We start from the raw sequence: 56,264 nt of genomic DNA on the forward strand, positions 1-56,264 counted from the left end.
ACCCAGATAGCCCCGCAGCGGGTTCCACAGCGCGACGTCGAAGTTGTCGTTCGCGACATCGAACACCAGGCCCTCGCTGGAACCGAGGAAATAGATGTGGAACATCGTCGCGAGTTCGGCCGCGGACAATTCGCGGGGTTCGGCGAAGAAGCTGCGGGAGAACACCTCGAAGGCGAGATGGCGGGCGGCTTCGGGGAAGTTGATGTCGCGCAGGAACGACTCGGCGTCCTGATGGTCGAGCCGGTGGTAGGTGTCGGGCACCGAGACCGCGGCCAGCGGCGCGGCGGCACGGGCGTTGAGACGCGCCATGTCCCTGAGCCGAAAGGTCGGACTGCGCAAGGCAAAAGCGAGCGCATTGAACGGGGGTGTCTGCGGCAGACCGCGAAACGTGTCGCGCCTGCCGTGCGCGTCGATCAACGGGTAGTCGTCGACGGGGGTCAGCATCTGCAGTGCGGGATCGACACGGCGCAGCAGTGAACGCAGGTTGTAGTACTGCCGGAAGAACGCGTGAAATCCACGGTTCATCGCGCCGGACGTGCCGTCGGACAGCGGTTCGGGCCAGCCGCCGACCCGGCCGCCGAGATAGGTTTCGCGCTCGATGACCTCGACCGTGACACCGCGTTCGGCCAATCCGGTCGCCGCCGCGAGCCCGGCGATGCCCGCGCCGACAACGACCACGCGCGGCGTGGGTGCCAGCCCAGCCGCATCGGGGCGTCCACGGTGGGTTCGGTGGGTCACCCGGCGGGGGTCGGTCATCGCGGCGCTTCCGCGAGGAAGGTGTGCACGATGTTGCGTTGCCAGCCGGGCATCGACGCGCTGCGCACGTTGACGAATCCGTTGTTCCGCAACCGGTTCCGGAACGCGGATGCGCCGTCGAACTCGTTGACGCTGCGGCGCAGGTATCGGTAGAGCGCGGCGTCGCCGGTGCGCAGTCGTCCGCTCGGGATGATGATCGCGGCGCACACCGCGTTCCATATCGCGGTGGCGACGCGCGAATCGCGCACCGAGTACTCGTGGATGCCCAGCGTGGCGCCGGGCTGCAGCAGCGAACCGAAGGACCGCAACTGCGCGTCGCGGTCGCCGATGTTGCGGATCAGGTAGGCGGCGAAGATGCCGTCGAACGGGCCGACGACGCCGGCGTCGGTGAGGTGTTCGATGCGACTGTGCACGAAACGCACCGACTCGGGCCACTTCTTGGACCTCGCCTGAGCGAGCATGCCCGCCGAACCATCGACCGCGACGATCTGCGCGTGCGGCGCCGCCGCCAGCAGCGCGGCAGTAGAAGCGCCGGTGCCGCAACCGGCGTCGAGCAGGCGTAACCCGCGGCCGCCGTTCGGTATTTCCATCCGCTGTGCGGAGATCCGAAGGTGCGCATGGTAGCCGGGGTTGGCGCCGACCAGTTTGTCGTAGCTTGCTGCGCCTGCGTCGAACGCGTCGGGCACATCGCGGTGGGTGAGACTCATCGGGCGTCCTTCTTCGTCTGACGTCTGCGCTGGTGCTCCCAGAGCAGCAGCACCGCGGTGACCATCGCCCACCCGAACAGGAAATCCTCGACCGGGATGTCGAGCGGAAACCGAAGTCCACTGGTGTGGCGGTCGTCGTAGATGACGATCGGTGCGGACAGTTTGGTCAGCCACCCGTCAACGAGGATCTGGAAGCCGAACACGATCGCCATCGAGATCCAGTAGCCCGCGCGACGGAACAATCCGGTACGCAGTAGGGCGAACTCGATGACGCACACCACGATGACCGCCAGCACAGCGGGCAGCGTGTAACCCAGGGCGGTCACGGGACGTGTTCTTCCAGTCGCTCGCTGCGCCGAGCCCAGCACAGGATCGTCTCGACCGCGTTGTAGGTGAGCAACCCGCACAGCGGTATCACCACGAAGAACAGGAGTTCCTCGATCGGGAGGGCGCCGGGTAATTCGATGCCGGTGACGTAGCGCGGGTTGTACGTCCAGACGTGCGCCGCGATCGCCACCGCGTCCCACAGCACGAAGATCGCCGCAACCGGTAGGACGGCGCCGGCGACGCGCCGCGGCCTGCGGTAGACGCCTTGACCGAAGAACTCCAGCGGAGCCGTTATCGCCAGACAGGTCGCCAACACGAGCAGGTACTGCCAATTGTCCATCGCTACAATCCTGCTGCCTTTGGTGCCAGGAGGCCAGCCGTCCACGCCTTGGCCAATCCGTTGGCGGCCACCTGGATTCGCCTGCCGGTGCCCACGGTGGCCCGATGGTTGAAGACGGCGAAATCAAGCTCTTCGATGCGCTCGAGGATCTCCGAGTACAGCGTCAACGCCGCCGCGATGCAGGGCCGCGAGCGGCGGGCCAGCAGCGGAATGCCCTTCTTCGCGAAGTCGTAGATGCGTCGCGTTTCGGCGTGCTGCTCTGCCAGCGCCACCCGGACCCGCTGGTCGGTGCGTTGATTCCAGTGGCACCACATCAACACGTCGCGGTCGACCTGATGGGCGGCCAGCTCGTCGGCGGGCAGATAGACGCGCCCGCGCACCAGGTCTTCGTCGACATCGCGCAGGAAGTTGGTGAGCTGGAAGGCCTTGCCGAGCGCCGCGGCGTACGGTGCGGCTTCCTCGCGCGGGCAGACGGTGCCGAGGACGGGAAGCATCTGCAGTCCGATCACTTCCGCCGAGCCGTACATGTACCGGTTCAACGCGTCGCGGTCAGGGTAGTCGGTCACCGTCAGATCCATCCGCATCGAGGCGAGGAAATCATCGAACAGTCCCCACGGTATGTCGTATCTGTGGGCCGTGTGTACGACTGCGGCAAGCGCGGGGTCGCCGTCGGTGGTGTCGTCCTGCACCAGCCGATTGAACAGCTGGGTGGTGAGCTGCTGAAGCCGGTCCGCCCGCTCGGCGACCGGCACCGACGGGTCGAGGTCGTCGAGGATGTCGTCCGCCCGCCTGGCGAATCCGTACAGTGCGTGCACCGCCGGACGTTGATGCGGCGCAAGCAATCTCGTCGCGAGGAAGAAGGTGCGACCGTGTTCAGCGTTGAGGGTGCGACAGCGCCGATAGGCGTCGCGCAGTGCCGGATCGCGGACTCCCGCGGCATCGAGTTCGGAACTGATCATTTTCTAACCACCTGTGCTGGCCGGCGGCCACTGACGACGCCGGTGATTCGGTCGGCAGCCAGCCGCCCGGAGATGAGAGCTGTCGGCACCCCTACACCGGGGACCGTCGAAGAACCCGCGAGCACCACGTTGTCGATGCCACGGATGGTGTTGGCGGGCCGGAACGGTCCGGTCTGGCCGAACGTGTGTGCCAGCGCGAACGGGGTGCCGGCCGCCATGCCTTGCCGCGCCCACCCTGCCGGGTCGACGACATGCAGCAGTTCGGCATCGACGCCCAACTGTGGCAGTCTGCGGGCGGCGACGTCGATGATCTGCTCCGCGTACGCCGCGCCGGTCGCACCCCAATCCACTGTTCCCACAGTGGTATTGGGCGCCGGCGCCAGGATATAGAGCAGGTCGCGGCCCGCAGGCGCGAGGCTCGGGTCGCCCGCGGTGGGCCTGGTGACCAACAACGACGGATCACCCATCACCCGTCCGTCGTCGATGATGTCGCGGAACGTCTGCTGCCATGCATCGCCGAAAACGATGGTGTGGTGCCCGATGTCGGCACCGGTGGCACGACAGCCGACGTGGGCGACGACCGCCGAGGGCGCGGGCCGCAGCGGTAGCACGCGCCGCGGCACCCGACCAAGCATGCGATATGTCTGGGGCAGTTCGGTGGTCAGCACGACCGCATCGGCGGGTATCCGCTCGCCCGTATCGGTGCACACTGCGCTGACTCTTCCCTGGCTGTGCTCCAAGGCGGAAACCATTGTGCCGTAATGGATGTCAACCCCTGCGTCGGACGCCGCGCCAGCCAGCGCATCGGGAAGCGCTCGCACGCCGCCGCGCGGGAAGTACACGCCTGCGACGGTGTCCATGTATGCGATCACGGCGTACACCGCCAGTGCCCGCTGCGGCGGCACACCGGCGTAGAGCGCTTGGAACGTGAACACCCGCAGCAGTCGTTCGTCGGTGATGAACCGTCGCACCATCCGCTCCCACCGCCTGAACGCGCCGATGGCCGCCAGCCTGGCCAACTGCGGGGTGAGCAACGACAGCGGTGAGTCGAAGTTGGCCGCGATGAACCCGTCGAACTCGGTCCGGTACAACCGGGCCAGCCACGAGCGCAGCCGCAGATAGCCGTCGGCCTGCTGCCTTCCGGCGAAGCGTTCGATCTCTGCGGCCATGGCGTCGCGGTCGGCGTGCACGTTCAACGCGCTGCCGTCGGCGAATGACGCGTGGTACGCGGGTTCGACCGGCATCAACGCGAGCCGGTCCGAGGTGGACTCGCCGACCGCGGCGAATGTGTCGTCGATGATGTCGGGCATCGTCAGCACGGTGGGGCCGGTGTCGAGGCGGTAGCCGTCGATGTCGAGACGGCCGACCCTGCCGCCCGGAGAGGGGTGGCGTTCGACGATGGTGACGGCGCGTCCGCGGCCCGCGAGGTGCAGCGCGGCCGACAAGCCGGACAATCCCGCTCCGACGACCACCACCCGGTCGGTGTTGCCCCCGACGGTGCGCATCAGGCTGCCCGCTCGGCGCACGTCGTGGCCATATCGGCCAGCGCCGCCCGCACCGCCACGTCGATCTGTCGGGTATCGATCCAGTCCAGTGCCCGGTCGATACGCGAATCGATCTGCTGCTCAACCCATTCCAGCGCGCCGGACGACGCGATCAGTGACCTCCACCGCCGCACGTCGTTCTCGTCGAGCGCTTCGGCGCTCATCAGTTCGCAGAGTTGACGACGAGTGGTTGCGTCGGCGAGGTGGTGGGCGGCGACCACGACGCTGGTGGCCTTCTGTTCGGTGAGGTCTCCGCCCGCCGGCTTGCCGGTGACCGTCGACACGCCGAACACGCCCAGCACGTCGTCGCGCAGTTGGAACGCCTCGCCGACCGCTTCACCGTAGTGGCCGAGCAGGGTCACGATGGCCGATCCGCAGCCCGACAGCACCGCGCCGATCTCCAGCGGGCGGCGAACGGTGTAGTTGCCCGATTTGCGGCGCGCCACGTCGAAAACGTGCGCGAGTGTCGGAAAGACACTGCTGTGATTGGTGAGGTCGGCGAACTGGCCGACCGCAAGCTCGGTGCGCATCGCGTCGTAGTGCGGCCACACCCGCGCCAGCGCGTCCTGACCGAGTCCGCTCTCTCGAAGCATCTGCTCCGCCCAGACCAGGCACAGATCGCCGAGTAGCACGGCCGCCGATTCGCCGAATCGTGCCGGGGATCCCGGTAACCCGCGCTGCTGGTGCCACTGTGCGAACGCGATATGGGCAGCCGGTCGGCCGCGACGCATGGTGGAACCGTCCATCACGTCGTCTTGCAACAAGGCGAAAGCGTGCAACAACTCGAAGCTCGCGGCTGCCTGCAGCGCCGCCTCGTCATCCGCCGCGCCGCACAACCAGCCGAGATAAGCGAATGTCGACCGCAGGCACTTGCCCCCTCCGACGAACTCCTGCAGCACGTCCACGGCGACGTCAATGCCCGCCTGGCCCAGCTCGGTGGCGCACCGAGTTGCGACGAAATCCGCGACTGACGCCAGCACATCGGCACGCAGCCGATCCCGCCAGTCCGCGGCGTTGCTTCCTAGATGGGCTTCTTGCCACGGTGCTGTCGGTGCAAAGTCGAGCACCTCACCCCGCGTGGAACCATCATTGCCGCCCAACGAGCCTCCTTTGACACCCCGCGGTTGATCTACCCGCCTTCCGGCGAACCAATCGGGCTGTGGGTGTTATACCCACTCTTGCGCGTATCGATGCATCGATTGTGCATCGAAAATGGCGGATGCGGGGGTGTCGGGTGCTGTTAGCGGGCGAGGCGCCCGGCGACCGTGACGACGCGGGTAGCTAGGTGGTCCAGCGCGTTGGTGGTGGCCTCGTCGAATTCGCTGATGTTGTCGTGGCCCGCCGTGAGGCTGACGCCGTAGGGATTGCCGTCGACGAACTTCAGCGCATCGGTGTATCCGGGCGGCACGATGATGCCGCCGAAGTGCATCAGCGTGATGTAGAGCGTGAGCAGCGTGGTCTCCTGCCCGCCGTGCGCGGTGTTGGTCGACGTGAACGCGGCGTACACCTTGTCCGCAAGCTGGCCCTGCGACCACAGGCCGCCGAGCGAGTCGAGAAAGTCGCGCAATTGCGACGACACCGAACCGAATCGCGTCGGCGATCCGAAGATCACCGCGTCGGCCCAGACGATGTCGTCGCCAGTTGCATGCGGGAGGTCCCTGGTGGCCTCGTAGTTCGCCGTCCACGCGGGGTTGTGCGCGAATGACGCGGGTTCACGCGTTTCGGCGACCGGTCTGATGCGCACCTCGGCGCCTGCGGCCTCGGCGGCCGCCGCGACGCGCCGCGCCATCGTGGTGCCATGCCCGGTGGCGGAGTAGTAGATCACGGCGAGTTTGGTCACGACACCACCCTAGGCAGGTTCGGGGCGGACCAGGGGAAGTCGATCCACCGATCGGTACGACGCCAGACGTACTCACAGTCAACTGTCGAATGCGGCTTCTGGTACACCACCGCGCACCGGGCCTCGGCGACGTGTGCGGTGCAGAAATCGCGCACCAACCGCAACGTCTCGCCGGTGTCGGCGACATCGTCGGCGATCAGCACCCGCGCGCGATCGCGAGAATCAGATCGGGTGTGAATCCGTCTGCGGCGACATCGGAAGCCAATTGCCTTGCAGCTGTGCCGAATTGCTCCCACGTCAACGCCTCGCGCGGGGTCACGGTGACAGCCTTGGCAGCTCTTTGATGCCGAATTCGCGGCGCAACACGCTGCGCGCAGCATAGTAACCAGCCATCCCGTGTACCCCGCCGCCGGGCGGTGTGGCCGAGGAGCACAAGTACACCTTCGGGATCGGTGTGCTCCACGGGTTCAGCCGTGGTGTCGGACCTGTGAACGCGTGGAACAACGTGTTGCCGCCGACGCCGATGTCGCCGCCGACGAGGTTGGCGTTGTGGTCGGCCAACCGCGATGCGGGTACCGATCGGACCGCCACCACGATGTCCCGGAAACCGGGCGCGAACCGCTCGAAAATTCTTGTCACGGTCTCCCGCTGGTCGATCGGAGAACCCGAAGGCACGTGCGCGTAGGTCCACAGCGGGCGTCTGCCTTCGGCGTCGATGCGGCTCGTGTCGGCGAGATGCGGCAACGCCGCAAGCACCATCGGCCATTCCGGATGACGACCCGCGGCGGCTTCCCGCTCGGCATGCGCCATCTGCTCGCGCGTGCCACCCATGTGCAGCGTCGGGGCGTCGGCCAGTCGTGGTTCGGTCCAGGGGATTTCGTCGGACAGCACGAAATCGACCTTCGCGACACCGGGCCCGAAGCGGTAGCGCCGCAGGGCCTTTGCATAGCGGGTGGGCAACCGGTCGCGGTAGATCGACAGCAGCGCGGTGGGTGCGGTGTCGAAAAGCGCGACTCCTGAAGGGGGTTCGGTGATCTCCTGACCGGACGTCACCGTACCGCCGTGCGCCTTCAGATCCGCGATCAGCGCGTCGGGGATGGCTTGGCTGCCGCCAACGGGTATCGGCCAGCCGACAGTGTGTGCCAAGGTGGCCAGCATCAGTCCCGCACCGGCGGAAACCAGCGACGGCATCTGCGAAATGGTATGTGCTGCAACACCGGTGAACAAAGCCCGGGCGTCGACTCCGCTCAGTGCCCGCCAGGCTGGAGTGCCCTGCTCGAGCAGCCGTCGAGCAACCGCGAACGCGGCGATCAGATCGGTGGTCGGAATCGAACGCTTGTCGCCGAGCAGCACTTTGAGCACCGCGTCGTCGCGTTGGACGAGCGGGCCGAGCAGGCGACGCCACGACTCGCCGTCGGTGAGCTCCGCGCAGGTGCGGTCCAGGTCGTGGTAGCCGACGGCGGACGGTTGGCCGGGCAGCGGGTTCGCATACGCCACTTCCGGGACCTTCAATGTCACGCCGCGGGCAGGCAGGTCGAACTCGGCGAGAAACGGTGAGGCCAGCGCCAGCGGATGCACCGCCGAACAGATGTCGTGCGCCACCCCGGAGAACTCCGGATCGGCCAGGGTGCGCGCGCCGCCGCCAAGGGTGGGTTGCGCCTCGAAGACCTGCACTGACAGCCCGGCCCTTGCGCAGATGACAGCGGCCGCCAGGCCGTTGGGGCCACTACCGACGACGGTGACGTCCACCTCAGTATTGAAGCCCACTACGCTCTGTGAACGTGAGTCTTCCCGTTGTGTTGATTGCCGACAAACTGGCTGAATCGACGGTCGCCGCGCTCGGCGACCAGGTAGAGGTCCGCTGGGTCGACGGCCCGGACCGAGAGAAGCTGCTGGCAGCGGTTCCGGACGCCGATGCGCTGTTGGTGCGCTCGGCGACCACCGTCGACGCCGAGGTGCTGGCCGCCGCACCCAAGCTCAAGATCGTCGCCCGCGCAGGCGTCGGCCTGGACAACGTCGACGTCGACGCCGCCACCGCCCGCGGTGTGCTGGTGGTCAACGCGCCGACGTCCAATATTCACAGCGCGGCCGAGCACGCCTTGGCGCTGATGCTGGCCGCCGCGCGGGAGATCCCCGCGGCGGACGCGTCGCTGCGCGAGCGCACCTGGAAGCGGTCGAAGTTCTCCGGCACCGAGATCTACGGCAAGACGGTCGGCGTGGTGGGGTTGGGCCGCATCGGTCAACTGGTAGCGCAGCGACTGGCCGCGTTCGGCACCCACGTCGTCGCGTACGACCCGTATGTGTCGGCGGCGCGCGCCGCACAGTTGGGGATCGAATTGCTGACCCTCGACGAGCTGCTGGCGCGGGCCGACTTCATCTCCGTGCATTTGCCGAAGACTCCGGAGACCGCCGGGCTGATCGGCAAGGAGGCGCTGGCCAAGACCAGGCCAGGGGTGATCATCGTCAACGCCGCCCGTGGCGGTCTGGTCGACGAGGAGGCGCTGGCTGACGCGGTGCGGTCCGGGCATGTGCGCGCGGCGGGCATCGATGTGTTCGCGACGGAGCCCACCACCGACAGCCCGTTGTTCGAACTGCCCCAGGTGGTCGTCACGCCGCACCTGGGCGCATCGACCGCCGAGGCGCAGGACCGCGCGGGCACCGACGTCGCCGAGAGCGTGCGGCTGGCGCTTGCCGGTGAGTTCGTGCCCGACGCGGTCAATGTCGGTGGCGGTGTTGTCGGTGAAGAGGTCGCACCGTGGCTCGATCTGGTCCGCAAACTCGGCGTGCTCGTCGGCGTGCTGTCCAGTGAGCTGCCCGTGTCGCTTGCGGTTCAGGTTCGCGGCGAGTTGGCCTCCGAACAGGTTGAGGTGCTGCGACTTTCGGCGCTGCGCGGACTGTTCTCGGCTGTCATCGAGGACCCGGTGACGTTCGTGAACGCGCCCGCGCTGGCCGCCGAACGTGGTGTGCAGGCCGAGATCAGCACGGCTACCGAGAGTCCCAACCACCGCAGCGTCGTCGATGTGCGGGCGGTGTACGCCGACGGTTCGACGGCCAACGTCGCGGGCACGCTGTCAGGGCCGCAGCAGGTCGAGAAGATCGTCCAGATCAACGGCCGCAACTTCGATCTGCGCGCTGAGGGTGTTTACCTGATCGTGAACTACATAGATCAGCCCGGCACGCTCGGCAAGATCGGCACCCTGCTCGGCAGCGCCGACATCAACATTCACGCGGCTCAACTCAGCGAGGACGCCGAAGGGCCCGGCGCAACCATCCTGCTGCGCGTCGACCGCGACGTTCCCGCCGACGTTCGCGCCGCGATCAGCGATGCCGTCGGCGCCAAACTGCTGGAAGTGGTGGACCTGTAATGAAACTGGCGATCATTGCCGGCGACGGCATCGGCCCCGAGGTCATCGGCGAGGCGCTCAAGGTCCTCGACGCGGTGGTGCCCGGCGTCGAGAAGACGAACTACGACCTCGGCGCGCGGCGCTACCACGCCACCGGCGAGGTGCTGCCCGACTCGGTGATCGACGAGTTGCGGGACCACGACGCGATCCTGCTCGGCGCCATCGGTGACCCGTCGGTGCCAAGCGGTGTGCTGGAACGAGGCCTGCTGCTGCGCATCCGGTTCGAACTCGACCACCATGTCAACCTGCGCCCGTCGCGGTTGTACCCCGGTGTCGAGAGCCCTCTGGCCGGTGACCCCGACATTGATTTCGTTGTCGTCAGGGAGGGCACCGAAGGTCCGTACACCGGCAACGGCGGAGCGATCCGGGTCGGCACGCCACACGAGATCGCCACCGAAGTCAGCGTCAACACCGCGTTCGGCGTCCAGCGTGTCGTACACGACGCGTTCCGCCGCGCGCAGCAGCGCCGCAAGCATCTGACGCTGGTGCACAAGAACAATGTGCTGACGTTTGCAGGCGCCTTGTGGTGGCGCACGGTGCAGGAGATCGCTGGGCAATACCCCCATGTGGAGATCGCGTATGAGCATGTGGATGCGGCGACGATTCACATGGTGACCGACCCCGGCCGGTTCGACGTGATAGTCACCGACAATCTGTTCGGCGATGTCATCACCGATCTTGCCGCCGCTGTGTGCGGTGGGATCGGGCTCGCCGCGAGCGGCAACATCGATGCGACGCGGAAGAATCCGTCGATGTTTGAACCCGTTCACGGCAGCGCGCCGGACATCGCCGGCCAGGGCATCGCCGATCCGACCGCGGCGATCATGTCGGTGGCGCTGCTGCTGTCCCACGTCGGTGAACACGACGCCGCGGCCCGAGTGGACAAAGCCGTCGAGCAGCATCTCGCCACCCGGGGCGACGAAAAGCTGACCACCACACAGCTTGGCGAGCGGATCGCGGCCAGCCTCTAGACGTGGCGACGCTGTCTCGGCAGTGCTGGTTGTTCGCGATCGGGTCGACGTTGTTCGCGTTCGCGACGATGCCGGGGGCGTCCGCCGTCGCAGGTGCCGGGTTGGCCAACCTGTTGTGTTTCATCGGCTCCTGGTTCTTCACCACCGCTGCCTGGATGCAGTTGGTGTTGGCCGGTCCTGCGCTGCGGATCGGCTGGCTCTCCGCGGCTACGCAATTCGCGGGCACGATCCTGTTCAACGTCAGCACCGGCGCCGCGTTGTGGGCTCACGCGGTCAAACCGGAGCGGCGCCTGGTGTGGGCGCCGGATTTCGTCGGCTCGTTGGCGTTCCTGGTGAGCGGAGCGCTTGGCGTCTTCGCGGTCACCGCCGTCGTCGGGCTCTTCGAGTTGAAAAACCGTGAGTGGCAGGCCGAGTGGATCAACATGATCGGGTGCGTGGCGTTCGGCGTGTCCGCGCTGGGCGCGTTCGTGACGACGTCGGGTGTCACCGAGGACGCGCTGCTCGCGAACACCGGCACGTTCGTGGGAGCCCTGTGTTTCCTCGTGGCGGCTGTGCTGATTCTTCCGCGGCGGTCTAAAAGTGTTAGTGCCGGTGATGCGTGCCCCAGTGATGCTTGACGGCACCACCCGATGCGGTGTCATCGGACGCCGACACGAACGCCTTCGAGGTGGGTGTCGACCCTTCGGTGGTCGACGGGGTACCGGTCCTCGACGAGGATGTCTTCGACTTGTGTGACGCCGACGCGGACGTGCTCGTCGTCGAAGAACCCTTGCTGTAGCCACCGTTCGGCGTCGCTTTCGCGGAGGTGCGGACGATGTGTTGCGTCGAGGCGTGCGTGTTCCCGGACGCCGACGGCGCGGCGGCAGCGGGGCCGGCGAGTGCGACGCTCAGTCCCGCGGTGGCCACCCCGATGGCGAGAAATGCTGGAACAGGCCTGCCCATACCGATTGTCTCCTTACATTTGCGTCAAATACCCAAGCGGCACAACGAATCCAACCAGCAGCCTAGAACGCTGATTTGAATTCCCTTATGCCCGAAGCGACAAAACGCGGATTGGCAGCGAACTCGCAGAAGACGTTCAGCGAGACTTCACGCGGCGTTGAATCTCTTTGACCGCAGCCCAATTGACGGCCGGCCGCTTGAGTCCGCGCTTGTCGAGATACTTCTGGGCCGAAGCGTTGTTGCTCCTGAGGAATTGGAGGAACGCCAGTTTCGACGGGGCGTCGAAATGGGTGCTCTGGAACACCCAGCGCTCACCGCGACGCTCGATGCGGCCCTTGATCTGGATCATCTGCAGGTGCCACATCTTGTCGTCGTGGCTGTGGGACAACAAGTTGGCAGGCCCTTCGAGGATGCGTAGCTCCGGCGGAAAATGCACCGGCAGCGCTCCGGTCGCGGAGTCGTAGCCGGAAGTTGCGACGCGGACGCTGACCGGGTACCCGTCCTCGTCGACACCGGTCACCACGGTCTCGCCGAACTTGGCCAACCATTTCGCCGCCTCAGCCCACATGGTGCACCTCGCTGAGGTCGAGGTCCTGCGGGGCGACTGCGAAATCACGAGTGGGCCAGAACCATCCCCGATGCGGTGTCACATAGATCAGGATGCGCATGTAATACGACCACCACATCCGCTTGCCCAGCCATGTGCTCCACAGCGCGCCCGACGGCTGCCGGGCGGACAAGGTTTCGGCGAGGCGCACGAAGTCCTTGTCCGATGAGACGTCGGTGACGATGCGGTCTTCGGCGCTGGCGTCACCTTGGATCAGCACCGCTGCGGGCGCGGGGACCCCACTTCCGGTCGGCTCGGAGAACAACATGCTGACTTTCGGATTGCGCCGGATGTTGAACGCCTTCTGTGGCAGGCCGACGCTGGTTGTCAGCAGAAAGCGGCCGTCGTCGAGCAATATCGGAGTCACCGGCCACGTGACCGGCGAACCGTCACGCGAGAACGTGGTGAATTCGCACGTGAAGTACTTGTTGATGACATCCAGCGGTGACGTGGCCACGTGCGGAGCGTAACCCTGTGAAGTTGCTCAATGGTCGTTATCGACAGGAACGAGCGGCAATGCGATGAGCGGGAACAACGCGCAGACGGCAAATGCGACGGGGTAGCCGGCGGCGCCGATCAGTGCGCCGAACAATGGCGGCGCCACCCCAGCGGTGAACAGCTGGCTGGTGTTCTGGGTGCCCAGCGCGCGGCCGCTCCAGAACGGCCCCGCGATCTCGGCGATGGCCGTGAACGCTAACCCGTTGTCGGACACGGTGATCACCGAAGCGATCATCATCACCGCGACGCTGACGGGGGAGTCGAGCCAGTCGGTCAGCGCCAGCAGACCCATCGAGGCCGCAGCGCCCATGGCGATGGTGCGTATCGGGCGCAGGCGAGAGCCGACCATGTCCGACCAGCGGCCCGCCGCGATTCGTCCAGCGGCGCCCAATAATTGGGCGGCGGTCACCATCGCGCCCGCCGACGTGGCCGACCAACCGCGGTCACTCATCAGCCACACCAGCGTGAACGTCCACACCAACACCTGCGGTGCCACCAATAGGCACGACACCGCGTGAATGCGCCACAGCACCGACGATCCGCGGTAGGGGTTGGCCAGGTCGGCTTGGTCCGCCTCGTGTCGTGGTGGACGCGGCGGGTCGAGCACGGCGATCGCGCACACCACCGCGGACACCGCACAGACCACGGCCGGAAACAGCAGCGTCACCGACACGCTGTGGCTTTCCGCCAGCCGCGGAATCACCAAGGCGCCCAGCCCGACTCCCAGCGGTTGCGCGGTCTGCCGAATACCCATCACGAGGCCGCGTCGTTGCGGCGGGAACCATCCGACCACCAGGCGGCCGCTGGCCGAATTGCTGCTGGCCGCCGCCATGCCGCCGAGCAACAGGAAGGCGCCGACTGCGATGAGTGAGTGCACCGATGCCGCCGCGAACGCTGCGGCCGCGGTCAGCGCCGAACCCAGCGCCAACACGATGCGTTCACCCACCCGGTCGACGATGTAGCCCCACGCGATCAGCGTGAGCACCATGCCGAAGCTGGGCATCGAGGACAGCAGGCCGGCTTTGGCCAGATCGAGGCCGCGTTCGGTGTGCAACGTGGGAATGAGGAATGCCGCGCCGTTGATGAAGACGTTGGCGCACAGTGTCGCGCTGAGTGCGATGACCAACATGGACCAGCGGCGCACGGAGCTGATCGTCTCGATGGACACCCGCACATCGTCGCACAACGTCTCAGGATGCCGAATCTGCGTTCCATATAGTGAGACATCGGACAGGACGGGGATGTCGGGTCAGCGGCCACTAGGCTGAGGCCATGCGCCTTGGTCGAATCGCCAGTCCGGACGGAGTGGCCTTTGTCAGCATTGAGGGAAACAGCGACGACCCGGCGGAGGCGGTCGCCAGGGAAATCGCCGAGCATCCCTTCGGTACGCCCAACTTCACGGGCCGCCAATGGCCGCTCGCCGACGTGCGCCTGCTGGCTCCGATACTCGCGAGCAAGGTGGTCTGCATTGGGAAGAACTACGCCGCGCACATCGCCGAGATGGGGGGCGGCGATTTCCCGGACCCGGTCATCTTCTTGAAGCCCAACACCGCAATCATCGGGCCGAATGTGCCGATCCAGATGCCTGCCGACGCCCATCCGGTGCACTTCGAAGGTGAACTGGCAGTGGTGATCGGACGCCCGTGCAAGGACGTGCCCGCCGCGCGGGCCGCCGAGAACATCCTCGGCTACACCATCGGCAATGACGTGACCGCACGCGATCAACAGAAGAAGGATGGCCAGTGGACCAGGGCGAAGGGCTACGACAGCTTCTGTCCCATCGGCCCGTGGATCGTCACCGACCTCGACCCGGCGGACCTCAGCCTTCGCACCGAGGTCAACGGTGAGGTCAAGCAGGACAGTCGGACGTCGCTGCTGATCCACGACATCGGTGCCATCGTCGAGTGGATCTCGGCGGTGATGACGCTGCTGCCCGGTGACCTGATTCTCACCGGCACACCCGAGGGCGTCGGGCCCATCGAGGACGGCGACACCGTCAGCGTCACCGTCGAGGGTATCGGCACGTTGAGCAATCCTGTTGTGCGCAAGGGAAAATGATGACCGCCGCGGACGCGAAAAGCGAAGAGATCGTTCGAGTCAGGTTCTGTCCGTCGCCCACCGGCACGCCGCATGTCGGGTTGATGCGTACCGCGCTGTTCAACTGGGCCTATGCCCGACACACCGGCGGCACCTTCGTGTTCCGGCTGGAGAACACCGACCCGCAACGCGACAGCGAGGAAAGCTATCTGGCACTGCTGGATGCGCTGAACTGGCTCGGGTTGAACTACGACGAGGGTCCCGACATCGGTGGGCCGTACGCGCCGTATAGGCAATCCGAACGCTTCGAGATCTACCGCGACGTCGTACAGCGGTTGTTGGAGGCCGGTGAGGCATACGAGGCGTTCTCGACGCCGGAAGAGGTGGAGGCGAGGCACGTCGCCGCGGGCCGCAATCCCAAGCTCGGTTACGACAACTTCGATCGCGACCTCACCGACACCCAGCGTGCGGCGTACGTCGCAGAGGGGCGCAAACCCGTCGTGCGACTGCGGATGCCGGACACGGACATCTCGTGGCGCGATCTCGTCCGCGGCGACACCACCTTCGCGGCAGGCACCGTGCCAGATTTTGCGTTGACGCGCGCCAACGGAGATCCGTTGTACACGTTGGTGAATCCGGTCGACGACGCGCTGATGAAGATCACCCATGTGCTGCGCGGGGAGGACATCCTGCCGTCGACACCTCGCCAGATCGCCCTGTACCAGGCGTTGATCCGCATCGGCATCGCCGAGCGTGTCCCCGAATTCGCCCATCTGCCAAGCGTTCTCGGTGACGCGAACAAGAAGCTGTCCAAGCGCGATCCGCAGTCCAATCTGTTTCTGCACCGCGAACGCGGCTTCATCCCGGAGGGGTTACTCAACTACCTGGCGTTGCTCGGCTGGGGTATCGCCGAGGACCGCGACGTCTTCAGCCTCGACGAGATGGTGGCCGCGTTCGACGTCGCCGACGTCAACTCCAACCCTGCCCGCTTCGACCAGAAAAAGGCCGACGCCCTCAACGCCGAACACATCCGGATGTTGAGCGAAGACGATTTCACCGAGCGACTGCGTGCCTACTTCTCGGAGCACGGCCACGACACCGGCCTGGACGCCGCGCAGTTCGCCGTGGCCGCAAAGCTGGTGCAGACCCGCATCGTGGTGCTGGGCGATGCCTGGGATCTGCTCAAGTTCCTCAACGACAACGACTTCGCTCTCGACGAAAAGGCCGCCGCCAAGGAACTTCACGGCGACGCGGCCCCCGTGCTGGACGCGGCCATCGCCGCCCTCGAAGAGGTGGGGGACTGGACCACGGCCAAGATCGAAATAGCGCTGAAGGTGGCGCTGCTGGAAAATCTGGCGCTCAAGCCCCGGAAAGCGTTCGGGCCGATTCGGGTGGCCGCCACCGGTGCCTCGATCAGTCCGCCGCTGTTCGAGTCGCTGGAGCTGCTGGGCCGCGAGCGCGCGTTGAGCCGGCTGCGTGCGGGGCGGGAGCGGGCCGGGGGGGCGGCGGCGGAGGCGTGAAAAACGAGGGCAGAATCTTTGGTAGTCTGCACGTCGGCCCGATACATCAACCGGTGGGAGCCCTCCACCGATTGATCGTCTCGAAAATAGCCTGTGACCTGCGGTTATAGGCGGCCAATGGGGTATGGTGTAATTGGCAACACAGCTGATTCTGGTTCAGCCATTCTAGGTTCGAGTCCTGGTACCCCAGCTGCAGTTACGGATTAGGTCGGCATGAACGCGTGCGCTATGCTGGCAATCCGGTTCTGGCCCCGTCGTCTAGCGGCCTAGGACGCCGCCCTCTCACGGCGGTAGCGTGGGTTCGAATCCCATCGGGGCTACAAAACCGGTTCACTCCTCTTCGTTCTAAAGGCGCCGGGTCAACGCATCAGCGGCCGCCAGCAAGTCGGCCGCCCAGCGTGCGCCAGGCCGACGGCCCATCCGATCGATCGGTCCCGACACGGACACCGCGGCGATCACCGCTCCGCGCGCGTCGCGCACCGGAGCCGACACACTGGCCACCCCGGGTTCGCGTTCCGCGGCGCTCTGCGCCCACCCGCGTTTGCGAACCTCGGCCAGCGCCCGGTCGGTGAACAGCGCGCCGGGCAGCACCGCCTGCTGTGTCGCCGCGTCGGCGTACGCCAACAGCACCTTGGCGCCCGACCCAGCGGTCATCGGCAGCCGCGTCCCAACCGGCACCGTATCGCGAAGTCCCGCAGGCGGTTCCAGCGCGGCGACGCAGATTCGCGTCGTCCCCTCGCGGCGATAGAGCTGCACGCTCTCACCCGTGATCTCGCGCAGTCGCGACAGCACCACTGCGCCGGCGGCCAACAGCGGATCATTGACCTGTCCGGCCAGTTCAGTCAGTGCCGGGCCCAGCTGCCAGCGACCGTCGCCGTTGCGGCTCAGCAGCCGGTGCACTTCGAGGCCCGCGGCCAGTCGATGCGCGGTGGCACGCGGCAGCCCGGTGCGTTCACACAATTCGGCCAGCCCGCACGGCGAATCGGCCACTGCATGCAGCACACCCACAGTTTTGTCGAGCACGCCAATACCGCTATCCTGTCTCACGGAGAGATACTAACGTCCCAGAATGTGAGAATGTCAAGTATGACCACCCCGCGCCCCATGGCAGAGAAGGTGTGGGCCGATCACGTCGTGGCCCACGGAACAGGCGAAGGCGACGCGCGCCACCCGGACCTGATCTACATCGACCTGCACCTCATCCACGAGGTGACCAGTCCGCAGGCCTTCGACGGACTTCGGCTCAACGGCCGCACAGTGCGCAGGCCCGACCTGACCATCGCCACCGAGGACCACAACGTGCCGACGGTCGACATCGACAAGCCGATCGCCGACCCGATCTCGCGCACACAGGTCGAGACGCTGAGACGCAACTGCGAAGAGTTCGGCGTCCGGTTACATCGGATGGGCGACGTCGAGCAAGGCATCGTGCACATCATCGGCCCGGAATTGGGACTGACCCAGCCGGGCATGACGGTGGTGTGTGGAGACAGTCACACCTCGACGCATGGCGCGTTTGGTGCGATTGCGATGGGCATCGGCACATCCGAGGTCGAACACGTTCTCGCAACGCAGACTCTGCCGCTGCGTCCGTTCAAGACGATGGCGGTCAACGTCGACGGCGAGTTGCCGCCCGGTGTCGGCGCGAAGGACATCATCCTCGCGGTGATCGCGAAAATCGGCACCGGTGGGGGCCAGGGGCATGTCATCGAATACCGCGGCAGCGCCATCGAATCGCTGTCGATGGAGGGTCGGATGACGATCTGCAACATGAGTATCGAGGCCGGCGCCCGCGCCGGCATGGTGGCCCCGGACGCAACCACGTTCGAATTTCTGCGTGGTCGTCCGCATGCGCCGAAGGGTCCCGAATGGGACGAGGCGGTCGCCGCGTGGACGGCCCTGCGCACTGACGAAGGCGCCGAATTCGATACCGAGGTGTACCTCGACGCCTCCACGTTGAGTCCGTTCGTGACGTGGGGTACGAACCCCGGCCAGGGCGTGCCGTTGTCGGAGTCGGTGCCGGATCCCGAGCTGATGTCCTCCGAGGGTGAACGCCAGTCAGCGGAAAAAGCGTTGGCCTACATGGATCTTCGGCCCGGCACCGCGATGCGCGACATCACGGTGGACGCCGTCTTCGTTGGGTCGTGCACCAACGGCCGGATTGAGGACTTGCGTGTGGTCGCCGACATCCTGCGTGGCCGCAGGGTTGCCGATGGGGTGCGGATGCTGATCGTGCCCGGTTCGATGCGTGTGCGGGCACAGGCCGAATCTGAAGGCCTCGGCGAGATCTTCACGGCGGCCGGTGCGCAGTGGCGCCAGGCCGGTTGTTCGATGTGTCTTGGCATGAATCCAGACCAACTGGCGCCGGGTGAGCGTTGCGCATCGACGTCCAACCGCAACTTCGAGGGCAGGCAGGGCAAGGGTGGCCGAACCCATTTGGTGTCTCCTGCCGTCGCCGCCGCGACCGCTGTGCGCGGCAAGCTCTCGTCCCCAGCCGACCTGACTCAGTAAGAGGAGAACGACATGGAAGCTTTTCGCACCCACACAGGCATCGGCGTCCCGTTGCGCCGGTCGAATGTGGATACCGACCAAATCATCCCCGCCGTCTATTTGAAGCGGGTCACCCGAACAGGTTTCGAGGACGGCCTATTCGCCGCCTGGCGCGCAGATCCGTCATTCATATTGAATCTGGCACCGTTCGACAAGGGATCGGTGTTGGTCGCGGGGCCCGATTTCGGCACTGGCTCGTCACGCGAGCATGCCGTCTGGGCGCTGATGGACTTCGGCTTCAGGGTCGTTATCTCATCGCGATTCGCCGACATTTTTCGCGGCAATGCGGGCAAGGCGGGCCTTCTGGCGGCAGAAGTCGCCCAAGATGATGTGGAACTCCTGTGGAAGCTCATCGAGGAGCAGCCGGGGGCGGAAATCACTGTGAATCTTCAAGATCGGAATATCGTCGCCGGAACGGTCATGGTGCCGTTCAAGATTGACGATTACACCGCCTGGCGACTGCTCGAGGGTCTCGACGATATAGGCCTTACGCTGCGAAAACTCGATGAAATCGAGTCATACGAGGCGAGCAGGCCGAGCTGGAAACCGCGCACTCTGCCAGCCTGATTATTCGGCCGCGGCGAGCCGAAATCGCCACCTTCACCCCAGTTCTCGGGACCTTCTGCTGGAGCCCAAGGGGGGCAAGAAAGTTCGCTAGTTTCGCTTGAAATTGCGCGTGGCTCTTGGAAATCAGTGGTCAATGGGTTTACCGTGTCCTCTAGTCGGTCCAAAGAGGACCACTGGTTTCGGAGGTTTTGGATGAACAAAGCGGAGCTCATCGACGTACTCACGGAGAAACTGGGCTCGGATCGTCGGCAAGCAACGGCGGCGGTGGAGAACGTTGTCGACACCATCGTGCGTGCGGTGCACAAGGGTGACAGCGTCACCATTACCGGCTTCGGCGTGTTCGAGCAGCGCCGCCGTGCCGCCCGTGTCGCGCGGAACCCGCGCACCGGCGAGACGGTGAAAGTCAAGCCCACCTCCGTGCCGGCATTCCGGCCCGGCGCTCAATTCAAAGCGGTTGTCTCTGGCGCACAAAAGCTCCCGGCGGAAGGACCAGCAGTGAAGCGTGGCGTGACTGCGGGCGGCGGCGCTCGCAAGGCCGTGAAGAGGGCGGCCGCCAAGAAGGCCGTGAAGAGAGCGGCCGTCAAGAAGGCCGTGAAGAAGGCGGCCGTCAAGAAGGCCGTCAAGCGCACCGCCGCGAAGAAGGCAGTGAAGCGCACCGCCGTCAAGAAGGCAGTGAAGCGCAGCGCGGCCAAGAAGGCAGTGAAGAAGGCTGCCGCCAAGAAGGCAGTGAAGAAGGCTGCTGCCAAGAAGGTGGTGGCCAAGCGGGCCGCCGCCAAGAAGACGGCTCGAAAGGCTCCGGCACGCAAGGCTCCGGCCAAGCGTGGTGGTCGCTGAATTTCGTCCTCAGACACGCCGTGGGTTCTCGTGACCCACGGCGTGTCTGCGTGCGGTGAGTTCGGCGGCGCCCCGCGCACTTTGGATTCAATGGCCCGGCACCTGCGTCGAGTCGCAGGCAGACCGGCCCGACGTTACCGTTTGACCGCCAGCGGGCTGCCGATGTGGTCGGCGGCTATCAAGCGATCGTCCGCGAAGGACATCACCCACACGCTGCCCTTGCGGTTGCGCGATTTGTCCGGGCGCACCCCGTCGCGCGCCGACCACCAGGCGACGAGATCGGGTATCACCTTGCCCTGGGTGCAGATGACGGGCGTGCCTGAAGCGGCGGCGATTTCAAGGAACCGGTGCCTGGCCGCCTTGCGGCTGTCGGCGTAGGCCTCCTCGGTCAACAAGGGCTCGTCTGCGATGGTGACGCCCAGTTCCTCCGCGAGCGGTTCAAGCGTCTGATGGCAGCGCACCCGGTCCGCGGCGTAGAGCGTATCGGCACCGAACGCCATCAGCACGCCAACGAGGGACTCGGCCTGTGCACGGCCGCGCTTGTCCAGTGGCCGCTTGCGGTCGTCGCCCTTGTACCGCGACTTGCTGCCCGCGGTGCCGTGCCGCACGATCAACACAGTCTTGGTGTCTACGGGGTGTTTTACGAAGCGGCGCAACACTTTTCGGTCGTGCGGGTACTCCAGTTGTTTCATCGCCTCGGCCATCGGAAGCCACTTGAGTTCGTCGACTTCCGCGTTCGGGGTGAATTCGCCCTCGCCGGCGCGTGCCGCCCAGTAGCGCACCTTCTTGACGCCTTGCTCGACGGGGTAGCTGACTGCAGTGAGCCGCCGTCCGAGGGTCGAGGAGTAGCCGGTCTCCTCACGAATTTCGCGTACGGCGGTCACCGGTTCGGATTCACCGGGGTCGACCTTGCCCTTGGGCAGAGACCAATCGTCGTAGCGCGGGCGATGGATGATCGCGACTTCGGGCGCCGACAGGTCGTCGTTGTGCCGCCAGAGCACGGCACCTGCCGCGAGTACGGCCTTGGTCGTCGGGACCGTGTCCGGGGCAACTTCCTTCGGCACCTCAACTCCTGCAGGTCATCCGACCGCCTCGGGTCGCGTCGTCACGGTTACGGATGTCGGTGGCGTTCCATCATCGACACCTGGTGATCGCGCACGGTTTCACCCGCGCTCGGCAGCGCCGTCCAGCGCCCGTCGGTACCCAACTCCCAGCAGCGGGTCGCAGGATCCATCGTGGACTCGAACACGTCGTTCAACTGCGTGGTCAACCGCGGATCCTTCACTTGCGCCATCACTTCGACCCGTCGGTCGAGATTTCGGTGCATCATGTCGGCGCTGCCGATCCAGAACTCGTCGATGGCATTGAAGTGGATTATCCGCGAGTGCTCGAGGAACCGGCCGAGAATCGAACGTACGACAATGTTGTCGGAGTACCCGGGCGCACCAGGTTTCAGCGCGCAGATGCCGCGCACCACCACCTCGACTCGAACTCCGGCTTGCGAGGCGCGGTACAGAGCGTCGATTACTTGTTCGTCGACCAACGCGTTGGCCTTCATCCGGATCCGGCCCTGCGCTCCGTCGAGGGTGGCCGCGATTTCGCGCTCGATGCGCTCGATGATGCCCTTGCGCACCCCGTATGGCGCCACCAGCAGATTGCGGTACGACTCCTTGCGTGAGTAGCCCGTCAGCGAGTTGAACAGATCGGTCAGGTCCGCACCGATGTCCGGCGCCGCGGTGAGCAGGCCAACATCTTCATACAGCCGGGCGGTTTTCGGGTTGTAGTTACCCGTGCCGATATGGCAGTAGCGACGGATCATCGAGCCTTCACGGCGCACCACCAAGCAGGTCTTGCAGTGCGTTTTGAGTCCGATGAGCCCGTAGACCACGTGCACACCGGCCTGTTCCAGTGCGCGCGCCCATTTGATGTTGGCCTGTTCGTCGAAGCGTGCCTTGATCTCGACGAGCGCGACCACCTGCTTGCCCGCCTCGGCTGCGTCGATGAGAGCGTTGACAATCGGGGAATCACCGGAGGTGCGGTAGAGCGTCTGCTTGATCGCCAGCACGTTCGGGTCGGCGGCGGCCTGCTCGATGAACCGCTGCACCGTGGTGGAGAACGAATCGTAGGGATGATGGACGAGCACGTCACCGTCGCGCAGCGTGGCGAAGATGCTCTTCGGGGTCTCGCGTTCACCGAACGCCGGCGGTGTCGCGGGCACGAACGGCGGATCCTTGAGTGCCGGACGGTCGACACCGTAGATCTGCCACAGCGACGACAAATCGAGCAGGCCGGGCACTTCGATCATATCGCCGGGGGCGACGTCGAGTTCGCGCAACAACAATTCGAGCATGCTCTCAGTCATGTCGTCGGACACCTCGAGACGCACGGGCGAACCGAACCGGCGCCGTGCGAGTTCCCGTTCGAGTGCCTGAAGCAGATCCTCGTCGCGATCCTCTTCGACCTCGAAATCCGCGTTGCGCGTGATGCGGAAGGCGTGATGCTCGACGACTTCGAGACCGGGGAACAGCACCGAGAGGAATGCGGCGATCAACTCCTCCATCGGAAGGAACCGCACGACATCCGAGCTGCCTTCGCGGGGCGCGAGTTCCACGAAGCGGTCGACGTTGTCGGGCACCTTGACACGAGCGAAGTGCTGGCCGCCGTCGTCGGGGTGTTTGACGGTGATCGCCAGGTTGAGGCTCAAGCCGCTGACGAACGGGAACGGGTGAGCCGGGTCGACCGCCAGCGGCGTCAACACCGGGAACACTTGTTCGTGAAAGTACGTCGACAGCCGTGAGCGTTCGTCGTCGTCGAGTTCGGCCCATGTGACGATGACGATGCCTTCGTCGGCCAGTGCCGGACGCACCGAGTCGAGAAAGACGTGGGCGTGCCGGTCGGCGATCTGCTGGGTGCGCTCGTTGATCCGGCGCAACTGCTCGCGCGGCGACAGACCGTCGGCCGAGCGCACCGACAAACCCATCTCGTCGCGACGCTTCAGGCCGGCAACGCGCACCATGTAGAACTCGTCGAGGTTCGACGCGAAGATCGCGAGGAACTTCGCGCGTTCCAGCAGAGGCAAGGAAGTGTCGGCGGCCAGCGCCAGCACCCTGGCGTTGAAGTCCAACCAGCTCAGTTCGCGGTTGAGGTAGCGATCCTCGGGCAGCGCGTTGTCCACCGCCGGTGACGTCGCGGCGGGCGGCGACTCGGGCGCCGAGGCGACCAAGTCCGAGCTAGCGGGTCGGATCTGGGCTTCGGCTTCGGTCATGGTGTCGATAATCCCTTATCGACCAGTCACCCGGCTACCGCGATGCCCGATCCCTTCGCCAGCTGTTCACCTCGTGCGGGCGATAGCCTGCGCGGTTGCCGCGCCGACGCCGAGTCGGCGCGCGACGAGCAAGTCGTCGGGGGTGTCGATGTCACACCGCAGCCCCGGCCATGGCCCGGTCAGCTCGATGGCACCTGAATGTCGATGGCGCTGAGCCGAATCAGACCCGAAATGCGGGTCGAGCGGCACGCCGAAGGCAAACAACGCCGAGGTTCCGGTGCCGTGCCGGTCGCCGACGAAGCTGCGTGGGTACTGGCGAGCGGCGGTGATCGCCTCGTCCAGTTCCTGCGGTTGCAGAGCCGGCAAATCACCCTGCAGCGCAATGATATTGGGGGTCTCATCGCGGATTGCAGCCTCAGCCGCGGCGATTGCGTTGTTCAGCGGGTCGCGGTGACCCTGCGGTGTCGGGTCGACCAGCACGCGCGCCCCGAGTGAGCGTGTCGCATCGGCGGCAACCTCGTCGGGGGTGACCACGGTGACGAAGCGCAGCGCTGAGACGGCGGATGCCGCAGTGATGGTGTCCATCAGCATGGCCAGCACCACGCTCTCCCGGGTCGCCGCCGAGAAAACCGGTGCCAACCTGGTCTTGGCGGCGGACAACCGCTTCACGGCGATGACCAGTCCCACATCGGCGGCGTCGCCTGTCCTCGTGCCGCTCATGAGGGCCATCCTGCCAGGGGAGATGTGAGAACCGACCGTCGCGGTTCGGAGGTGGCGGCCGAGCGCATCGAGGTGGGCCCACGCCCGTAGGGCACGGGACGGAACGAGGCCAGAACCGACCATCGCGCTACTGTGGAGCGGTGGTCGAGGCGGCGGTGATGGGGGCCGGTGCGTGGGGGACGGCACTGGCGAAGGTCTTGGCTGATGCCGGTAACAACGTCACTTTGTGGGCGCGTCGTCCCGAACTGGCGAATGAGATCAACGACACCCAGCACAACATCTCCTACCTGGGCGATGTCGAACTGCCGAAGTCGATCCGCGCGACCAGCGACCCGGCCGAGGCGCTGGCAGGCGCCTGCACGGTGCTGCTGGCGGTGCCGTCGCAGACTTTGCGCGCCAACCTCGAGCAATGGACGGGGCTGATCGGCGATGACGTCACCCTGGTGAGCCTGGCCAAGGGCATCGAACTGGACACGTTGATGCGCATGAGCCAAGTCGTGGTGCAGGTGACCGGTGCCGACCCGTCCCGGGTGGCGGTGGTCACCGGGCCGAATCTGGCCAGTGAGATCGCCGACGAACAGCCCGCGGCCACCGTGGTGGCATGCAGCGACTCCGGCAGGGCGGTGACCTTGCAACGGGCGCTGTCGACCGGATACCTGCGGCCGTACACCAACGCCGACGTGATCGGCGCGGAAGTCGGCGGGGCATGCAAGAACGTCATCGCATTGGCGTGCGGCATGGCGGCGGGCGTCGGACTGGGGGAGAACACCGCGGCGGCGATCATCACCAGGGGCCTCGCCGAGATCATGCGGCTGGGAATCGCGTTGGGCGCTAAACCCGCAACCATGGCGGGCCTGGCCGGCGTCGGGGATCTCGTCGCGACGTGCACCTCGCCGCACTCGCGCAATCGGTCGTTCGGCGAGCGACTCGGCAAGGGCGGCACCATGGAGTCGGCCCTGCAGGCCGCAGGCGGTCATGTCGCCGAGGGCGTCGCATCGTGTGAGTCGATACTCGCACTCGCGGCCAGCTACGACGTCGAGATGCCGCTGACCGATGCGGTCCAGCGGGTCTGCCACAAGGGCTTGTCGGTCGACGAGGCCGTCGCACTGCTGCTGGGGCGCAGCACTAAGCCGGAGTAGAGCCAGATGGACGGCACCTACGGCGATTCCACCCGCAGCGTCAAAGCCGTCGGCTCGGAAGCGATTCCGGGTAGACCTGTCGCCCCGCCACCTGTTCCGGCGTCGACGTACCACTTGTCGCCCGACGAGACAGAACCGCTGGACAGTTACGGTCGCAGCTCGAATCCCACGTGGCGGCAACTGGAATCGGCGCTCGCGCAACTCGAAGGGGCCGCGAAGGCGTTGACGTTCGCGTCCGGTATGGCGGCGATCACGTCGGCGCTGCGGGTGCTGGTCAAGCCGAACAGCAAGCTCGTCGTCCCGTCCGACGGGTATTACCAGGTACGCCGCTATGCCGCTGAATACCTTGCCTGCCAAGGGGTTACCGTCATCGAAGCGAGTAGTGCCGACATGTGCGCGGCCTCCACGGACGCCGATGTGGTGCTCGCTGAGACGCCGGCCAACCCGGGACTCGACGTCGTCGATCTGCACCAGCTCGCGCTTGGCTGCCGCGGCCGAGGCGCCATCCTGATCGTCGACAACACCACCGCGACGCCGCTCGGGCAGCAGCCGTTGTCGCTTGGTGCCGACCTGGTGGTGGCCAGCGCGACGAAAGCCCTTTCGGGACACAGTGATCTGCTCGCCGGCTATGTTGCGGGCAGCCAGCCTGACCTGATGGCCGCGATCGAACGTGACCGATTGTTGGCCGGACCCATCCTCGGTGCGTTCGAAGCGTGGCTGGTGCTGCGCAGCCTCGGCAGTGCCGGATTGCGATTCGAGCGACAGTGTCAGAACGCGCAGGCGCTCGCCATGACGCTGCGCGGGCATCCCGCGGTGAAGTCGGTGCGCTATCCCGGTCTGCCCGACGACCCTTCACATCGGATCGCCACGCTGCAGATGAGGCGCTACGGCGGACTGGTCGCCGTCGAGTTGAAGGACGCCGCCGCGGTGCGTGCACTGGTGGAACGCAGCGCGCTGCTGATCGCGTCAACCAGCTTCGGCGGAATTCACACCTCGGTGGACCGGCGTGCCCGCTGGGGCGATCCGGTCAGCGACGGCTTCGCCAGGATCTCGCTGGGCATCGAGGACACCGACGATCTGATCGCCGATTTCGAAGAGGCGCTCTCCGGCGATGGATGACTTCTCCGGTCGCGACGTCACATTCGCCGACCTGGAGATGTTAATAGCGTTCGCCCGTACCGAACACTTCGGCCACACTGCCGAAGAACTCGGGGTCAGCGTGGCCACGGTGCAACGCGCGATCCGGTCGCTGGAGCGCAAACTCGGCATCGCGCTGATCGAGCAGACCGGCCGTCGGGTGCGAATCGTGCATGCGGGAACCGTCTTGGTACGGCAGGCCCATGCGGTGCTGCGGGCGAGGCAGGATGCCATTGACAGCACATTGGCAGATGCCGGCCACCCGCAGCGGCTGTTGCGGATCGCGCATACCTTCTCGCTCGGGCTGGGATTCGTCCCTGGCGTACTCGCCGATGTGCTAGCTCTGCATCCGGGCCTGCGCTTCCGGTCGTGGCAAGGGTCGGCGACAGAAGTGGTGGCCGCGCTTCTGCGTGGAGAAGCGGACTTCGCGTTCACCTCGGTTTCGCCCAGTGAAGAAGATTTCATCGTCGAACCGCTGTTTTCCGAGTCGCTGCTGCTGGCAGTGCCCGCGGACGACCCGTTGGCGACGCTGGACAACGTATCGCTCGGTGCGGTGCGAGACCGGCCCTTCGTCGCGATGGAACTCGGCTCGAGCAGCCGCGCGCACATGGTGAACGCCTGTGCCAGAGCAGGCTTCGTGCCGCGCATCACCATCGAGGGCAACGACTTGTTCGTCGTCGAATCGATGGTGGGTGCGGGGATCGGGGTATCCGTGGTGCCCGAAGGGATGACCGACCACCAACACCCGCGGGTCGCGCGGATCCGGATCGTCGATCCAGCGCCTGCGTCGCGCATCGTGTTCGTGGCCTACCCACGAGCGGGTGCCCAGTATCAGAGCGTGCGTGATCTCGCCAGAATCGCACGCGAGCGCGGACGCAGGCGACAGGAATCGTTGCAGTAATTGCAATGATCTCGACGGTGAACGTCGTTGTTCGCGGACGACGTCGTTCATAGCGTCGATCACATGTCACCTACCGCTGTCATGCGGACTACTGAGTTCGCCGATGTGTTACTCGACGCGGCCGCCGTGCCGCTGCCCCCCGATGCGACGATTGCGGCCAAGCGGTCGATGTTCAACGTGTTGGGTACGGCGGTCGGCGCCGCATGGTCACCCGCGGCCGACGCGATCATCGCTGCGGCACGCGAATTGTCGGCACCCGGGCGGTCGCGAATACTCGGCCGTTCAGAGGTGCTCGATGAGCACTGGGCGGCACTGTTCAACGGAACCGCAAGTCACTATGACGATTTCGACGACACTCATCTGGCCACGGTTATTCACCCAGGCGCGGCGACGCTGGCGGTGCTTGTCGCGCTGCATGATTCAACCGGGGCGTCCGGCGAAGCGTGTCTGAGGGCGTTCGCGTTCGGGTGTGAGGTGCAACTGCGGATCGGCAATGCCATCTCACCGAATCACTACGACCGTGGCTGGCACATCACAGGAACATGTGGTGTCTTCGGTGCCACTGTGGCTGCTGCATTACTGATGGGCTTGAACGGTAACCAATTGCGGGCCGCGCTTGCCGCCGCGTCGACGATGACCCTCGGCCAACGGGAGGCATTCGGATCGATGACCAAGCCGTATCACGCCGGGAAGGCGGCGGCCAACGGGATCCTGGCTGCGCGTCTGGGATCGCGTGGATACACCGGCGATGCTGATCCGCTCGGTGACACCGGCGTACTGACGGTCTTCGCAGATTCGGTGGACGAGAGCCAGCTGCTCAAGTCGTGGACCGACGGCTGGGAACTCGAACGCAACGCATTCAAACCCTACCCGTGCGGCATCGTTGCGCATCCGGCGATCGATGCCGCGATCGACGCGTGCGGTCGCCTCACCGATCCGTCGGCGATCGAGTCGGTGGAGGTGAGCTGCCATCCGCTGGTTCCCGAATTGATGGGCATCGTCCAACCCGAGGACGGGCTGCAGGCACGGTTCAGCGCGCGACACGGGGTGGCCGTCGGATTGCTCGACGGCCGGGTCGGGCTGCACGAGTTCTCCGACACCCGCGCCACGGCGCCCGACGTGCGACGCGTTCGCGGCGTGACCGACCTGATTCCGTCATCCGAGATCGCCCGCGACGAAGCGAAAATCACCGTCTCGCTTGCGGACGGCACGCAGATCGTCGCGCACGTGCCGCATGCCCGCGGCAGCCTGGCCAGGCCCCTGACCGACGCTGAACTACTCGGTAAGGTCGATGCGCTGATGGTCCCCGTGCTGGGGGCCGGAAGCGCGGCGAGGATCAGCCAACTCGTGGAGACCGTCGACGTATCGACGAGTTTCGCCGACATCGTCGCCGCCGCGCGGCCCAAACAGGACGGACCGGCATAGTGACCTTCACCGACTCCATCGTTGACATCGCCGTCACCGCAACACCTCCCGACCAGGCCAGGGATTCGGCACAAAGCCAACTCGAGCAGATCCTGCCCACCTTGAGACATGGCGCCGTCGCGATCGACGATGCGCACCCCGCCGGACAACCGTCGGCGATGAACCGCGCGTGGCGGACGGTGTTCGCCACCGCGCCGATCGCCGGGGGTTGGCGCTGGCATGCCATCGGCGCGACCGTTGCGGCGCTGCACGATGTTTCAGCTCGGGATACCGCGTCGCCTGCGGCGGTGAACGCCTTCGCAACCGGAACAGTGATCGCCGACCGGATCGCGGCGGTGCTCGAGTCGACGACCGCCGCGGACCGGTGGAGTCACCGCACCGTCGCGGGTCTGGTCGGTGCGGGCGTCGCAGCCGGACTGTTGCTGAATCTCGACGAGGCCCAACTCCGCAACGTCGTTGGGCTGTGCGCGACCCAGGCGGCCGGCTTGCGTGCCGTCGACGACTCCGAGACGGCCGTCGTGCAGGTCGCCAAGGTGGCCGCCGATGCGGTCGAAGCCGCCGTGCTCGCGCGTTACGGGTTCACCTCGGCTGCCGACGGAATGAGCGGACGCAGGGGCCTCTTCGCGTTGCTGTCGCCCGATGCCACGTCGCAGGGCGACACCGACGTGGCCTGAACGACGTCGGCCACGAAAGCGTTAGGAGGTCATCGATGACTCAAACCAACAGCGGTGTCGAGTCGCCGCCCGCGGATTCGCCGCCCGAGGAGCACGACCCGCCCGAATCTGAACGCTCCGTTCTGGCCACGGCGCCGCTGGCGCAGGCCGCTCTGGGGCTCGCTGCGACGGCGGTCGGAGTGGTGGCATTCATCAACGCGTCCGGGCTGCCGATGTTCGGTAAGCACGGCGTGCCCGGCCCAGGGATGTTTCCGACCGCGCTGTCGGTCGCGGTGCTGGGACTCGGTCTGGCGCTGGTGGCGACGTCGATCGTGCGCCGCATCCGGCAAGGCCCCGCACCTGCCGGCCAACTGGCCGGCGTCGGACGCCAGTTCCTGCGCGCGGGAAGCGTATGGCTGGGATTGACGGTGAGCATTCCGTTGATGAATCTGTTCGGATTCGTGCCTGCGACCATCCTGCTGATCGCCTACCTGATACTTGTCATCGAGCGCATCCGCAGTATGAAAGCCGTTCTGGTGATCGTGCTGGTGCCGGTGCTGGCCTATGCACTGTTCGTGCTCGTGCTGGGCGTCGAACTGCCGACTTCTGCACTGTTCGAGGGCAATTGAGGCCCCAGCGTGGCGCCATGGCGGCGTCGCGGAAAGGGAGATGATGGACGCGCTGCACAATCTGCTGTCCGGGTTCGGTTCGGCGTTCACCCCGATGAACCTGTGCTGGGTGGCCGTCGGTGTGGTGATCGGAACGTTGGTCGGCATCCTGCCCGGTCTCGGTCCGCCCGCCACGCTCGCGATCCTGTTGCCGGTGACCACCAGCCTGCCCCCGACCACCGGGCTGATCATGATGGCGGGTATCTATCACGGCGCCAAGTTCGCGGGCGCGACCACCTCGATCCTGCTGAACATCCCTGGCGAAACCTCTTCGGTCGTATTGTGTCTGGACGGACACCCCCTCGCGCGCAAAGGACGGGCAGGACCCGCGATGGGCATGTCGGCGATCGCCGGCTTCATCGCGAGCACGTTCGGTGTCATCGCGTTGACCTTCACCGCCCCCTTCGTCGCGCACGTGGCCCTCGGCTTCGGCCCGCCGGAATACGCCGCGCTGATGGCCTTCGGTCTTCTGCTGGTGATCCTGATGGCGAGCGACTCGCCGTTGAAGGGGTTCCTGGCGATGGCCATCGGGTTGTTGATCTCGACGATCGGCATCGACATCTTCACCGGCCAGCAGCGACTGACCTTCGGGATGCCTGCGCTGTACGACGGCATCGAGTTCATCGCGATCAGCGTCGGCCTGTTCGCGGTGGGTGAGGTGCTGCTCAACGCCGAGAAGAAGATGAGCACACCGCTGTTCATGGTGCCGAAGGGCATTCGGAACCTGCTGCCCACGAGGCAGGATCTCAAGCAGTCGCGGCTGGCGATCGCGATGGGATCGGTCTTCGGGTTCTTCATCGGGGCGCTGCCTGGCGGCGGCTCCACGGTGGCGTCTTTCCTGTCGTACGCATTGGTGAAGCGAACCTCGAAGAATCCGGAGCGTTTTGGTAAGGGCGCTATCGAGGGTGTCGCCGGGCCGGAGGCCGCCAACAACTCCGAATCCGGCGGCGCGATGATTCCGCTGCTGTCACTGGGGCTGCCCGGCACCGCCAGCACGGCGGTGATGCTGGCGGCGCTGCTGCTCTACGGGCTGCAACCCGGTCCGCTGTTGTTCACCGATCACCCCGAGATCGGTTGGCCGGTGATCGCCAGCCTGTACATCGGCAACGTCATGCTGCTGATCCTGAATCTGCCGATGATCCCGGTGTGGGTGAGGATCCTCAAGATCCCGTACTGGGCGCTGTATCCCGCGATCCTGGTGCTCGCCGCCGTCGGTGTGTACAGCGTGCGCAGCTCGATGACCGACGTGTACTTGATGGCGTTCTTCGGTCTGCTCGGCTACCTGTTCGGCAAGCTCGGCGTGCCGGCGGCGCCACTGTTGATGGCGTTCGTGCTCGGGCCGATGGCCGAGAACGCGGTGCGGCAATCACTGGTGCTGTCCGACAACGATCCGTTGATCTTCGTGGAACGGCCGATCTCGGCGACCATCTTCGCCGCCGCGATCGTCGTGGGGCTGGCGCTGCTGATCACCGGCCGCCGCCGAAAGGCGTTGCAGAGCAGGGTTCTTTCCGCCGAACCAGCCGAACTCGTCGGGACGTAGGAGCAATGATGGAAGCGACGCAGTTCTCCCGTCGAAGCATGCTGATCGGCGGTATGGCGGCCACGTTCACTCTGGCCGGGTGCGGCCTTCAGCGCGCAGGCCTGCAGAACGGGGTACCCAGCCGGACGCAGGTCGTGGTGCACACCGGCCCGGGTGGCGGCAGTGACGTATTCGCCCGCCAGGTCATCAAGTTGATGCAGACCGACAAGCTGATCGACAGCGCATGGCCGGTGCGCAACCAGACGGAGGGATCGGGCATCGGTGCGATGTCCTATGTCAGGGGCCGCAAGGGCCGCTCCGACACCATCGCCGCGGTGACGCCGACGTGGTTGGTGACACCGCTCACCCTGTCCGGCACGTCGGTGTCGATCTCCGAACTGCAACCCATCGCCGCGCTGCTCGTCGAACCGCAGATCGTCGCCGTTCGCGCCGATTCGCCCTATCACACCGTCAAGGAATTCGTCGCCGATGCCCAACGCAGACCCGACGGATTGGTGCAGGTCGGCGGCTCGATCACCGCGACGGACTCGCTGACGGGAAAAGCGTTGCAGGCGAAGACGAATACCAGTTGGAAGTTCCTGTCGTTCGCCGACAGCGGCCAGCGCATCGGGGCGCTGTTGCGCAACGACGCGCAGATGATGATCGGGGCTACCACCGATTTCCTCGATCAGGTCAAGGTGGGCGCACTGCGGTTGATCGCCACCGTGGCCGACCGCAACGTGTCCGCGTTCCCCGAGCTGACGTCGATCAAGGAACAAGGGGTGGACGTCGGGCCGCTGCCCGAGGAGTTCCGCGGTTTCGTCGGCCCGCCGGGGATGCCGCGGCAGGCGCTCGCGTACTACCAGGACCGATTCCGCACGCTGGTGAGCGCGCCCGGCTGGAATGATTTCGTGGACCAAACTGGTTCTGTCACAGAATTTCTGGACGCAGAAAAGTTCGGTCCTTTCCTGAAACAGCAGAACGACGCGGTGGCGGCACTGGTCAGCAGCATCGGCTTGGCGGACCAATGACGGCCGTGACGGAACGGGTCGGCGGTTTGACCAGCAGGCTGGCGGATTTTGCCGCGTCGCTGCGGTTCGCCGACCTGCCCGCCAACGTCGTCCACGAGGCCAAACGCGCGCTGATCGACCACATCGGGGTCGCGATGGCGGCCGCCGAGCATCCCGCGGTGCACGCGATGGTGCGGGTGTCACAACGCGCGGCGGGCCCAGGCGCGCACACCGTCATCGGTCGAACAGAGCAGCCGCCGATGGCATTCGCGGCGCTGATCAACGGTTTCGCCGCGCACCTTCTCGACTACGACGACACCTTCAATCCCGGCGACACCACGGTGCACGGCAGCGCGCCGGTTTGGCCCGCGCTGTTCACCCTGGCCGAACGTGAACCGATCTCGGGTGCCGACGTGTTGACGGCATTCGTGGCGGGCTTCGAGACCGAGTGTCGAGTCGGCAGGGCTGCCGGCGACGCTCACTACGAAATCGGCTGGCACGTCACAGGAACGGTGGGCCACCTGGGGGCCGCCGCTGCGGCGGGCCGGGTGCTCGGGTTGACGCCGCCCGTGCTGAGTCAAGCGCTCGGCAGCGCAGGCACCCAGTCCGCCGGCCTGAAGGCGGTCTACGGCAGTGACGGCAAGGCGCTTCACGCAGGCAAGGCGGCGATGGACGGCCTACTCGCGGCGATCATGGCCGACGAGGGCATCACCTCATGTGTCGACATCATCGAAGGCACCCGGGGATTCCTCGACGTGATGTCCACCCGCGCTGACCCGGACAAGCTCGTCGCCGAATTGGGCACCCAGTGGAATCTGTTGGCGAACGGCTACAAGGCCTACCCGAGCGGCTCGCTCACGCACCCGGCCGTGGATGTGGTGTTGGCGCTGCGCGCCGAACACGGGTTCAGCGCAAGCGATGTCGTCGGGGTGCAGGCCGTGGTGAACTCCAAAGCCGCCACGGTGACCGGAAAGGTGAACCCACGCACCGGTTTGGAAGCCAAGTTCAGCATCACGCATGCTGTTGCGGTAGCGCTGGCCTCAGCGCGGCCGCGGTTGGATCACTTCACCGACGCGGCGGCCAGCGACCCCGAAATCTGTTCTCTCCGTGGACTTGTCGAGGTGCGCGCTGACAACTCTGTCGGGAAGCGGGCCGCCATGGTGACCGTGAAGCTGTCCGATGGCCGGTCACTGGCCGGTCGCGTCGACAACAACATCGGCACACCGGGCAACCCGCTGACAGACGCGGAGCTGGCCGCGAAGTTCACCGACAACACCGCCCCGCTGATCGGTACGGCGGGAGCAGCCGAATTGTTGACGATGTGTTGGAACGTCGAAAGTGTGGAGGATTTCTCAGATTTGGTGCACATGACGGGTATTCGGTCGTGAGCGGTGTCGCCGTCGTCACCGGCGGCGCCCGAAACCTGGGGCGGGCGATCGTGCTGGCGCTCGCCAGGGCCGGCCACGACGTCGTCGTCAACGCGCGCGCAGACGTCGAGGGCGCCGAGAAGGTCGCCGCCGAGGCTCGCGAGATCGGCGTGCGGGCAATGCACGCCATGGCTGACGTCGCAGTACCCGAACAGGTCGCGCGGATGTTCGCCGCCGCCGAGGAACTGGGACCGCTGCGGGTACTGGTCAACAATGCCGCCGTGCGCACCCGCGTCTGCGCCTACGACGTCACCGCCGCGGATTGGGAGGTGGCCCGCAGGGTGACCCTCGACGGTGCGATGCACTGCGTGTTCGAGGCGCTGCCCCGGCTCCGGTCCGCGGGAGGCGGCGCGATCGTCTCGGTCATCGGCGGCAACGCGCTGCGCGGAGACCCGCATCGGTTTCACGTGTCGGCGGCCAAACACGGGCTCGTCGGCATGACGAAGGGGTTGGCGGCCGCGTGCGCGGCCGACGGCATCACCGTCAACGCCGTGTCGCCGAGCAATATGGAACCCGGCCCGGACGCGCCCGCGGGGGAGATCCAGTGCCGACGTGACGCGGTCGCCGCCGCCGTCGCGTTCCTGGCCTCGTCCTGCGGAGTCGACGTCACAGGTCAACTGATCGAGGTCGGCGCTCACCGATGACGCCGGGGAAAGACCAGGTCGCCGGTGGGCGGCATGCGCCGTCCAGCCAGGCCGGTAGCCTCTCTAGGTTGTGACTGCCCAACAGCCCGCAGCCTCAGGACGCATCCGCGTCGCAGTTGTCTACGGTGGGCGCAGCTCCGAACACGCCATCTCGTGCGTTTCCGCTGGCAGCATCCTGCGCAATCTGGACCCGCAGCGGTTCGAGGTGGTCGCCGTCGGCATCACCCCCGGCGGCTCGTGGATGCTGACCGATGCCCGTCCCGAGACGCTGGCCATCACCGACGGGCGCCTGCCGGAGGTCAGTGGGCAGTCGGGCACCGAACTGGCGTTACCGGCCGACCCCGGACGCGGCGGTCAACTGTTGTCGCTCGGGCAGGGCGGCGAGGTGCTCGCCGCCGTCGACGTCGTGTTTCCCGTGCTGCACGGCCCGTACGGCGAGGACGGCACCATCCAGGGCCTGCTCGAACTCGCCGGGGTGCCGTATGTCGGCGCGGGCGTGTTGGCAAGCGCCACCGGCATGGACAAGGAATTCACCAAGAAGCTGATGATGGCGGAGGGCCTGCCGGTCGGCGATCACGTCGTGCTGCGGCCGCGACAGGACACCGTCGAACTCGACGATCGCGAACGGCTCGGCCTGCCGGTGTTCGTCAAACCCGCGCGAGGCGGATCGTCGATCGGCGTCAGCCGGGTGACCGCATGGGACCAGCTGCCCGCCGCTATCGAGTTGGCCCGCAGACACGACCCGAAGGTGATTGTCGAGGCGGCGATTCCAGGACGCGAATTGGAGTGCGGCGTACTGGAATTCCCCGACGGCCGGATCGAGGCGAGCACCGTCGGCGAGATCCGGGTCGCCGGTGTGCGCGGCCGCGAGGACGGGTTCTACGACTTCGAGACCAAATATCTCGACGACGCCGCCGAACTCGACGTGCCGGCCAAGATCGACGATGGAGTCGCAAATGCCGTGCAGCAGTTGGCCATTCGTGCCTTCAACGCCGTCGACTGTCAGGGGTTGGCTCGCGTCGACTTCTTCCTGACCGACGACGGGCCGGTGATCAACGAGATCAACACGATGCCCGGCTTCACGACCATCTCGATGTACCCGCGGATGTGGGCGGCAAGCGGTGTCGACTACCCGACGCTGCTTGCGACCATGGTGGAAACCGCGCTCGAGCGCGGGACTGGACTGCGCTAGCCCACCGGCGCGGGATCAATCTTCCTGACGGGCAACGCTTTCGCGATGACATCCGACACCTCTTGAATAGGTGTGGGCCCGGACCCCTGCGGCAACGTCAATGCGACATACACGGCCCGGTCCACCGCCAACCAGGTGCTGCGGCCTTCGCCGGTGAGCTGGAACCACTGCACCTCGTCGACCACCTGCAAGGCCGACCCGACGACGAACTCGGCGGGCCGGTCCAGACCGCACCGCAGGATGACCGGCTCGTCGCCCGACGTCCAGGCCGCCGTGCCAGGGGGCGCAGGCTGGACCACGGGCGTCCGATGGTAGTCACCCAGCTGTTGCGGAAGCGCGTCGAGCAGCGTCTTGCAGTCGGCGCTGTCGGCTTGCGGTGCCGGCACGGGGGGAATGGGCACCGCTTGCTGCTCGGGCGGCGACTGTCGCAGCGCGGCGACGACGAGAATCGCGATGATCGCCCCGGCCGCGACGACTACCGCGGCGATGAGTAAGGCCTTCGGGGGTCCGTCGCGGGTCTCGGCGTTCACCGCCCAAACTCTAGGGGGCCGCTGGACCGGCGATCGGGCAGGTCAGGGTGCGGGTGATGCCGGCGACCTGCTGCACCTTGGGCACCACGTTGGCCTGCAGATCCGGCAGGTTGTCGGCGCCGACGCGGACCACCACGTCGTACGGTCCGGTGACGTATTCCGAGGACAACACGCCCGGCAGGCCGGCGATCTGCTTGGCGACGACCTCGGCGCGGCCCACCTCGGTCTGGATCAGCATGAAAGCCTCGACCACCCGCTGTGCCCTCCGTTTCGCTGCATAGACTCCTGGCCGCAGGGCCCAAACGTACCGCAGCCCGGGGAAGGTGACATGGCGAGCGACGAGGCCGACACATTGGCTGGGGTAGGCGAGTTCGCCGTGATCGACCGGCTGGTCACCAACCGGGACCAGCCCGCCGCGGTGGTGCTGGGGCCGGGTGACGATGCCGCGGTGGTGGTCGCCGGCGACGGCAGGACGGTGGTGTCCACCGACATGCTCGTCGAAGGGCGGCACTTCCGCTTGGACTGGTCCACACCGCACGACGTCGGCCGCAAGGCGATCGCACAGAACGCCGCCGACATCGAGGCGATGGGGGCCCGGCCCACCGCTTTCGTCGTCGCGTTCGGTGCGCCCGCCGACACGCCGACGGCCATGGCGCTCCAGCTGGCGGACGGGATGTGGCACGAGGCCGGTTTGTTCGGCGCCGGAATCGTCGGCGGTGATCTGGTCAGCGCGCCGCACTGGGTGATCTCGGTGACGGTGCTGGGCGACCTGGGCGGGCGCGACCCGGTGCGCCGCGGCGGCGCGCGGCCAGGTGACACCGTGGCCGTCGCGGGGGAACTCGGCCGGTCGGCCGCCGGATATGCGTTGTGGCGCAAGGGAATTGATCGGTTCGAGTCGCTGCGCCGCCGGCACCTGACCCCGGCGCCGCCGTACGGACAGGGGCGCATTGCGGCCGAGGCGGGCGCCACCGCGATGACCGATGTGTCTGACGGCTTGATCGCGGATCTGGGGCATGTGGCCGCGGCCTCGCAGGTGGGCATCGACGTGTCGAGCGCGGCGCTGTCCGCCGACCGTGACGCGTTGACCGATGCGGCCGGGGCAGCTGCGGAGGACGCGTTGGCGTGGGTGCTCGGAGGCGGCGAGGACCACGCGCTGGTCGCGACGTTCCCCAGTGCGCCGCCCACCGGGTGGCGGCCGATCGGCCGGGTGGTCGAGGGACCTGCACGGGTGCTGGTCGACGGCGACACGTGGGCCGGAAATCCCGGTTGGCAGTCGTTCTGACCGGCATCGCCCGCTAGGTTGGCTACCCGTGACTGCACGTCCCCTGCATGAACTCGTCGAAGCTGGTTGGGCCGCCGCGCTGGAGCCGGTGAGCGCGCAGATCACTGCGATGGGGGAGTTTCTGCGCGCCGAGATCGCCGCAGGCAACCGCTATCTGCCCGCAGGGCCGAACGTGTTGCGCGCCTTCACGTTTCCGTTCGACCAGGTGCGGGTGCTGATCGTCGGACAGGATCCCTACCCGACGCCGGGGCACGCGGTGGGGTTGAGCTTCTCGGTGGCGCCCGATGTGCGACCGCTGCCGCGCAGCCTGGACAACATCTTCGCCGAATACGGTAAGGATCTAGGGTTCCCGCCGCCTGCCACCGGCGACCTGTCGCCGTGGGCCGAGCGGGGCGTGATGCTGCTGAACAGGGTCCTGACGGTGCGTCCGGGAAACCCGGCGTCACATCGCGGCAAGGGCTGGGAGGCCGTGACCGAATGCGCGATTCGCGCGCTGGTGGCGCGCAAGCAACCGTTGGTGGCGGTGCTGTGGGGACGCGACGCGTCGACGCTGAAGCCGTGGCTGGAGGGCGAGGACTGTGTGTCGATCGAATCGCCGCATCCGTCGCCGCTGTCGGCGTCACGCGGATTCTTCGGATCGCGACCGTTCAGCCGGGCCAACGAACTACTGGAGAAGATGGGCGCCGACCCGATCGACTGGCGCCTCCCCTAGGGGCGGGCTCAACCCCGCACGAGCAGACCTGCAGGCCCCGACACGCCGGGCGGTTTCAGCCGCGGGAGACCTTGCCTGCCTTGATGCAGGAGGTGCACACGTTCACACGCTTCTTGTTGCCGCCTGGGTGCGTCACCGCGCGGACGGTCTGGATGTTCGGGTCCCAGCGACGGCTGGTCCGGCGATGGGAGTGCGACACCGACTTGCCGAAGCCGGGGCCTTTTCCGCAGATCTCGCAGACGGCAGCCATATCTAGAACTCCTCGAATCAGTACTTGGGGTCTGGGCCTATCGCCGAAAACCGGCGTGGGTGATCCCGACAACCTGACCAGGATACCGGCCCGACCAGGGAACACCAAAAACGCATCCACCGGCACCAACGTTGCGCCGGGGCTGTCAGCCAAGGTAGCTAGGCTGGCGCGCGGGCGCCACATTTGATGGAGGTTTGCGGATGTCGGCTCGGCGGCTCGATGCCTCCGCGCTACGGGACTGGGCGCATGCCGCCGTCGGCGACCTGATTTCGCACACCGACGAGATCAACCGGCTCAACGTATTCCCGGTCGCTGACGCCGATACCGGGACAAACATGCTGTTCACGATGCGTTCGGCGTGGGCGCAGGCCGATACGCACGCCGACAGTGACGACGTCGTGGCGGTCGCCGCGGCGCTGGCCGCAGGTGCGCTGCACGGCGCCAGGGGCAACTCCGGGGTCATCCTGTCCCAGATCCTGCGGGGCCTCGCCGACGTCGTCACCTCGGTCGCGGCCGACCGCGGCGCGCTGGCCGACGTCGACGGCCACATCTTCGGGGCCGCCCTGCGGCACGCGGTCGGTCTGGTGGTCGCGTCGATGGGCGAACCCGTGCCCGGCACCATCGTCTCGGTGCTGCAGGAAGCGGCGGGCGCCGCGGAACATGCCGGCGGCGACGGCGCCGATCTCGCCGAGGTGGTGTCGGCGGCCGCCGACGCCGCGGCCGTCGCACTCGACAAGACGACGACGCAACTCGATGTGCTGGCCGAGGCCGGCGTGGTGGACGCCGGTGGTCGCGGGCTGCTGGTACTGCTTGACGCGATGAGCAGGACCCTGACCGGGCGGGCGCCGCAGCGACACGAATACGTGCCGTCGCCGCCCACGGCCACCGTCACGACGGCCACCGCCGCCGCGCCGCAGTTCGAGGTGATGTACCTACTGAACGGCTGCGACGCCCGCGGCGTCGAGACGCTCCGCGAGCGGCTGGATCAGCTGGGCGAATCCGTGGCCATCGCCGCGTCGGCAGGCGGGGACGGCCACTACTCGGTGCATGTGCATGCCGACGACGCGGGCGCCGCCGTGGAAGCGGCGCTGTCGGTCGGGAGTCCGAGCCGCATCCAGATCACCTCACTGTCGGTCGGTTCCACCGCGCGGTCTGCCGGTGGGTGGAGCCGCGAACGTGCGGTGCTCGCGGTCGTCGACGGCGACGGCGCCGCGGATCTGTTCTCAGGCGAGGGCGCGCACGTGCTGCGGCAGGAACCCGACGCGCCGGTGAGGGCCAAGCAGCTGCTGCACGCGCTGGTCAACACCGGCGCCGCGCAGATCATGGTGCTGCCCAATGGGTACGTCGCCGCCGAAGAACTCGTCGCGGGATGCACCGCGGCGATCGGCTGGGGCATCGACGTCGTCCCGGTGCCCGCCGGGTCGATGGTGCAGGGGCTGGCCGCGCTCGCGGTGCACGACGCCGAGCGGCAGGCCGTCGACGACGGCTACACCATGGCGCGCGCCGCCGCGGGCGCCCGGCACGGTTCGGTGCGGGTGGCCACCGAGGAGGCGCTGACGTGGGCGGGCACCTGTAAACCGGGCGATGGGTTGGCCATCGCGGGCGACGAGGTGCTGATCGTCGGCGCCGATATCACCGAGGCCGCCGCAGGCCTGATCGACCTGCTGCTGGCGTCGGGCGGCGAACTGGTGACCGTGCTGACGGGCGTGGGCGTCGACGGCAGTGTCGGCGATGCGCTGCAGCAGCACGCGCACCGCAGGCATCCGGGCACCGAACTGGTCGCCTATCACACGGACCACCGCGGCGACGCGTTGCTGATCGGGGTGGAGTAGCCGTGGCCACGCTGACTGATCGGCTGGAGTATGTCCTCGGCAAGAAGGCCGCAGGACCGCTGGAAGAGCATTTTGGCATCCGCACGGTCAACGATCTGCTGCGGCATTACCCGCGCAAGTACAGCGACGGGTTGACGGTGCTCGACGAGTTCGAGGAACTCGAAGAGGGTGACCACGTCACGTTCGTCGACGTCATCACCAAGGCCGAGGTCAAGTGGACCAACCGCACGCCCAAGCGGGAGTACCTCGTCGTGACAATCGGTGACCGGCGCCCCAAAGTGACAGCGACATTCTTCAACGCCAGATTCCTCAAGAAACAACTCGTCAAGGACACCCGGCTGATGCTCTCCGGCGAAGTCGGGTACTTCAAGGGCACACTGCAGCTCACGCATCCGGCGTTCTACGTTCTCGAATCACCCACTGGCGGCAGGAGTATCGGCACCAAGTCGCTGCGGACCATCGCCGACGCATCGGGTGCCAGCGGCGACGACGTGCTGTCGGTGTTCGAGCGGGAGTTCTTCCCGATCTACCCGGCCAACAGCAAGGTTCAGAGCTGGGACATCTACGCGTGCGTGCGACAGGTGCTCGCCGTGCTCGACCCCATCGACGAGCCGCTGCCGAAATCCATTCTGCAGCAACGGAATCTGATATCAGAAGACGAGGCGTTGCGCGCCATCCACACTGCGGAGAACGCCTTGGAGCGCGAGCGCGCCGAAGCGCGACTGACCTTCGACGAAGCGGTCGGGTTGCAGTGGGCTTTGGTGGAACGGCGGCACGGTGAACTGGGCGAAACCGGTCCCGTCGCCGACCCTGTCAGCGACGGACTGCTCAGCGCGATGCGTGAGCGGATGCCGTTCGAATTGACGCAGGGCCAAACCGAAGTGCTCGAGGTGCTGTCGGCGGAAATGTCGGCCAACCGACCGATGAACCGCATGCTGCAGGGGGAGGTCGGTTCGGGCAAGACCATCGTGTCTGTGCTCGCCATGCTGCAGATGGTCGACGCGGGATACCAGTGCGCGCTGTTGGCGCCGACGGAAGTCCTTGCCGCTCAACATGCCCGGTCGATCCGCGACGTGCTCGGCCCGTTGGCGATGGCCGGCCAGTTGGGTGGTGCCGACCGCGCCACCCGCGTCGCGCTGTTGACCGGGTCGATGTCGGCGCCGCAGAAGCGGGCAGTCCGCGACGAGATCGCGGCGGGGGAGGCCGGCATCGTGATCGGGACGCACGCGCTCCTGCAGGAGGCGGTGGAGTTCCAGCGGTTGGGCATGGTGGTCGTCGACGAGCAGCACCGGTTCGGGGTGGAGCAACGGGATCGGTTGCGCGCCAAGGCTCCCGAGGGTTTGACGCCGCACCTGCTGGTGATGACAGCGACGCCGATTCCACGCACCGTTGCGTTGACCTACTTCGGTGATCTCGAAACGTCGACATTGCGTGAGTTGCCGCGCGGACGCCAGCCGATCGCGACCAACGCCATCTTCGTCAGGGAGAAGCCCGCGTGGCTGGAACGGGCGTGGCAGCGGGTCATCGAAGAAGTGCGCGCGGGTCGGCAGGCCTACGTGGTGGCATCGCGTATCGACGACAGCGACAAGCCCGCGAAGAACGAGCAGGGGCCGCCCGCCACCACGGTGGTCAAGTTGTTCGACCAACTGCGTCATGGCCAACTGTCCGGACTTCGCCTCGGCTTGATGCACGGCCGACTGCCCAGCGACGAGAAGGACGCCGTGATGGCAGACTTCCGGGCAGGCAACATCGATGTGCTGGTCTGCACCACCGTCATCGAAGTGGGCGTGGATGTGCCGAACGCGACGGTGATGGTGGTCGTCGACGCCGACCGGTTCGGCATCAGCCAACTGCACCAGCTTCGTGGCCGGATCGGCCGCGGCCAGCATCCGAGCCTGTGCCTGTTGGCCACCCAGCTGCCGGAAGGGTCGAAAGCCGGGGCCCGGCTGAAGGCGGTGGCGGGCACGTTGGACGGCTTCAAGCTCGCCGACCTCGACCTCGAGGAACGTCAGGAAGGAGATGTGTTGGGCTACAGCCAGTCCGGGCGGCCCATCACGCTGCGATTCCTGTCGCTGTCCAAGCATCTGGAGATCATTCTCGCCGCGCGCGAGTTCTGCTTGCAGTTCTACGAACAACAGCCGGCGCATCGTGGGATGGCGGTGCTGGCAGCGCCGTTCACCAACGCCGACCGGGTCGAGTTCCTGGACAAGACGTGAGCCGGGGCAGGCTGGTCTGGCTGGCGCTCGTCGTCGCGTTGGCGGTGGTGGTCGCCGTCCAGACGGTGACGGCCACCGACCGGAGCCCGTTCGTCGCCGAGGCCGACATCCCCACCGTGGCACCGGGTGTCGACGTGCTTGCCGGCATCCTGGTCGTGCCGATACGGATCCGCAGCCACGACTACCGTCGCGACGCGTTCGGCGACTCCTGGACCGACGACAATCCCGCACCCGGCGGGCACAACGGCTGTGACACCCGCAACGACATCCTCGACCGCGATCTGATCGACAAGACGTACGTGTCGATCAAGCGGTGCCCCACCGCGGTCGCCACCGGCACGCTGCACGACCCGTACACCAGCGACACCATTGCGTTCACGCGTGGCGCGCAGGTCGGCGCGGCGGTGCAGATCGACCACATCGTCCCGTTGGCGTTGGCGTGGGACCTCGGCGCCCGCACCTGGACCCCGGACGTGCGGTTGCGCTTCGCCAACGATCCCGCGAATCTGCTTGCCGTCGAAGGGCAGACCAACCAGGACAAGGGCGACAAAGAACCGGCGGTGTGGATGCCGCCGAACATCGCGTTTCGTTGCCAGTACGCGATGCAGTTCATCGCGGTGTTGCGCGGCTACGCACTGCCGATCGATGCGCCGTCGGCGCAGGCGCTGCGGGCGGCCGCGGACACCTGCCCCAAGGGCTGAGTTCCGTCTGCTCGCCGGGGGCCAACGACTACGGCACCTTGGGTTTGACCTCCTCGATCACCCACTGCAGGTAGTCCAGGTAGGCGTCGACGTCGGGCACCGGCGGAATCGGCACACCGGTGATCGTGACACCCAACTCGGAGAAGTAGCCGAGTTGGTCGATGATCTCGTCGACGCTCATGCCCGGCCGCTGGGTGGGGTCGTCGACGACCACGTGACCCTCACCGATCTGCGAGACGCCGAGGCCGTACAGCACCTCGAACGGCCTGCCGTCATAGCCGGGTTGCGACTTGATGAAGTCGAGCTTCGCGGGAATCTCGGCGGGCGGCGTCAGCCACGGGAACCACCCCGACGCATACTTGGCCGCTCGTTTCAGCATCGGCTCGGCGTCACCGCCGATCCAGATCGGCACATGCGGCTTCTGAATCGGCTTCGGTTCGAACGTCACGTCCTTGAAAGAGACGTACCTGCCGTCGAATTCCGGGGTATCGCTGGTCCACAACTCGACGATCGCGGCGAGGTACTCGTCGGCCATCCGGCCTCGCTCGTGAAACGGCACGCCCAGGACCTTGAATTCCTCGGCGTCCCAACCCACCCCGAACGTGACACCGATTCGACCGTTGCTCATCCAGTCGGCGGTGGAGATGGCCTTGGCCATCACCACCGGGTGCTGCACCGGCAACAGTGTGACGCTGGAGACGAGCCGAATCCGTTGCGTCGCACCGGCCAGGAACGCCTGCGCGACGGTGGAGTGGAAGTAGTGCGGGCCGGACAGGTCGACGTGTGAGTTCGACACCACGAAGTGTTCCGGGATCGGGATCATGTCGAATCCGAGTTCCTCCGCGCGCCTTGCGACCCTGATCTGATCGGCGCCTGTGACGTCGGCCTCGAAGGGTTGCGACAGCGCCATGACACGGGCGGTGTTGGGCATCGTCAAAGAAAACTTCATGGCGCACTGTGCCTTTCGATAGACGACACCTCGACAGCCAATCGGCCTGCCTTCTTGCGGGGGAGGTGTCCGGCCTCGGCCATCCAGCGGATGGTGTCGGTGAACGTGTCGTCGACACAGCGGAACCGCAGGCCCGACGCCGCCAGGAAGCGGCTGGAATCCGCAGGCGGCCACTGCGTGTTGATGGCCATCGCTTCGGCGGAGATCTGAGTGTCGAAGGGCACCAACGTTTTCACCCCATCCGCGGCTACGCCGACCGCGCGCAGCACCCGCGGAGAAACGCGGGGACTGAACAGCCGCCTGCCCAGCACCGCCTCGAGGCGCCGCCGCAGATCGTCCCACGGATGGAAGTGGCCGCCGACGATATAGCGCGCGTCCTGGAAATCGGCCGCCGGCGGATGTTCCAGCAGCCACACGTGCGCCTCGGCGAGGTCGCGCACATCGACACACTGAAAGCCGGTGGTACTGCGCGGCAGCGCCTTTCCGACGCACATCGCCAACGCCCGGTTGGCCGCGCTCAGTTTGGGATCGTGAGGGCCGATGACGGCCGTCGGATAGGTGATCTGCAGCGGCGTGCCGCGGCGCTGGAATCCGCGGGCGACCACTTCGCTGTCACGCTTCGACCGTGCATAGGGATCACACACGTCGGCCAGCGGAGTGTCCTCATCGACGCGCGGTGCCCCGGGATGGAAGAACACCATGACGCTGGAGACGTAGACGACATTGCGGATGCCAGCTTCGCAGGCCGCGCTGAGCACCGCCGTGGTCCCGCCGACGTTGGTCTCGTACATCTCGCGCGCCCTGCGGGGGTCGACGGACACCGTTGCGGCGGTGTGCAAGACGGCGTCGCAACCGGTCATCGCGCGGGTCAGCGCGGCGGTGTCACCGAGACCGACGGTGACGCACCGCTCGATATGACGCCCGCGCGCATCGAACCAGGCGCGCGCGGCCTCCTCGTCGCGGACCAACAACCGCAATTCGTGGCCCGCCGCGACCAGCGCCAGCGCGCTGTGGGCGCCCACGAAACCCGTCGCTCCGGTGCAGAAGACCTTCATGCGGTGCCGATCCGTAAAGCTGTTTGGAGTGCCTCCTCAGCAATCGTGATGGCGCGCAGCAGCGCCGAATAGAGTAAGCGCGTACTCGTATTCGGGGCCGGGAAAACCGGTTACGTACCCGTGTAGGTCTCGGGGTCCGGACGGAAGCGGGTGCCGTCGTCGAGGCCGTTGAGCGTGGCCATCTGCTCCTCGGTCAATTCGAAGTCGAACACGTCGAGGTTCGACTTGATGCGCTCCGGGTTCGACGAGCGGGGAATGACCACGTTGCCGAGCTGGATGCTCCAGCGGATCAACACCTGTGCCGGAGTCTTGCCGTGGGCTTCCGCGACGCCGGCGATGGTCGGGTTGTCCAGCAGCTTGCCGACGCCCAGCGGACCGTAGGCCTCGGTCACGACGCCGTGTTCGGCGTTGATCCTGCGCAGCTCCGCCTGGTTGAGCAGCGGGTGCAATTCGATCTGGTTGACCGCCGGGGTGAAGAAGGACAGGTCGATGACGTTGGACAGGTGCTCTTCGTGGAAGTTGGCCACGCCGATCGACCGGACGTCGCCGTCCTCCCTGCACTTCATCATGCCGCCCCAGCTGTCGATGTACTTGCCCTGCTCGCCTGCCGGCCAATGGATCAGGTAGAGGTCGACGTAGTCCAGGCCGAGCCGCTCGAGGCTGGCCTTGAGCGCGTCCTGCGACGACTGGAAGCCCAGATCCGTGGTGGCCAATTTGGTGGTGACGAACACTTCCTCACGCGGCACGCCCGAGGAGGCGATGGCCCGGCCGACGGCTTCCTCGTTGCCGTAGGCCGCCGCGGTGTCGATGAGTCGGTAGCCGGCTTCCAACGCCGCCGTCACCGCCTGCTGGGTCTCGGACTCGGACAATTCACCGACCCCGAGGCCGATCACCGGGATCGTGTTGTCGTCGTTGAGCGTGACGGTGGGAATCGCAGCCGGCGTCATAACACCTATCCTGTGAAGTTGAACGTCCGTGGATCGGGACCCAGTCGCGTTCCGTCGCCGAGCGACGAGATGGACGCCATGTCCTGCTCGCTCAGCTCGAAATCGAACACGTCGAAGTTACTCACAATTCGCTCGGGGGTCACCGACTTCGGGATGACTATATTGCCGAGTTGGATATGCCACCTAATCAGTACCTGGGCTGGCGTTTTGCGGTGGCTGTCGGCGACGCCCGTCACCGTCGGGTTGCTCAACAGCGATCCCTGCCCGAGCGGGCTCCACGCCTCTGTCGCGATGCCCAGTTGGGCGTGCATCTCACGCAACTCCTGTTGCTGCAGCAGCGGATGCAGTTCGATCTGGTTGACCGAGGGCACGATTCCGGTGGCGTCGATCAGGATCCGCAGGTGTTCGGGCTCGAAGTTGCTCACCCCGATCGACCGGATGCGGCCCTGGTCGCGGAGGTGAGCGAAGGCCTTGAAGGTGTCGACGAACGCGTTCTTCGCGGGCATCGGCCAGTGGATCAGGTACAGATCCAGGTAGTCCATTCCGAGACGTTCCATGCTGGCGTCGAACGCAGCAAGCGTGCTGTCGTAGCCCTGGTCGGCGTTCCAGAGCTTGGTGGTGACGAAGACGTCTTCTCGCGGCAGACCGGATGCCACCACCGCCTTACCGACCTCGCGTTCGTTGAAGTAACCTGCGGCCGTGTCCACGTGGCGGTACCCGGCCTCCAGTGCGGTCCTGACGGCACGCTCCGTTTCTTCCGGCGGCGTCTGCCAGACACCGAGCCCCACCTGAGGCATCGAAGTTCCGTCGTTGAGCGTGATCAAGGGAGCAGCCATGACTCAAAGTCTGCCAGCACCGGCGGCGGCCCGCGTCGCGGCGCGGCCCGCCAAGCCGCCGATCGTCAACGCGGTCTCCGCCGCCACGTTGCGGGTGCTGCCCCGGATTCCGGATGCGGTGAAACGGCTTCTGCTGGGCGGGCGTTCCATCACGATCGATGGCAACACGCTGGACACGACGTTGCAGTTGTTGCTCGCCGGGATGACGGTCGCGGGCCTGAACTGTCTCATCGCCGACAGGGACGTCGCGGTGGCGAGGGCACAGTTGCGCGTCACCGCCGCAGGCTTCAAGCAGAACATCCCCGTCGCGTCGGTGACCAATCTCTCGCTTCCGGGGCCGGCCGGCCCGATCGGCGCGCGGCATTACCGGCCCGTCGACGGTGACGGCGAACCGTTGCTGGTCTTCTATCACGGCGGCGGCCAGGTCATCGGTGACCTCGACGTACACGACGACGTGTGCCGGCTCATCTGCCGCGACGGCAGGCTGCACGTGTTGTCGGTGGATTACCGCCTCGCGCCCGAGCACAAGGCACCCGCCGGAGCCGACGACGCGTACGCCGCGTTTCGGTGGGCCCTCGACCACGCCGGTGAGTTGGGCGCCGACCCGGGCCGGGTGGCCGTCGGCGGTGACAGCGCCGGAGGCAACCTCGCCGCCCTGGTGTCGCTGCGGGCGCGCGACGAGGGCGGCCCGCTGCCCGCGTTGCAGTTCCTGCTGTATCCGGTCACCGATTACAGCGGCCAGACCCGGTCGCAGACGCTGTTCGCCGACGGGTTCTTCCTGACCAAACAGGACATCGACTTCTGCAGGCACCAGTTCGTGGAAGGCGCCGCCGTCGACGCCACCGATCCGCGGGTGTCTCCGCTGCTCGCCGACGATTTCTCCGGTCTGCCGCCCGCGTTGCTGCTGACCGCGGGCTTCGACCCGCTGCGTGACGAGGGCAGGCAGTACGCGGACGCGCTGCGTCAGGCCGGTGTGCCGGTCGATTTCCGCGAGTTCGGTTCCCTCATCCACGCGTTCGCCAATTTCTTCCCGCTGGGCGGGGGCAGCACGGCGGCGATGACCGAAACCGTCTCTGCCCTGCGGGCCCATCTCGCCCGCGCCTGAAATCCGCGCTGTACGCCGCCGGTACTCTTGACCCGTGGCGACCAAACCCAAGAAACCAGCCAGCTACGACCTGAAGGCGGCCGACCGCAAGCGCAACCTGGCGATCCAGATCGGGCTGACCTCGATCGTGGTGATCTTCGCCGTCGTGCTGGTGGGTTACATCGTCTTGTCCAACGACAAGAAGCCCGAGTCCGGTGAGACCAAGGCCGTCCGCGTGGCGTCGAGCAACGTCATCAAGAAGGAAGGCAGCGACGAACCCAAGGTCGTGCTGTCCATGTACGAAGACTTCCTCTGCCCGCACTGCGGCGTGTTCGAGCAGCAGTTCGGGCCGACGGTGAACAAACTCATCGACACCGGTGCGGTGGCCGCCGACTACTACATGGTCGCGATCCTGGATCGCCAGGGTGACGGCTATTCGTCCCGCGCCGCGAACGCCGCCTATTGCGTCGCCGATGAATCCAACGAAGCTTTCCGTCGGTTCCACGCCGCGCTGTTCGCCCAGCAACCCCAGGAGGGCGCCGCCTCGTATCCGGACAACGCGCGGCTGATCGAGATTGCCCGTCAGGCCGGTGTCACAGGCAAAGTGCCGGACTGCATCAACAAGGGCCGCTACACCGAGATGGCGCAGGGCCTGGCCCAGGCCGCGGGTATCCAGGCGACGCCGACCATCAAGATCAACGGGCAGGAATACTCGCCGACGACGCCTGACGCGCTGGTCGCCAAGGTCAAAGAGATCGTCGGCAACGTGCCCGGTCTCGACGGTCCGGCACCGGCCGCTCCGGCTCCCGCACCAGCACAGGCACCGGCACCCGCGCCATGACCGCGACCGCGCCTAGCGACGTCCAGCCCACCCCGGCCGCGGCGAATGCGCCGAACCGGGTGCCGGTGCGCAGAGCGAGCGCGGTCTGGATCCTGATCGCGGGCGTGGTCGGCCTCGCCGCAGCGCTCACGCTGACGGTCGAAAAGATCGAAATCCTGATCAACCCGGCCTACGTCCCGTCGTGCAGCATCAACCCCGTCCTTTCGTGCGGTTCGGTGATGGTCACCCCGCAAGCGTCGGCGTTCGGGTTCCCCAACCCGCTGATCGGCATCGTGGCGTTCACGGTCGTGGTGGTGACCGGGGTGCTCGCGCTGGCGAATGTGCGACTGCCGCGTTGGTACTGGGCCGGCCTGGCGGGCTGCACGCTGCTGGGCCTGGTGTTCGTGCACTGGCTGATCTTCCAGAGCCTCTACCGCATCGGCGCGCTGTGCCCGTACTGCATGGCGGTATGGGCGGTGACCATCACGCTGTTCTGCGTGGTCGCCTCGATCGCGCTGCAACCGCTGCAGTCGAATGCGGTGGCCAGGGTGGTGTACACGTGGCGATGGTCGCTGGTCGCGCTGTGGTTCACCGCGCTGATCCTCATGATTCTGGTGCGCTTCTGGGACTACTGGTCCACCCTGCTCTGACCGCGGGACACCACAGCGCCGCAGGGCGATAGGGTCAGCAGGTGATTTCGAAGGTCTTGGTCGCCAACCGCGGGGAGATCGCGATCCGCGCCTTCCGCGCGGCCTACGAGATGGGCATCGCGACGGTAGCCGTCTATCCGTACGAGGATCGCAATTCGTTGCATCGGCTCAAGGCCGACGAGTCGTATCAGATCGGCGAGAAGGGCCACCCGGTCCGGGCGTATCTGTCGGTCGACGAGATCGTCCGGGTGGCCCGCGAGGCCGGCGCCGATGCGATCTATCCGGGCTACGGCTTCCTGTCCGAGAATCCGGACCTCGCCGCCGCATGCGCCGCCGAGGGCATCACGTTCGTCGGGCCCAGCGCCGAGATCCTGGAGTTGGCGGGCAACAAGTCGCGGGCGATTGCGGCGGCCAGGGCGGCAGGGTTGCCGGTGCTGAACTCGTCGGCGCCGTCGGCGTCGGCCGACGAGTTGATGGCGGCCGCGCAGGGGATGGACTTCCCGCTGTTCGTCAAGGCGGTGTCGGGCGGCGGTGGGCGCGGGATGCGGCGCGTCGCCGACCTGGCGTCGCTGCCGGAGGCGATCGAGGCTGCCTCGCGGGAAGCCGAGTCGGCGTTCGGCGACCCGACGTTGTACCTCGAGCAGGCGGTGATCAACCCACGCCACATTGAAGTGCAGATCCTGGCCGACACGCACGGCAACGTGATGCACCTGTTCGAACGCGACTGCAGCGTGCAGCGTCGGCACCAGAAGGTCATCGAACTGGCGCCCGCGCCGAACCTGGCCGACGAACTGCGAACCCAGATCTGCGCCGACGCCGTGGCGTTCGCCCGCCAGATCGACTACACCTACGCGGGCACCGTCGAGTTCCTGCTCGACGAGCGCGGCCACTACGTGTTCATCGAGATGAACCCGCGCATCCAGGTCGAACACACCGTGACCGAGGAGATCACCGACGTCGACCTGGTCGCCAGCCAGATGCGCATCGCCGACGGTGAGACGTTGGAAAGCCTTGGGCTGAGCCAGGATTCGCTGCAGCTGCACGGTGCTGCGATGCAGTGCCGGATCACCACCGAGGATCCCGCCAACGGATTCCGGCCCGACACCGGCCGGATCACCGGCTACCGGACGCCCGGCGGGGCCGGGATCCGGCTCGACGGCGGCACGCATCTGGGCGCCGAGATCAGCGCGCACTTCGACTCGATGCTGGTCAAGCTGACTTGTCGGGGCAGGGATTTCTCCACCGCGGTGGCCAGGTCGCGCCGCGCGCTGGCCGAGTTCCGGATCCGCGGCGTGTCGACGAACATCCCGTTCCTGCAGGCGGTGGTCAACGACGCCGACTTCCGCGCAGGCCGCGTCACAACCTCGTTCATCGACGAGCGGCCCTATCTGCTGACCGCGCGCACCCCCGCCGACCGCGGCACCAAGATCCTGAACTACCTCGCCGATGTCACGGTCAACCAGCCGCACGGCGCGCGACCGTCGACGATCTATCCGCACGACAAGCTGCCGCAGACCGATCTGGACGCGGCGCCGCAGCGCGGCAGCAAGCAACTGCTCACCGAACTCGGGCCCGACGGCTTCGCCCGGTGGATGCGTGACTCGAAATCCGTCGGCCTCACCGACACGACGTTCCGCGACGCGCACCAGTCACTGCTGGCTACCCGGCTACGCACCACCGGCCTGCTTATGGTCGCGCCGTACGTCGCGCGGATGACCCCGCAACTGTTGAGCATCGAGTGCTGGGGTGGGGCGACTTACGATGTGGCGCTTCGGTTTTTGAAGGAAGACCCGTGGGAGCGGCTGGCCGCGCTGCGCGAAGCGGTGCCCAACATCTGCCTGCAGATGCTGCTGCGGGGACGCAACACTGTCGGCTACACGCCGTACCCGGAGACGGTCACCCACGCGTTCGTCGCGGAGGCCACCGCCACCGGCATCGACATCTACCGCATATTCGACGCGTTGAACAACGTCGACTCGATGCGGCCCGCGATCGACGCGGTGCGGGAAACCGGAACTGCGGTAGCCGAAGTCGCGATGAGCTACACCGGCGATCTGTCCGACCCCGGCGAGAATCTCTACACGCTGGACTACTACCTCAAGCTGGCCGAGCAGATCGTCGAGGCAGGCGCCCACGTGCTGGCGATCAAAGACATGGCGGGGCTGCTGCGTCCACAGGCTGCCCATCAGTTGGTCACCGCGCTGCGCAGCCGTTTCGATCTGCCGGTGCACGTGCACACCCACGACACCCCCGGTGGACAGTTGGCCACCTATCTGGCGGCCTGGCAGGCCGGTGCCAACGCCGTCGACGGCGCCTCGGGACCGCTGGCGGGCACCACCAGCCAGCCGTCGCTGTCATCGATCGTGGCGGCCACCGCACACACCGAATACGACACCGGTCTGTCGTTGTCGGCGGTCTGCGATCTGGAGCCGTACTGGGAGGCGCTGCGAAAGGTGTACGCGCCGTTCGAGTCTGGTATCCCTGGCCCGACGGGGCGGGTGTACACCCACGAGATCCCCGGCGGGCAGCTGTCGAATCTGCGCCAGCAGGCCATCGCGTTGGGGCTCGGCGACCGGTTCGAGGAGATCGAGGCCAGCTACGCCGCCGCCGACCGTCTGCTGGGCAGGCTGGTCAAGGTGACCCCGTCGTCGAAGGTGGTCGGTGATCTGGCTTTGGCGTTGGTCGGGGCGGGGGTGTCGGCCGACGAATTCGCCTCCGATCCCGCGAAATTCGACATTCCGGACTCGGTCATCGGCTTCCTGCGCGGTGAGCTCGGCGAGCCGCCGGGCGGCTGGCCGGAGCCGCTGCGCACCAAGGCGTTGGCCGGGCGGCCACCGGCCAAGCCGACCGAGGAACTGTCCGCCGAGGACGAGGCGGCGCTCAACGAAGCGGGCCCGACGCGGCAGGCCGCGCTGAACCGGTTGTTGTTCCCCGGCCCGACAAAGGAATTCGAGGCGCACCGGGAAACCTACGGCGACACCACGAGCCTGTCGGCCAACCAGTTCTTCTACGGTCTGCGCCAGGGTGACGAGCATCGGGTCAAGCTGGAACGCGGCGTCGAGTTGTTGATCGGACTCGAGGCCGTTTCCGAAGCCGACGAACGCGGGATGCGCACCGTGATGTGCCTTCTCAACGGCCAACTGCGACCGGTCGTCGTGCGCGACCGCAGCATCGCCAGCGACATCCCGGCCGCCGAGAAGGCCGACCGTGCCAACCCCGACCACGTCGCGGCGCCGTTCGCCGGTGTGGTCACCGTCGGCGTGTCCGACGGCGATCAGGTCGAAGCCGGGCAGACCATCGCCACCATCGAGGCGATGAAGATGGAAGCCGCGATCACGGCGCCCAAGGCGGGCAAGGTCAGCCGGGTCGCGGTGTCGGCCACCGCGCAGGTCGAAGGCGGTGACCTGCTGGCGGTGATCAGCTGACCCGCATTGTCGCCGGCGCGTACGGCGGTCGGCGAATCACCGTGCCGCGCACGGGAACTCGTCCGACCACCGATCGGGTGCGCGAGTCGTTGTTCAACGTGCTCACGTCCCGCATCGATTTCTCGGGCGCCGCGGTGCTCGACCTCTACGCGGGCTCAGGTGCGCTCGGACTCGAGGCGCTGTCGCGGGGCGCGGCGTCGGCGGTGTTCGTCGAATCCGACGCCCGCGCCGCGGCGGTCATCGCTGCGAACATCGCCGCGCTCGGCGCCCGGTCCGCAGACGTGCGCCGCGGACCGGTCGTCGCCGTGTTGGCAGGCGGCGCACCGCGGGCGGTGGATCTGGTGTTCGCCGACCCGCCGTACGACGTGCCTGCCACCGACATCGAGGCGATCCTGACCGGGCTGGACACCGGGGGATGGGTCCGCGGCGGCACCGTCGTCGTCGTGGAACGTGCCGCATCGGGTCCGGAGTTGGGCTGGCCCGACGGATGGCAGCCGTGGCCGTCGCGTCGGTACGGCGACACCCGCATCGAGTTGGCCGAGCGCACCTAGCCGACCCCTGTAGCGTCTTCGATCATGAGTGGCGCCGTCTGCCCAGGCTCCTTCGACCCGGTCACCCTCGGTCATGTCGACATCTTCGAGCGCGCGGCCGCTCAGTTCGACGAGGTCGTGGTCGCGGTGCTGATCAATCCCAACAAACAGGGCATGTTCAGCCTCGACGAGCGCATCGCGATGATCGAAGAGTCGACGTCGCACCTGCCCAACCTGCGGGTCGAGTCGGGGCAGGGATTGGTGGTCGACTTCGTCAAGGCCCGCGGACTGACCGCGATAGTCAAGGGGTTGCGCACCGGCACCGACTTCGAATACGAACTGCAGATGGCACAGATGAACAAGCACATCGCAGGCGTGGACACGTTTTTCGTCGCGACCACTCCGCGGTATTCGTTCGTGTCGTCGTCGTTGGCCAAAGAGGTGGCCACGCTGGGCGGCGACGTCTCCGCGCTGCTGCCCGAGCCGGTCAACGTGCGCCTGCAGGACAAGCTGAACGCGCAACGCAAGGGTTAATCTACGTCCTCCGCGGGTAGGCGTTGGGTGGCGCTCAGCCCCGTTGCGCCCAGTCAAACCCACGAATAGCGGAGGTGTATCGCCGTGGTCGAAACATTCGTTCAGTCGACGGACGACGTCGTGAAGTTCCTCAAGGATCAGCACAACCTGATCAAGGACATGTTCGAGGAGGTCTTCTCGGCATCCGAGCCGAAGGCCCGCGAAAAGGCGTTCATGGACTTGCGTCAGTTGTTGGCGGTGCATGAGACGGCCGAGGAGATGGTGGTGCACCCGCGGGCGCGGCGCGAAGTCGCCAATGGCGATGAGATAGTGGACGCCCGGTTGGAAGAGGAGCACGAGGCCAAGAAACAGCTCTCCAACCTGGAGAGCATGGACGTCTCGTCCAAGGAATTCATCGACGAATTGACGAAGTTCCGCGACGCCGTGGTCGACCATGCCGAACACGAAGAGAACGAAGAGTTCAACAAGCTTCAGCGCGAGTTGGACAAAGACGACCTCGGCAGGATGGCCAAGGCGGTGCAGGCGGCCGAGGCGATCGCCCCGACCCGTCCGCACGCCGGTGTCGAGTCGGCGAAGATGAACTTTGCTGCGGGGCCGTTTGCCTCGATGCTCGACAGGGCCCGCGACCTGATCAAACAGGCCACCTCATAGTGTGCTGAACCCGACTGAAACCGTCCGCCACCTCGGGGGTGCGGGCGGTTTCAGTTTGCCGGACGGCTGCGGAGAAGCACGGTTGCCGCATGTTGACATAATGTCGGGAAAGCAATTCAGACGGGAGTTGCGGCCTGGAGAGTGCAGGCGCAGCAAAAGGGTCCAGCACGACACACCGGCCCGGAAGCTGAGTCACACGGGTAACACCAGGCACACTAGTAACTGTCAACTACGCCTGGAGGGTGTTGCCGTGTACCGAGTGTTTGAAGCGCTGGATGAACTGGGCGCGATTGTCGAAGAAGCCCGCGGCGTGCCGATGACGGCCGGCTGCGTGGTGCCCCGCGGCGATGTCCTCGAATTGATCGACGACATCAAGGACGCAATACCCGGCGAACTCGATGACGCGCAGGACGTGCTCGACGCCCGCGACGGGATGCTGCGCGAAGCCAAGGAACACTCCGACCAGATGGTGGCCACGGCCACCGCCGAGGCGGATTCGTTGATCAACCATTCGCGCGCCGAAGCCGACCGGCTGCTCGCCGACGCGAAGGCGCAGGCCGACCGGATGGTGGCAGAGGCCCGTCAGCACAGCGAGCGGATGGTCGCCGAAGCCCGCGATGAGGCGCAACGCATTCTCGCGACCGCCAAGCGTGAGTACGAGGCCAGCACCGGGCGCGCGAAGACCGAGGCCGACCGGCTGATCGAGAACGGCAACCTCGCCTACGAGAAGGCGGTCCAGGAAGGCATCAAGGAGCAGCAGCGGCTGGTGTCGCAGACCGAGATCGTGCAGACCGCGACCGCGGAGGCGACCCGACTAGTCGATTCGGCCCACGCCGAGGCCGACCGGCTGCGTGGCGAATGCGACATCTACGTCGACAACAAGCTCGCGGAGTTCGAAGACTTCCTCAACGGCACCATCCGATCGGTGGGCCGCGGACGTCACCAGCTGCGCACCGCGGCGGGCACACACGACTACGCCGCACGGTAGCCGGCCGTCGTCGCCGTAGAATCCACATCCATGGCGACGCATGCGAAGGCGGCGGCGCGCCGCGCGTCACGGTCGCCGCTGGTCATCAACATCTCGCGGCTCGGCCGTCGGCCGGGTTCGATGATGACGTTCAACGAAACGGTGCCCAGCCCGTCGCGCATCGGCCTGG

The 56,264-nt window shown here is 66.6% G+C and carries 57 protein-coding genes, 2 tRNA genes and 1 pseudogene (2 of these 60 only partly in view); 36 read left to right on the plus strand and 24 right to left on the minus strand.

The features are described from left to right. The 10 genes and pseudogenes from A5724_RS13505 to A5724_RS33725 all read right to left on the minus strand — a co-directional run. Positions 1–756, minus strand: partial view of an FAD-dependent oxidoreductase gene (locus A5724_RS13505; RefSeq protein ID WP_067802186.1) — the 5' end (the start) only. 768 nt of this gene lie to the left of the window's left edge; 756 of the gene's 1,524 nt are visible here — the first part of the coding sequence; the start codon lies at positions 754–756; its stop codon lies off the left edge, out of view. Continuing rightward, positions 753–1,463, minus strand: coding sequence for a class I SAM-dependent methyltransferase (locus tag A5724_RS13510; RefSeq protein WP_067802189.1), 711 nt, complete (start codon positions 1,461–1,463; stop codon positions 753–755). Before A5724_RS13510 ends, A5724_RS13505 begins: the two co-directional genes overlap by 4 nt. Continuing rightward, positions 1,460–1,789 (minus strand): lycopene cyclase domain-containing protein, encoded by a 330-nt coding sequence (locus A5724_RS13515; RefSeq protein ID WP_067802192.1) that lies wholly within the window; start codon positions 1,787–1,789, stop codon positions 1,460–1,462. The genes A5724_RS13510 and A5724_RS13515 overlap by 4 nt, the downstream gene beginning before the upstream one ends. Next, a complete protein-coding gene (locus A5724_RS13520) occupies positions 1,786–2,130 on the minus strand; it encodes a lycopene cyclase domain-containing protein (RefSeq protein WP_067802195.1) in 345 nt (114 codons plus the stop codon). Before A5724_RS13520 ends, A5724_RS13515 begins: the two co-directional genes overlap by 4 nt. 2 nt (positions 2,131–2,132) lie before the next feature. Then, entirely contained in the window at positions 2,133–3,089 is a 957-nt protein-coding gene (locus A5724_RS13525) for a phytoene/squalene synthase family protein (RefSeq protein WP_067802198.1), read from the minus strand. Further along, complete coding sequence (gene crtI / locus A5724_RS13530) at positions 3,086–4,594, minus strand: phytoene desaturase family protein (RefSeq protein ID WP_067802460.1); 1,509 nt, start codon at positions 4,592–4,594, stop codon at positions 3,086–3,088. The genes A5724_RS13525 and crtI overlap by 4 nt, the downstream gene beginning before the upstream one ends. Then, positions 4,594–5,733 (minus strand): polyprenyl synthetase family protein, encoded by a 1,140-nt coding sequence (locus tag A5724_RS13535; RefSeq protein ID WP_369830635.1) that lies wholly within the window; start codon positions 5,731–5,733, stop codon positions 4,594–4,596. The genes crtI and A5724_RS13535 overlap by 1 nt, the downstream gene beginning before the upstream one ends. A 140-nt stretch (positions 5,734–5,873) precedes the next feature. Beyond that, positions 5,874–6,473: an NAD(P)H:quinone oxidoreductase gene (gene wrbA / locus A5724_RS13540; RefSeq protein WP_067802201.1), complete on the minus strand. Its 600-nt coding sequence runs from the start codon at positions 6,471–6,473 to the stop codon at positions 5,874–5,876. Beyond that, positions 6,470–6,792 (minus strand): annotated as a pseudogene (locus tag A5724_RS33720) (phosphoribosyltransferase). Before A5724_RS33720 ends, wrbA begins: the two are co-directional and overlap by 4 nt. After that, complete coding sequence (locus A5724_RS33725; protein ID WP_197518646.1) at positions 6,789–8,222, minus strand: NAD(P)/FAD-dependent oxidoreductase; 1,434 nt, start codon at positions 8,220–8,222, stop codon at positions 6,789–6,791. The pseudogene A5724_RS33720 and the gene A5724_RS33725 overlap by 4 nt, the downstream one beginning before the upstream one ends. Positions 8,223–8,254: 32 nt before the next feature. On the opposite strand from A5724_RS33725, the gene serA reads away from it, so the two are divergent. The 4 genes from serA to A5724_RS33730 all read left to right on the plus strand — a co-directional run bounded on the left by serA (position 8,255) and on the right by A5724_RS33730 (position 11,626). Next, positions 8,255–9,838: a phosphoglycerate dehydrogenase gene (gene serA, locus A5724_RS13555; RefSeq protein ID WP_067802463.1), complete on the plus strand. Its 1,584-nt coding sequence runs from the start codon at positions 8,255–8,257 to the stop codon at positions 9,836–9,838. Then, positions 9,838–10,848 carry a 3-isopropylmalate dehydrogenase gene (locus A5724_RS13560; RefSeq protein ID WP_067802206.1) on the plus strand — a complete coding sequence of 337 codons (1,011 nt, stop codon included), beginning with the start codon at positions 9,838–9,840 and terminating at the stop codon, positions 10,846–10,848. The genes serA and A5724_RS13560 overlap by 1 nt, the downstream gene beginning before the upstream one ends. A 68-nt stretch (positions 10,849–10,916) precedes the next feature. Further along, entirely contained in the window at positions 10,917–11,465 is a 549-nt protein-coding gene (locus A5724_RS13565) for a hypothetical protein (RefSeq protein WP_232004820.1), read from the plus strand. Next, positions 11,462–11,626, plus strand: a complete 165-nt coding sequence (locus A5724_RS33730; protein WP_156752266.1) for a hypothetical protein — start codon at positions 11,462–11,464, stop codon at positions 11,624–11,626. The genes A5724_RS13565 and A5724_RS33730 overlap by 4 nt, the downstream gene beginning before the upstream one ends. A 300-nt stretch (positions 11,627–11,926) precedes the next feature. Here the strand turns inward: A5724_RS33730 and A5724_RS13570 are convergent, their stop codons facing one another. The 3 genes from A5724_RS13570 to A5724_RS13580 are packed head-to-tail and all read right to left on the minus strand — an operon-like array spanning position 11,927 to position 14,063. After that, positions 11,927–12,358, minus strand: coding sequence for a hypothetical protein (locus tag A5724_RS13570; RefSeq protein ID WP_067802212.1), 432 nt, complete (start codon positions 12,356–12,358; stop codon positions 11,927–11,929). Then, positions 12,348–12,854 (minus strand): pyridoxamine 5'-phosphate oxidase family protein, encoded by a 507-nt coding sequence (locus A5724_RS13575; RefSeq protein ID WP_067802215.1) that lies wholly within the window; start codon positions 12,852–12,854, stop codon positions 12,348–12,350. Before A5724_RS13575 ends, A5724_RS13570 begins: the two co-directional genes overlap by 11 nt. 27 nt (positions 12,855–12,881) lie before the next feature. Further along, entirely contained in the window at positions 12,882–14,063 is a 1,182-nt protein-coding gene (locus A5724_RS13580; protein ID WP_067802466.1) for an MFS transporter, read from the minus strand. Positions 14,064–14,167: 104 nt separating this feature from the next. Here A5724_RS13580 and A5724_RS13585 point away from each other — a divergent pair, with 104 nt between their 5' ends. The 4 genes from A5724_RS13585 to A5724_RS13600 all read left to right on the plus strand — a co-directional run bounded on the left by A5724_RS13585 (position 14,168) and on the right by A5724_RS13600 (position 16,772). Beyond that, positions 14,168–14,953, plus strand: coding sequence for a fumarylacetoacetate hydrolase family protein (locus A5724_RS13585; RefSeq protein ID WP_067802218.1), 786 nt, complete (start codon positions 14,168–14,170; stop codon positions 14,951–14,953). Further along, positions 14,953–16,452, plus strand: coding sequence for a glutamate--tRNA ligase (gene gltX / locus A5724_RS13590; protein WP_067802469.1), 1,500 nt, complete (start codon positions 14,953–14,955; stop codon positions 16,450–16,452). Before A5724_RS13585 ends, gltX begins: the two co-directional genes overlap by 1 nt. A gap of 118 nt (positions 16,453–16,570) precedes the next feature. After that, positions 16,571–16,642: transfer RNA gene (locus tag A5724_RS13595), tRNA-Gln, on the plus strand. Between the two features lie 57 nt (positions 16,643–16,699). Further along, positions 16,700–16,772, plus strand: a tRNA-Glu gene (locus tag A5724_RS13600). Between the two features lie 25 nt (positions 16,773–16,797). Here A5724_RS13600 and A5724_RS13605 read toward each other — a convergent pair. Beyond that, a complete protein-coding gene (locus A5724_RS13605) occupies positions 16,798–17,499 on the minus strand; it encodes an IclR family transcriptional regulator (protein WP_067802222.1) in 702 nt (233 codons plus the stop codon). 30 nt (positions 17,500–17,529) lie between these two features. Here A5724_RS13605 and leuC point away from each other — a divergent pair, with 30 nt between their 5' ends. From leuC to A5724_RS13620, 3 genes are all read left to right on the plus strand, one after another. Continuing rightward, the gene (gene leuC, locus A5724_RS13610; protein WP_067802224.1) at positions 17,530–18,963 is read left to right on the plus strand and encodes a 3-isopropylmalate dehydratase large subunit; all 1,434 of its coding nucleotides are present in this window, start codon (positions 17,530–17,532) and stop codon (positions 18,961–18,963) included. 12 nt (positions 18,964–18,975) lie between these two features. Then, positions 18,976–19,569, plus strand: coding sequence for a 3-isopropylmalate dehydratase small subunit (leuD, locus tag A5724_RS13615; RefSeq protein ID WP_067802227.1), 594 nt, complete (start codon positions 18,976–18,978; stop codon positions 19,567–19,569). 192 nt (positions 19,570–19,761) lie between these two features. Continuing rightward, on the plus strand, positions 19,762–20,403 hold the full coding sequence (locus A5724_RS13620; RefSeq protein ID WP_067802231.1) for an HU family DNA-binding protein: 642 nt from the start codon (positions 19,762–19,764) through the stop codon (positions 20,401–20,403). A gap of 134 nt (positions 20,404–20,537) precedes the next feature. On the opposite strand, the gene A5724_RS13625 is transcribed toward A5724_RS13620, so the two are convergent. From A5724_RS13625 to cofC, 3 genes are all read right to left on the minus strand, one after another. Beyond that, entirely contained in the window at positions 20,538–21,467 is a 930-nt protein-coding gene (locus A5724_RS13625) for an NUDIX hydrolase (protein ID WP_067802234.1), read from the minus strand. Positions 21,468–21,514: 47 nt separating this feature from the next. Then, a complete protein-coding gene (locus A5724_RS13630) occupies positions 21,515–23,668 on the minus strand; it encodes an RNA degradosome polyphosphate kinase (RefSeq protein ID WP_067802236.1) in 2,154 nt (717 codons plus the stop codon). 66 nt (positions 23,669–23,734) lie between these two features. Then, positions 23,735–24,388 (minus strand): 2-phospho-L-lactate guanylyltransferase, encoded by a 654-nt coding sequence (cofC, locus tag A5724_RS13635; RefSeq protein WP_067802239.1) that lies wholly within the window; start codon positions 24,386–24,388, stop codon positions 23,735–23,737. A gap of 158 nt (positions 24,389–24,546) precedes the next feature. Here cofC and A5724_RS13640 point away from each other — a divergent pair, with 158 nt between their 5' ends. The 11 genes from A5724_RS13640 to A5724_RS13690 all read left to right on the plus strand — a co-directional run bounded on the left by A5724_RS13640 (position 24,547) and on the right by A5724_RS13690 (position 36,103). Then, the gene (locus tag A5724_RS13640) at positions 24,547–25,527 is read left to right on the plus strand and encodes an NAD(P)H-dependent glycerol-3-phosphate dehydrogenase (protein ID WP_067802472.1); all 981 of its coding nucleotides are present in this window, start codon (positions 24,547–24,549) and stop codon (positions 25,525–25,527) included. 6 nt (positions 25,528–25,533) lie between these two features. Next, the gene (locus A5724_RS13645; RefSeq protein WP_067802242.1) at positions 25,534–26,646 is read left to right on the plus strand and encodes a cystathionine gamma-lyase; all 1,113 of its coding nucleotides are present in this window, start codon (positions 25,534–25,536) and stop codon (positions 26,644–26,646) included. Beyond that, complete coding sequence (locus tag A5724_RS13650) at positions 26,639–27,565, plus strand: LysR family transcriptional regulator (RefSeq protein WP_067802246.1); 927 nt, start codon at positions 26,639–26,641, stop codon at positions 27,563–27,565. The genes A5724_RS13645 and A5724_RS13650 overlap by 8 nt, the downstream gene beginning before the upstream one ends. Before the next feature lie 63 nt (positions 27,566–27,628). After that, entirely contained in the window at positions 27,629–28,990 is a 1,362-nt protein-coding gene (locus tag A5724_RS13655; RefSeq protein ID WP_232004817.1) for an MmgE/PrpD family protein, read from the plus strand. Next, the gene (locus A5724_RS13660) at positions 28,990–29,664 is read left to right on the plus strand and encodes an MmgE/PrpD family protein (protein ID WP_067802249.1); all 675 of its coding nucleotides are present in this window, start codon (positions 28,990–28,992) and stop codon (positions 29,662–29,664) included. Before A5724_RS13655 ends, A5724_RS13660 begins: the two co-directional genes overlap by 1 nt. A gap of 35 nt (positions 29,665–29,699) precedes the next feature. After that, positions 29,700–30,272 carry a tripartite tricarboxylate transporter TctB family protein gene (locus A5724_RS13665; protein ID WP_067802254.1) on the plus strand — a complete coding sequence of 191 codons (573 nt, stop codon included), beginning with the start codon at positions 29,700–29,702 and terminating at the stop codon, positions 30,270–30,272. A 43-nt stretch (positions 30,273–30,315) separates the two neighbouring features. Continuing rightward, positions 30,316–31,851, plus strand: a complete 1,536-nt coding sequence (locus tag A5724_RS13670) for a tripartite tricarboxylate transporter permease (RefSeq protein ID WP_067802479.1) — start codon at positions 30,316–30,318, stop codon at positions 31,849–31,851. Positions 31,852–31,859: 8 nt separating this feature from the next. Continuing rightward, on the plus strand, positions 31,860–32,861 hold the full coding sequence (locus A5724_RS13675; protein WP_197518647.1) for a tripartite tricarboxylate transporter substrate binding protein: 1,002 nt from the start codon (positions 31,860–31,862) through the stop codon (positions 32,859–32,861). After that, positions 32,858–34,228 carry an MmgE/PrpD family protein gene (locus A5724_RS13680; protein WP_067802261.1) on the plus strand — a complete coding sequence of 457 codons (1,371 nt, stop codon included), beginning with the start codon at positions 32,858–32,860 and terminating at the stop codon, positions 34,226–34,228. Before A5724_RS13675 ends, A5724_RS13680 begins: the two co-directional genes overlap by 4 nt. Then, complete coding sequence (locus tag A5724_RS13685; protein ID WP_067802264.1) at positions 34,225–34,911, plus strand: SDR family NAD(P)-dependent oxidoreductase; 687 nt, start codon at positions 34,225–34,227, stop codon at positions 34,909–34,911. Before A5724_RS13680 ends, A5724_RS13685 begins: the two co-directional genes overlap by 4 nt. A gap of 70 nt (positions 34,912–34,981) precedes the next feature. Then, positions 34,982–36,103, plus strand: a complete 1,122-nt coding sequence (locus A5724_RS13690; protein ID WP_067802268.1) for a D-alanine--D-alanine ligase family protein — start codon at positions 34,982–34,984, stop codon at positions 36,101–36,103. Here the strand turns inward: A5724_RS13690 and A5724_RS13695 are convergent. Together A5724_RS13695 and A5724_RS13700 are read right to left on the minus strand one after the other, a co-directional pair. Continuing rightward, on the minus strand, positions 36,100–36,633 hold the full coding sequence (locus A5724_RS13695) for a DUF3515 domain-containing protein (protein WP_067802271.1): 534 nt from the start codon (positions 36,631–36,633) through the stop codon (positions 36,100–36,102). The genes A5724_RS13690 and A5724_RS13695 overlap by 4 nt on opposite strands. Positions 36,634–36,643: 10 nt before the next feature. After that, entirely contained in the window at positions 36,644–36,886 is a 243-nt protein-coding gene (locus A5724_RS13700) for an Lrp/AsnC ligand binding domain-containing protein (protein WP_067802275.1), read from the minus strand. A 75-nt stretch (positions 36,887–36,961) separates the two neighbouring features. Here A5724_RS13700 and A5724_RS13705 point away from each other — a divergent pair, with 75 nt between their 5' ends. Beyond that, positions 36,962–37,915 carry a thiamine-phosphate kinase gene (locus A5724_RS13705; protein ID WP_067802278.1) on the plus strand — a complete coding sequence of 318 codons (954 nt, stop codon included), beginning with the start codon at positions 36,962–36,964 and terminating at the stop codon, positions 37,913–37,915. A gap of 28 nt (positions 37,916–37,943) precedes the next feature. Beyond that, a complete protein-coding gene (locus A5724_RS13710; protein ID WP_067802281.1) occupies positions 37,944–38,627 on the plus strand; it encodes a uracil-DNA glycosylase in 684 nt (227 codons plus the stop codon). A 55-nt stretch (positions 38,628–38,682) separates the two neighbouring features. Here the strand turns inward: A5724_RS13710 and rpmB are convergent, their stop codons facing one another. After that, positions 38,683–38,877 (minus strand): 50S ribosomal protein L28, encoded by a 195-nt coding sequence (rpmB, locus tag A5724_RS13715; RefSeq protein ID WP_015306200.1) that lies wholly within the window; start codon positions 38,875–38,877, stop codon positions 38,683–38,685. A gap of 200 nt (positions 38,878–39,077) precedes the next feature. Here rpmB and A5724_RS13720 point away from each other — a divergent pair, with 200 nt between their 5' ends. Genes A5724_RS13720 through A5724_RS13730 form a run of 3 tightly spaced genes read left to right on the plus strand, consistent with a single transcriptional unit; the run spans position 39,078 to position 43,626 of the window. Continuing rightward, on the plus strand, positions 39,078–40,709 hold the full coding sequence (locus tag A5724_RS13720; RefSeq protein WP_067802284.1) for a DAK2 domain-containing protein: 1,632 nt from the start codon (positions 39,078–39,080) through the stop codon (positions 40,707–40,709). A 2-nt stretch (positions 40,710–40,711) separates the two neighbouring features. Next, positions 40,712–42,925: an ATP-dependent DNA helicase RecG gene (recG, locus tag A5724_RS13725; RefSeq protein ID WP_067802286.1), complete on the plus strand. Its 2,214-nt coding sequence runs from the start codon at positions 40,712–40,714 to the stop codon at positions 42,923–42,925. Continuing rightward, complete coding sequence (locus A5724_RS13730) at positions 42,922–43,626, plus strand: HNH endonuclease family protein (RefSeq protein ID WP_067802289.1); 705 nt, start codon at positions 42,922–42,924, stop codon at positions 43,624–43,626. The genes recG and A5724_RS13730 overlap by 4 nt, the downstream gene beginning before the upstream one ends. Before the next feature lie 28 nt (positions 43,627–43,654). Here A5724_RS13730 and A5724_RS13735 read toward each other — a convergent pair whose 3' ends face one another. The 4 genes from A5724_RS13735 to A5724_RS13750 form a co-directional block, all read right to left on the minus strand. Then, complete coding sequence (locus tag A5724_RS13735) at positions 43,655–44,575, minus strand: TIGR03619 family F420-dependent LLM class oxidoreductase (protein WP_067802292.1); 921 nt, start codon at positions 44,573–44,575, stop codon at positions 43,655–43,657. After that, positions 44,572–45,630 carry an NAD-dependent epimerase/dehydratase family protein gene (locus A5724_RS13740; protein ID WP_082965006.1) on the minus strand — a complete coding sequence of 353 codons (1,059 nt, stop codon included), beginning with the start codon at positions 45,628–45,630 and terminating at the stop codon, positions 44,572–44,574. Before A5724_RS13740 ends, A5724_RS13735 begins: the two co-directional genes overlap by 4 nt. 110 nt (positions 45,631–45,740) lie before the next feature. After that, positions 45,741–46,577 (minus strand): aldo/keto reductase, encoded by an 837-nt coding sequence (locus A5724_RS13745; protein ID WP_067802295.1) that lies wholly within the window; start codon positions 46,575–46,577, stop codon positions 45,741–45,743. A gap of 5 nt (positions 46,578–46,582) precedes the next feature. After that, positions 46,583–47,413 carry an aldo/keto reductase gene (locus A5724_RS13750; RefSeq protein WP_067802297.1) on the minus strand — a complete coding sequence of 277 codons (831 nt, stop codon included), beginning with the start codon at positions 47,411–47,413 and terminating at the stop codon, positions 46,583–46,585. Between A5724_RS13750 and A5724_RS13755 the strand changes: the two genes are divergently transcribed. From A5724_RS13755 to A5724_RS13795, 9 genes are all read left to right on the plus strand, one after another. Beyond that, entirely contained in the window at positions 47,412–48,518 is a 1,107-nt protein-coding gene (locus A5724_RS13755) for an alpha/beta hydrolase (protein ID WP_067802300.1), read from the plus strand. The two genes, A5724_RS13750 and A5724_RS13755, sit on opposite strands and share 2 nt — an antisense overlap. A 34-nt stretch (positions 48,519–48,552) precedes the next feature. Further along, a complete protein-coding gene (locus tag A5724_RS13760; RefSeq protein WP_067802303.1) occupies positions 48,553–49,338 on the plus strand; it encodes a thioredoxin domain-containing protein in 786 nt (261 codons plus the stop codon). Continuing rightward, entirely contained in the window at positions 49,335–49,967 is a 633-nt protein-coding gene (locus A5724_RS13765; protein ID WP_067802306.1) for a vitamin K epoxide reductase family protein, read from the plus strand. Before A5724_RS13760 ends, A5724_RS13765 begins: the two co-directional genes overlap by 4 nt. Before the next feature lie 41 nt (positions 49,968–50,008). After that, positions 50,009–53,392: a pyruvate carboxylase gene (locus A5724_RS13770; RefSeq protein WP_067802311.1), complete on the plus strand. Its 3,384-nt coding sequence runs from the start codon at positions 50,009–50,011 to the stop codon at positions 53,390–53,392. Then, positions 53,389–53,943, plus strand: coding sequence for a 16S rRNA (guanine(966)-N(2))-methyltransferase RsmD (gene rsmD / locus A5724_RS13775; RefSeq protein ID WP_082965007.1), 555 nt, complete (start codon positions 53,389–53,391; stop codon positions 53,941–53,943). The genes A5724_RS13770 and rsmD overlap by 4 nt, the downstream gene beginning before the upstream one ends. A 24-nt stretch (positions 53,944–53,967) precedes the next feature. Further along, positions 53,968–54,456 carry a pantetheine-phosphate adenylyltransferase gene (coaD, locus tag A5724_RS13780; RefSeq protein WP_067802317.1) on the plus strand — a complete coding sequence of 163 codons (489 nt, stop codon included), beginning with the start codon at positions 53,968–53,970 and terminating at the stop codon, positions 54,454–54,456. 84 nt (positions 54,457–54,540) lie between these two features. Then, complete coding sequence (locus tag A5724_RS13785) at positions 54,541–55,107, plus strand: hemerythrin domain-containing protein (protein WP_067802320.1); 567 nt, start codon at positions 54,541–54,543, stop codon at positions 55,105–55,107. Positions 55,108–55,357: 250 nt separating this feature from the next. Then, positions 55,358–56,095: a cell division protein SepIVA gene (gene sepIVA, locus A5724_RS13790; protein WP_067802322.1), complete on the plus strand. Its 738-nt coding sequence runs from the start codon at positions 55,358–55,360 to the stop codon at positions 56,093–56,095. A gap of 30 nt (positions 56,096–56,125) precedes the next feature. Beyond that, positions 56,126–56,264 carry the 5' end (the start) of a DUF177 domain-containing protein gene (locus A5724_RS13795; protein WP_067802325.1) on the plus strand. The gene runs 446 nt beyond the window's last position, so only the first 139 of its 585 coding nucleotides appear in the window; the start codon lies at positions 56,126–56,128; the stop codon falls past the right edge of the window.

It is taken from the genome of Mycobacterium sp. ACS1612 (assembly GCF_001667505.1).
GTDB lineage: Bacteria > Actinomycetota > Actinomycetes > Mycobacteriales > Mycobacteriaceae > Mycobacterium.

Excerpts from the sequence above, each read along its gene's own strand:
- A5724_RS13740 (WP_082965006.1), bottom strand. The coding sequence starts at position 45,630 with ATGAAGGTCTTCTGCACCGGAGCGACGGGTTTCGTGGGCGCCCACAGC.
- A5724_RS13560 (WP_067802206.1), top strand. The coding sequence starts at position 9,838 with ATGAAACTGGCGATCATTGCCGGCGACGGCATCGGCCCCGAGGTCATC.
- crtI (WP_067802460.1), bottom strand. The coding sequence starts at position 4,594 with ATGCGCACCGTCGGGGGCAACACCGACCGGGTGGTGGTCGTCGGAGCG.
- A5724_RS13705 (WP_067802278.1), top strand. The coding sequence starts at position 36,962 with ATGGCGAGCGACGAGGCCGACACATTGGCTGGGGTAGGCGAGTTCGCC.
- leuD (WP_067802227.1), top strand. The coding sequence starts at position 18,976 with ATGGAAGCTTTTCGCACCCACACAGGCATCGGCGTCCCGTTGCGCCGG.
- A5724_RS13630 (WP_067802236.1), bottom strand. The coding sequence starts at position 23,668 with ATGACCGAAGCCGAAGCCCAGATCCGACCCGCTAGCTCGGACTTGGTC.
- A5724_RS13585 (WP_067802218.1), top strand. The coding sequence starts at position 14,168 with ATGCGCCTTGGTCGAATCGCCAGTCCGGACGGAGTGGCCTTTGTCAGC.
- coaD (WP_067802317.1), top strand. The coding sequence starts at position 53,968 with ATGAGTGGCGCCGTCTGCCCAGGCTCCTTCGACCCGGTCACCCTCGGT.
- A5724_RS13570 (WP_067802212.1), bottom strand. The coding sequence starts at position 12,358 with ATGTGGGCTGAGGCGGCGAAATGGTTGGCCAAGTTCGGCGAGACCGTG.
- A5724_RS13675 (WP_197518647.1), top strand. The coding sequence starts at position 31,860 with ATGGAAGCGACGCAGTTCTCCCGTCGAAGCATGCTGATCGGCGGTATG.
- A5724_RS13765 (WP_067802306.1), top strand. The coding sequence starts at position 49,335 with ATGACCGCGACCGCGCCTAGCGACGTCCAGCCCACCCCGGCCGCGGCG.
- A5724_RS13520 (WP_067802195.1), bottom strand. The coding sequence starts at position 2,130 with ATGGACAATTGGCAGTACCTGCTCGTGTTGGCGACCTGTCTGGCGATA.
- A5724_RS13565 (WP_232004820.1), top strand. The coding sequence starts at position 10,917 with ATGCCGGGGGCGTCCGCCGTCGCAGGTGCCGGGTTGGCCAACCTGTTG.
- A5724_RS13680 (WP_067802261.1), top strand. The coding sequence starts at position 32,858 with ATGACGGCCGTGACGGAACGGGTCGGCGGTTTGACCAGCAGGCTGGCG.
- A5724_RS13745 (WP_067802295.1), bottom strand. The coding sequence starts at position 46,577 with ATGACGCCGGCTGCGATTCCCACCGTCACGCTCAACGACGACAACACG.
- A5724_RS13750 (WP_067802297.1), bottom strand. The coding sequence starts at position 47,413 with ATGGCTGCTCCCTTGATCACGCTCAACGACGGAACTTCGATGCCTCAG.
- A5724_RS13640 (WP_067802472.1), top strand. The coding sequence starts at position 24,547 with ATGGGGGCCGGTGCGTGGGGGACGGCACTGGCGAAGGTCTTGGCTGAT.
- rpmB (WP_015306200.1), bottom strand. The coding sequence starts at position 38,877 with ATGGCTGCCGTCTGCGAGATCTGCGGAAAAGGCCCCGGCTTCGGCAAG.
- A5724_RS13650 (WP_067802246.1), top strand. The coding sequence starts at position 26,639 with ATGGATGACTTCTCCGGTCGCGACGTCACATTCGCCGACCTGGAGATG.
- cofC (WP_067802239.1), bottom strand. The coding sequence starts at position 24,388 with ATGAGCGGCACGAGGACAGGCGACGCCGCCGATGTGGGACTGGTCATC.
- A5724_RS13655 (WP_232004817.1), top strand. The coding sequence starts at position 27,629 with ATGTCACCTACCGCTGTCATGCGGACTACTGAGTTCGCCGATGTGTTA.
- A5724_RS13670 (WP_067802479.1), top strand. The coding sequence starts at position 30,316 with ATGGACGCGCTGCACAATCTGCTGTCCGGGTTCGGTTCGGCGTTCACC.
- gltX (WP_067802469.1), top strand. The coding sequence starts at position 14,953 with ATGACCGCCGCGGACGCGAAAAGCGAAGAGATCGTTCGAGTCAGGTTC.
- A5724_RS13620 (WP_067802231.1), top strand. The coding sequence starts at position 19,762 with ATGAACAAAGCGGAGCTCATCGACGTACTCACGGAGAAACTGGGCTCG.
- A5724_RS13720 (WP_067802284.1), top strand. The coding sequence starts at position 39,078 with ATGTCGGCTCGGCGGCTCGATGCCTCCGCGCTACGGGACTGGGCGCAT.
- A5724_RS13645 (WP_067802242.1), top strand. The coding sequence starts at position 25,534 with ATGGACGGCACCTACGGCGATTCCACCCGCAGCGTCAAAGCCGTCGGC.
- A5724_RS13735 (WP_067802292.1), bottom strand. The coding sequence starts at position 44,575 with ATGAAGTTTTCTTTGACGATGCCCAACACCGCCCGTGTCATGGCGCTG.
- A5724_RS13525 (WP_067802198.1), bottom strand. The coding sequence starts at position 3,089 with ATGATCAGTTCCGAACTCGATGCCGCGGGAGTCCGCGATCCGGCACTG.
- A5724_RS13755 (WP_067802300.1), top strand. The coding sequence starts at position 47,412 with ATGACTCAAAGTCTGCCAGCACCGGCGGCGGCCCGCGTCGCGGCGCGG.
- leuC (WP_067802224.1), top strand. The coding sequence starts at position 17,530 with ATGTCAAGTATGACCACCCCGCGCCCCATGGCAGAGAAGGTGTGGGCC.
- A5724_RS13510 (WP_067802189.1), bottom strand. The coding sequence starts at position 1,463 with ATGAGTCTCACCCACCGCGATGTGCCCGACGCGTTCGACGCAGGCGCA.
- A5724_RS13665 (WP_067802254.1), top strand. The coding sequence starts at position 29,700 with ATGACTCAAACCAACAGCGGTGTCGAGTCGCCGCCCGCGGATTCGCCG.